Source organism: Clostridium thermobutyricum (genome assembly GCF_000371465.1).
Lineage (GTDB): Bacteria > Bacillota > Clostridia > Clostridiales > Clostridiaceae > Clostridium > Clostridium thermobutyricum.
In genome coordinates, this window is record NZ_KB850956.1 from 780,575 (window position 1) to 838,245 (window position 57,671).

Below are 57,671 nucleotides of genomic sequence, written 5' to 3' on the forward strand. Positions count from 1 at the left end.
TTATTAAAGAAAAAATTAATTCTGATGGATATAATGTTAGGATAAAAGTAGGTTATTATAGTGGCAAAACAATAATACATATTATCCTAATATATAAAAAATATAGAAAATAATAAAGGAGAATAAAGAAGAGTGAAGAATCAATTAGTTCATCATGAAGGGTAAGTGATTAATAGTGAGTGAAAAATTAAAAGAAAATACAGTAAAAACAATAATTAAAGAGAAAGAAATTGTTTTTAATGAAAATTGTATTTTAGGTGGAGATAAAGATTTCTTTATAAACAGACTTAGTGAATGTTTTTTAAAAGCAAAAAAAATAGATATAATTGTAGCATTTTTAAGAGAAACGGGAGTAAAATTACTAAAAAATGATTTAGAATTAGCAAAAAATAATGGAGTTAAAATAAGAATTCTAACTGGAAATTATTTAGGCATAACAGAACCTTCCGCTTTATATCTTATGAAGGATATTTTGAAAAGTAAATGTGATATGAGATTTTATGCAGATTCAAAAAGGTCATTTCATCCTAAAGCATATATTTTTCATTATGAAGATGGAGGTGGAGAAATATTTATAGGTTCATCTAATATTTCATTATCTGCATTAACAAAAGGTATAGAGTGGAATTATAGATTAAAAAAAGAAGATAATATAGAGGATTTTAAATATTTTTGTTATGCTTTTGAAGATTTATTTTTAAATAATTCTATAGTTTTAAATGAAAATGAATTGAAAAATTATTCAAGACAATGGAAAAAACCAAAGGTTTATAGTGTTAAAGAAATTGAAGAAGAGGTAGAAAAAGAAAAAGTAATTAATATATTTTCTCCTAGAGGAGCACAGATAGAAGCATTATCAGGCTTAAATAAGCTTAGAGATGAAGGAATGGATAAGGGAATTGTTGTTGCATCAACAGGAATAGGAAAAACATATTTAGCAGCCTTTGACTCTTTAAAATATGAAAAAGTTTTATTTGTAGCCCATAGAGAGGAAATATTAAATCAAGCAGAAATTATTTTTAAAAATGTGAGAGAAAATTTTAAAACAGGATTTTTTAGAGGAAATACAAGAGATTTAAATGTAGATGGACTTTTTGCGTCAGTACAAACTTTAGGGAAAAAAGAATATTTGAATGAAAATTATTTTAGTAGAGATTATTTTGATTATATAGTAATTGATGAATTTCATCATGCAGTAAATAAAAATTATATTAATATAATAAATTACTTTAAACCAAAATTTTTATTAGGAATAACAGCTACTCCAGAAAGAATGGATAATAAAGATGTATTTCAAATTTGTGATTATAATATAGCATATGAAATAAGGCTTACTGAAGCTATAAATAAAGGATATTTATGTCCATTTAGATATTATGGAATATATGATGACTCTGTAAATTATGATAATATAAATTTAAATAGAGGAAGATATAATGAAAAAGAATTAGAAAAATCTTTAATGATAGATAAAAGAGCTAATCTTATTTTAAAACATTATAAAAAATATAATTCAAAACAATGTATTGGATTTTGTTCATCTAAAAATCATGCAGAATATATGGCAAAATATTTTAATGAAAATGGGGTAAAAGCATGTGCTGTATATAGTGGAGTAGGGGAAAATAGTATAAATAGAAGTGAAGCTATAAAAAAATTAGTAAATGGAAATATACAAATAATCTTTTCAGTTGATATGTTCAATGAAGGAGTAGATATAAAAACTTTAGATATGGTAATGTTTTTACGTCCAACTGAATCTTCTACAATATTTTTACAGCAGTTAGGAAGAGGATTAAGATTAGATAAGAATAAAAAATATGTTAATGTGCTAGATTTTATAGGAAATTATAAAAAGGCAGATATGATACCAAGTTTGATCGGTGGGAAAAGAAAATGTAATGAAAAAGGAAACAATCCTAATGAATTTGAATATCCTGAAGACTGTATTGTAGATTTTGATTTTGAGTTAGTTGATATTTATAAAAGGTTATTATCAAAAGATATTAAGATAAAAGACTTAGTTAAAGAAGAATATTTTAGGATAAAAGAAGAGTTAGGACATAGACCAAGAAGAGTTGAATTTATAAAAGGAATAGATGGGGAAATTTACTTTTAAATTCTGATGGTTATAAATTAATAAATTATATAGAAACAACATTAATGTCAAAAACATATAAAATGCCAATATTATTAGGAATATATAATAATGGGATAATGAAAGGTGAGATTGATGAGAATGATATTTATATTTCAATGAAAGAGTTCTATTCAAAAGCTTCAAATAAGATAGATATAATAGATTCAAAAAATAATAAAGAAATTGAGTGGAATAGAGATAGATATATAAAGAAAGCTAAAGAAATGCCTATAAAATATTTGATTAAAAGTGGGGAAGAATTTTTTGAATATGAAAAAGGAGTTTTTAAAATAAAAGAACCTTATAAAAACTTAATTAAAGATAATTTATTTAAAGATAATTTTATAGATTCAATAGAAATGAGAGTTTTAGAATATTATAAAAATAGAGGACTAAAAAATATAGAATAATATATTATGGATAAAAATATATACGAGGTGAAAAATGAAAAAATATAATAAATTAGTTAGAGATTTAATACCTGAAATAATACAAGCTGATAATAAAAAATGTAAAACAAAAATAGTAGAAGGAAAAGAAAAAGAAATTTATTTAGAAAATAAATTACAAGAGGAAGTAAATGAATATTTTCAAGATAAGAATTTAGAAGAATTAGCAGATGTAATGGAAGTATTATTTGGATTAGCAGACTCCTTAGGATATACAGAAAAAGATTTAATAGAAAAAAGAAATGAAAAATTGAAATTAAGAGGAGGTTTCAAAAAAGGAATAATTTTAGAAGAAGTTAATTAGATATATTTATTAAAATATATGGAAATATATTGAATTATAGAACTGAAATTTGATATAATTATGTTATATTATGGTAAAGGATGGGATAATATGAAGTGGTTTTATGATTCAAAAGAATGTAATTTTATTAATCTTGATAAGATTTTTAAAGTTGAATTTTATTGGAGAGGCGAGGAATTAGTTGCTAGTTTAGATGATAGTGTGGTGGCTATAAAACTAGAAGAAATTTCAAATTCAGATGAGAAAAAAGAAATAGTAGATCTTATAAAAAACAAATTTGAAAATTTCTTAAATGGAGATAAAAGTGTATTTGACATTAGACATTATTTATCAAGAAAAGATATATATAATATAAAAGAATTTCTTAAACAATAGAAGTTAAATAGTTTTAATTAAAAATACCTACTTTTTAAAGTAGGTATTTTTTATAAATATAAAACTTGATGTTAATTTAGAAAATTAAAATATTATAAAAATATAGTTATATTTAATAAAAAGTAATAATTTAGTTTTTTACAGTTTTTATTAAAAAATAATGTGTTTTTATAGAATAAAATAAAGTTAATACTAAAGATGTTAAACTATTAAAAAGCTATATTAAGGGGGCAATTAATTTGATAGAGCTTATTTCAGTTAGTAAAGAGATTAATGATAAGTATTTACTTAAAGATATAAATTTAAAAATTAGAAAAGGAGATAAAATTGGAATAGTAGGAGCAATAAGTTCAGGAAAAACTACTTTACTAAGAGTTATTCTTGATATATATAATGTAACGAAAGGCAAAGTAAATATAAAAAATATAGAATCTAAAGATATTGGATTTATGCCTTCTAATAAAGGATTATATGAAGAGCTTACAGTATTAGAAAATATTGAATTATGTACTTCTTTAAATTTATTTAATACTAAAGAGCTTTTAGAGCTTTCAAAAAAAATTGAGATAATAGAATATCTCAATAAAAAAGTAAAAGATACTTCAAGAGGAATACAACAAAAAGTAGCACTTCTAATAGCATTAAGTAATAATCCTAAATTAGTTGTTTTAGATGAACCAATTTCAAATTTAGACATGAAAGATAGAATAAGTATAATTAATTTCCTAACTGAATATGTAAAAGATAGAACACTTATAATAACATCTGATAATTTAAATGATATTGAAGAGCTTTGCGATAAAGTAGTATTTATCAAAGATGGAAAGATTAACTCAGATGATTTTATTTATAATATTATAGATGAATTTTCAAATGGAGAAATAGAAATTTATTTTTTAAGACAAGTAAACGATAGTATAAAAGACATTTTAAAAAAAGAATTTATTAATATTGAAATTGGATTTAATAGCATAAAATTTAATAAAAGAGATATAGAGCTTAATTTTATACTAAAAAGAATATTAGAATTAAATCTAGATATACTTGAGATTAGAAGAGATAATATTAAAGAAAGTAAAATTAATAACTAAAGAATTAATATGTAATAATAAATTTTTATTTTATATTTTAAATAGTTAAAAAGTAAAGGTTATAAAAATACTACACATATTTTATATTGTAGTATTTTTTTATTATATAAATATTTATATAATAAAAATAATGTATAAATTGTAAATGAAAATTTACCTTTGTAAATATATATTGAAATTTACATTTATATAAAATTTTAATCTATATTTACAAATTTAATATTATTTATTAATTAATAAAATATATATTCTATTAATTAATAAAAAAATACATATAATAGAGTAAAGATTAAAGAAAACAATTTGTTAATAATAGTAAATAATATTGTTTTGCATTTACAGAATGTGAGATAATTCATATGTATTTTAATAAATTCAGTAGTTATCATATAGAAATTTTTATTTTTTAATATATAACTCCTTTAGGGATGAATTTTAATTAAATATCTTATTGCTTAAAGTGTTACTAAAAAAAATAAAATTTGGAGGTAACAAACTTGAAGTTCAATAAGGTTTTGTCGTATGTAACGCTTATATTTTTCTTTTTTACGATTTTAGGAAATGTAATTCCTGTAGAGGCATATGCAGATACATTAAATCCTTTTAATGTATCTACAACAATTAATGGTAGTTCTGTAGATAACTTAGGGACATTAAATATTGCAAATGGCAGTACATTAAGTTTAAAATTTGATATACAACCTAGCTATAATGTTCCTGTTAAAGCTGGAGATAAAATCACTATACAATTGCCAAAAGTATTTTCAAATTTAAGTCTTGATACATCAAATATAAGTAAATTCTTTGATATTGAGAGAAAAGGAAATGAATTAACACTTATAGCTAAACAAGCTGCAACTACTATGTTAAATGCTTTTTTGACTATAGGTGCACAACTAAAAAATGATAAAGAAGATACTACAATTAATGAGCCTTTAAATGTAGATGGTACAACTCATACAATTAAAATAAATGTGGAAAAACCATATATACCAACTCCACCTAAGTCTGATTCATCAGATAATAAAGGTGAAACAGGAAATGTTCCACTTCAACATATAATAAAAACTGTTGAAGGAAATAAGAGTATGATTATACCTGATTTAAATGGATCAAATAACACATTATCATATGAAGTAGAAATAAATACTACAGATATGAATGGAAATATTAATTTTACTGATAAAATGCCAGAAGGATTACAGTTAAATCCTGATAGCATTATGATATTTTCATTCGATCATGGAATGCATAATTTAACAAGTGAATTGGGAAAAACTATAAAATTTAGTGATGATAATAATAAAATAATTATGAGTGGTTTTAAACCTAATACAATTTATTATTTAGATTATTCAGCAGAAATTCCTTTACAATTTGCAAATAGTAAAGAAAATTACAAAATAAGCAATACAGCCTATTTAAATAATTATAATTCGACAGCAGATGTAACTATAAATACTTTACCACCTAAAATAACACCAGAGCAGAAAGAGAATATGATTCATAAATGGAGTAATCAAGAGACTTTTAGTAATATTGGAGATAATATCGAATATACCTTAGAGATTAATCCAAGTTATAATAGGTTACAAAATGCAAAATTAATTGATAAACTTCCAGAAGGATTAGAATTAGATCCTGATATGAATAAAGTATTTAATTATTCAGTTTCAGATGTTAATGGAGGGGCTGCATTTAAGTTAAATATATATGAAATAAATAAAGATGGAAGTGTTAAAACAATACAAAGTTTCCAAGATCCTGATGGAACTTTGTATTATAATCTAAAAACTAATACTATAGAGGCTGATTTAGGAAATACAGCATATAAGTTTATGTTTTGGTATAACACTAAAGTTACTAAGCTTCAAGCAAGTATAACTAATAATGCGACTTTTTCTTATAATAGTATGAAATCAAGTTCATCAGCTACTTCAACTTATACAAGTTCATCAGGAGCAATACAAGCTTGGAAAACAGTTAATAAGGCTACACTTATTGAAGGAGAAAATCCAGATGTTCAATATCAAATACATGTTAAAGCATATGGATTTTATCCTAAGAATTATATAACTATAAAAGATTCTTTAGCTAAAGGAATTAAGTTAGAAAGTGTAGAAGTTCCACAAGGATTTACTTATAAAGTTGAAGGAAACACAGTTATTGCAACTAATTCAGGAACATCATTTATAGCTGGTCAGTCAGCTGTTGTAAAATTGAATTGTTCTTTAGCAGATTTTAAAGGTGGAACGACTATATACAATCAAGCTCAAGTAAATGGATATAATACAAATAAGGTAAATACTAAAAAAGGATATGCATTTACAGCCGTTAAAGAAAATGCAGAAAATAATAATCAAAAATTAGAGAGTGCAGTATATGGGGTATACTCCGCGACTAATAATAAACTTCTTTATGATGTAACGTCAAATGCAAATGGGGAATTGACAGGTCAGATTAAAGAACCAGGTGATTATTATTTAAAAGAAATAAAAGCACCTAAAGGTTATGAATTAAGTAAAGATAAAATACAATTTAAAATAACAAGTGAGGATATAGGTACTACTGTTAATTTAGGAAATATTTATGATAATGAATTGACTTCTAAAATTACAGTTAAAAAGCTTTCAATAGAGACTAATAAAACTCTTAAAGGAGCAGAATTTACAATAACAAATTCTAATGGACAAGTAATAAAAACTATTACTACAGGAGAGAATGGTATTGCAACTGCAGACTTATATCCAGGAACATATACTATTAAAGAGGTAAAAGCTCCAATAGGATATGTAAATAGTAATTACACAAAAACTTTCACAGTTGCTTTTGGAGGAGAAGATAATCAAGAGTTTACTGTAAAAGATAGTGAAGTACTAGGAAAATTATTAATAACTAAAATAGGCTCTAATGGAGTAAAACTTAATGGAGCAGAATTTAAAGTTACAGGACCTAATGGATTTAGTAAAATTGTGACAACAGATACAAATGGAGTCGCAAATTTAGAAAATCTACAATGGGGAACTTATAATATACAAGAGGTAAAAGCTCCTATTGGATATAAATTAAGTAATAAAATACAATCTGTAATAATAAATTCGCAAAATTGTGAAAATACACAAAATATCATTTTTAATGATACTCAAATATTAGGGAAGTTAAATATAACTAAGACAGGGAAAGATGGAGTAAAACTTGCAGGAGCAGAGTTTACAGTAAGTGGACCAAATGGATTTAAGGAAGTTGTAACTACAGATAAAAATGGAGTTGCAAATTTAGATAATTTACAATGGGGAACTTATAAAGTCCAAGAAACAAAGGCACCAGAAGGATATAACTTAAATAATGAAGTTCAAACTGTTCAAGTAACAAGTTCAAGTGTTGGACAAGTACAAAGTTTAACATTCAATGACTCACAAGTTTTAGGAAGATTAAATATAAATAAAATTGGAGAAAATGGAATTAAGCTTGCAGGAGCAGAATTCACAGTAAGTGGACCAAATGGATTTAAAGAAGTTGTGACTACAAACAAAGATGGAGTTGCAAGTTTAGAAAATTTACAATGGGGAACTTACAAAGTACAAGAAACTAAAGCGCCAATTGGATATAAACTAAGTAATGAAGTTGAAAGTATAAAGATTAATTCAGAAGATGCTTCACAATTACAAAGTTTAGTATTTAATGATTCACAAATTTTAGGTCAGTTAAGTATATTTAAAACTGGAGTAAATGGGTCTAGATTATCTGGAGCAGAATTTAAAGTTATAGGACCAAATGGATTTAATAAAATTGTAACAACAGATAAAAATGGTGTTGCAAGTTTAGAAAATTTACAATGGGGAACTTATAAAGTACAAGAAACTAAAGCTCCAGAAGGATATAACTTAAATAATGAAGTTCAAACTGTTCAAGTAACAAATGCAAGTGTTGGTCAAGTACAAGATTTAACATTTAATGATACTCAAGTTTTAGGTAAATTAGATATAACTAAAATAGGAAAAGATGGGGTAAAACTTGAAGGAGCAGAATTTGATGTAACAGGACCAAATGGGTTTAATAAAATTGTGACAACGAACAAAGATGGAGTTGCAAGTTTAGATAACTTACAATGGGGAACTTACAAAGTTCAAGAAACTAAAGCACCACAAGGTTATAAATTAAATGAAAACACTCAATCTATAGTTATAAATTCAACTGATGTTTCAAATATTCAAAACATAACAGTTGTTGATGGACAAGAAACAGGAAGTTTAACTATTACAAAAGAAGGTCCAAATAAAGAAAAATTATCAGGAGCTGTTTTTGAAATAACAGGACCAAATGGATTTGATAGAGAAGTTACAACAGGAGACAATGGAAGTATTAGTTTAAGTGGTTTACCTTGGGGTACTTATACAATTAAAGAAGTTAAGGCACCACAAGGATATGAATTAAATAATAAGCCACAAAAAGTAGAAGTAAATGCAAGTAATGTTAAGTTAAATCAAAACTTAATATTTACAGATGCAAAATTAAATGGAAGTATAAAAGTAACTAAGCTAGGAAAAGACGGAGCGAAGCTTGCAGGAGCAGAGTTTACTATAACTGGAGAAAATAACTTTAAAAAAGTTATAACAACAGATATAAATGGAGTAGCTACTTTAAATAATCTTCCTTGGGGTACTTATACAATTAAAGAGACTAAAGCACCATTAGGATATAAATTAAGTGATAAAACACAATCTGTAACAATAAATTCAGAAGATGTTTCACAAGTGCAAAGTTTAACATTTAATGATACTCAAATCTTAGGTGAGTTAAATATAATTAAGACAGGAAAAGATGGAGTAAAACTTGAAGGAGCAGAGTTTACAGTAAGTGGACCCAATGGATTTAAAGAAGTTGTGACTACAAATAAAAATGGAGTTGCAAGTTTAGAAAATTTACAATGGGGAACTTATACAATTAAAGAAACTAAGGCTCCATTAGGATATAACTTAAATAATGAAGTTCAAACTGTTCAAGTAACAAATGCAAGTGTTGGTCAAATACAAAGTTTAACATTTAATGATACTCAAATCCTAGGTAAATTAAATATAACTAAAATAGGAAAAGATGGAGTGAAACTTAAAGGAGCTGAATTTACAGTAAGTGGACCAAATGGATTTAAGGAAGTTGTGACTACAAATAAAAATGGAGTTGCAAGTTTAGAAAATTTACAATGGGGAACTTACAAAGTTCAAGAAACCAAAGCTCCATTAGGATATAACTTAAATAATGAAATAAAAACTGTTCAAGTGACAAATGAAAGTGTTAGTCAAGTACAAGATTTAACATTTAATGATACTCAAATCTTAGGTAAGTTAAATATAACTAAGACAGGAAAAGATGGAGTGAAACTTGAAGGAGCAGAGTTTACAGTAAGTGGACCAAATGGTTTTAATAAAATTGTGACAACGAACAAAGATGGAGTTGCAAGTTTAGATAACTTACAATGGGGAATTTATACAGTAAAAGAAGTTAAAGCACCTCAAGGTTATTTACTTGATAGTTCATCAAAGGTTATACATATAAATTCAACTAATGTTGAAAAAATACAAAGCTTATCATTTGAAGATGTAAGAATGACAGGAAACTTAGAAGTAACTAAGTTAGGAAAAGATGGAGTTAAGCTTGCAGGAGCAGAATTCCAAATAACAGGAGAAAATAACTTTAATAAAGTTATAATTACAAATAAAAATGGTATAGCATCATTAAATAATCTTCCATGGGGAACTTATGAAGTAAAAGAAATAAAAGCACCATTAGGATATAAATTAAGTGATAAAACACAATCTGTAACAATAAATTCAGCAGATGTTTCACAAGTACAAAGTTTAACATTTAATGATGTTCAAATATTAGGACAATTAAATATAACTAAAATAGGAAAAGACGGAGTTAAGTTAGAAGGAGCACAATTTACTATAAGTGGACCAAATGGATTTAAAGAAGTTGTAACTACAAATAAAAATGGAGTTGCAAGTTTAAATAATTTACAATGGGGAACTTATACAATTAAAGAAACTAAGGCTCCATTAGGATATAACTTAAACCCTAATGATTATACAGTTAAAATTGATTCTAATAATGCAAATGTAAGTCAAAATATTGTTATTGCTGATGGACAAATTACTGGAAGCATAAAAATTACTAAAGAAGGAGCTAATAAAGAAAAATTAGCAGGTGCTACTTTTGATATAACAGGACCAAATGGCTTTAATAGAGCTATAACTACAGGAAAAGATGGTAATGTTAGTATAAGTGGATTAGCTTGGGGAACATATACTATAAAAGAAATTATTGCACCTCAAGGATATTTAGTAAGTAAAGAAGAACAAAAAGTAGTTATAGATTCATCTGATGTAAGCAAATTACAAGATGTAATATTTACTGATAATAAAATCTTAGGTCAAATAAATATAACTAAGACTAATATGGATGGAACTAAGAAATTAGAAGGAGCTACTTTTGATGTAACAGGACCAAATGGCTTTAACAAAGTAGTGACTACAGATAAAGAAGGTGCTGTAAGTTTAACAGGATTAGCTTGGGGAACTTATGAAGTAAAAGAAATAAAAGCACCTAAGGGATATAATTTAAATGATAAAATTCAAACTGTAACTATAAACAGTGAGAATGCTAAAATGATTAATTATTTAACTTTTAAAGATAGTTTAATTGATACTAATAAAATAGTTAATCATAATGTTACTAATAATAAATTAAATAATAAGCAAAATAATAAACAAACTAAAGAGAATGTAAAAAATAAAGAAGTTAATAAAGATATAAGTAACAATATAAATAATACTAATACTAATATAAATAATTCATCAGAAAGCCCTAAAACTGGAGATAAAAGTGAATTGCCAATAGTTTTAGTTTTACTTGGAGCCGTAATAGGATTAGTAGTTATTAATAGGAAACAAACTAAGGATAAAGCAAAATTATAGTAACATTTTAAAATATTGATATTTAAAATTAAAATTCAAAAAAGAGCTCATTTCAAAATATTAAATTTTTGATAAATGAGCTCTTTTCTTTTCAATTAATATAAAATAAATGGTTAAATAGAAAAGGAGGTTTTATATGAAGTTAATTAAGAATATATTAAATGTAATTTTAGTTTTAATTATAGTGCTTTGTTTCTACAAAATAGCAGTAAAACAAATTGATTATTATAAAGCTAATAAAGAAAATAGTAATATTCAAAAGATAATGGAAATCCAAAAGCCAAATGAAAATTTATTAAATAAAGAAAAAGAACTTTCTAGCATAAATAGTGATTATAAATTTTGGATTAAAATACCAGGAACTGAAGTAAATTATCCTGTTGTTCAAACTGATAATAATTCATATTATTTACATCACAATTTTAAAAATGAAGAAAGTATAGAAGGAAATTTATTTATATACAATAAATACAATGAAAATAGTTCTAGAAATATTTTGATATTTGGACATAATATGAGAAATGGAAGTATGTTTGGAAGTTTATGGCCATATAAAGATACGAATTTCTTTAATAACAATAAGTACATATATATAATTCAAGGAGATTATATATATAAATATGAAATATTTGGAGATGCAGTAGTTCATGCAGACAATCCATATTTAAAAGTAAACTTTAAAAATCAAGAGGAATTTATAAATTATATTAATGACATAAAATCAAAGGCATATTTTTGGAGAGATGTTCAAGTTAATGAAGATACAAAATTGCTGACTTTATCAACTTGTAGTTATGAGTTTGATAATGCAAGATTTGTTATTATATCAAAATTAATTAGTAAAAATAAAGTAGATAAAACAGAGTTAGTGAAAGTAAATTCTAACGGAAAAACATCTAAATTAATAAAATTTGAATATATGCTTAAAGAATATTATTTAATTATAATATTAGCAGTTATAATATTAATGGCACTTGGTTTTTTATATGTAAAACTAAGAAAAAGAAATAGAAACTAGACTTATTTTAAGTCTAGTTTTTTATTTTATGGTTTTAATAAATTAAGCTTTTATAAAAATATTATTTATAATTTTGTCTAATAAAATAGTTTTTAATAAATAATATAAATGATTAATTTATTTAAGGAGGAAAAGTTTTATGGAAGAAAAGTTATTTGAAGAAATTGAAAAACATCTATTAGAAGATAAAAAACCATCAGAATATATAAGAAAAATAATTCCTAAAATTAAAAGCAGTAATTTAAAAATAATAAGGGCATTGGAAAAAGTAGAACAAAGCCCAACTCATCATCCAGAAGGGAACGTTTTAATTCATACACTTTTAGTAGTTGATGGGGCAGCTTTAGTTAGAAAGTATGCAAATGATAAAAGAGCAGTAATGTGGGGATCTTTTTTTCATGATATAGGGAAGAAAAGAGCTACTAGATTAAAAAAAGGAAGAATAGTTGCATATAATCATGATATGTATGGAAGAGAAGAAGTAGAAAATATTTTAAGTAAGTATACTTTTTTAGAAGAGGATTTTAAAGAAAAAGTTATAAACTTAGTAGGATATCACATGCATAGTTTATATATATCTAAAAAACTTCCTTTTGGAAATTTAGATAAGATGATGAGAAGTGTAGATATAAGAGATATGTCTTTATTGTTTTTTGCTGATAGATTAGGAAGAGGGGATTTCTCAAAAGAATCAATAGAAAGTGTAATAGATGAAGTAACAAATATACTAAATACTATAAATGAAAAATATGATGTTAAAGATACTATAGATTTATGGGATAAAATAAGAAAAGAATTAATATAAAACATAAAAGGAGTTATTCAATATCAGGATAACTCTTTTTATGTATTTATATATTATAGATAAATTTAAGTTGTTAAAACTTATTATAGTTATGTAGTTAATGTAGGTTTACTAATTGAATTATGTTTTAATTTAGCTAAATGATTTGCCTTATTTATTCTTAATACTGTGTAAAGTAAGAATACAAATGTATATAAAGAAAATTTAGCTATATTAAATTCTTTTGCAGCTAAAAGTAATACTGCTATATGTAAATATACTAATAAGAAAAATAAGTAAGACCATCTTTGGAGATTTTTCCAAGTTATAGGGTTAATTTTTTTTCTTATAAATTTAAAAGAAGTTATAAATAAAGGAATCAATATTATAAAAGCTAATAATCCCATTATTATATAAATATAATTTAAATGGCTGATAGGCTTAGTTCCTAATAATTTCATTATAAATTTAGTTGTGTATACCACAAAATGAGGAATCATTAATATAGAACCTATTATAGCTAATTGACCTCTTATAGATAGCAATTTTTTAGTGATATTCCATTTTGTATTCATAGCTCCGCAGAACATCACTAATAAAAAACATCCAAGAGCTAGAAATCCTTTTAAAGATATTCTTTCAAGTTGATAAATTATTCCTGTAAGCTTACTTCCACCAAAAATTATTTTGTATACTTCATAAGTAGTTGAAATTGCTGCTATAAATAGAGAGACTAAATAATAATATTTTGAGTTATTTTTAATGCTCTTTGTAGCAAAAAGGCTTAATATAGTAACAAAAAATATTGGTAATATTAAATCGTAAAGTATTTTCAAAGTATAAAACCCCTTTCAAGCAAATGTTATTGAAAATTATTTTCAATTATAAAGTTATAATATTAAAATTAAAAACTTTAGTCAATAAATTTTAAGATATAATGACTAAAGTTTAATAAATGTTCATTTAATATGAAAAAATTACAAGTAACTTAAAGGAAGTTTATATTCATATATAGAATATAAATATATGAAAAGGGTTTTTTGAGAGGGGGACTTTTATGAGAAAAAATATAATATTACTTTTAATTGTGGGTATTACTTCATTTATGTTTGTTGGTTGTAATTCTAAAGATGGGTTGAATGGATCTGCTCCAAAATATTTTGAAATTAAAGCAAATAAAGATATAAATATTGATGAATATGAATCTATATCATCTAAAATTTATGACATTAATAATGATGGTATTTTAGAAGAATTAGAAATTGTTAATAAAGACAATAAATCATATATTCTTATAAAGCATGCAGAAAAAGGATATATAGAAAGTACAATTGAATTAAATAAAAATAGTTCTAAAATAGAAAAAATATCAGATGTTGATAGTGATGGAATAGAAGAAATTTTTGTTAGTAATAATGGAAAAGATGAAGAGGTTTATGTTTATAATTCTGATATTAAAGGTTTTAAATTAAAAGCATAATTAATAAAATAGTAGAAGCTAGGATATACTAATGAAAAATATCCTAGCTTTTGTATTTTGTTAATAATTAGTTAACAAGATATTGATTGACAGTGAATAGTTTTTAGTAGTATTAATAGATTAGGACTAATTTACACAAAAGAAAATATTGAAAGGATGGATTTTTTATGGAAAAAGTTAAAAAGCTTACATTATTCCAATTGATTGGGATAACTATGGCCTTTTTTGGAAGCATTAGAAGTGTTCCAACTCTTGCCATAAATGGTTGGACAGAGGTTACTTATCTAGTTCTAGCAGTAGTTATATTTGCTATTCCGATTGCACTTATAGCAGCAGAACTTGCCACAGGATGGCCAGAAGAAGGAGGCCCACAAGTATGGGTTAGGGAAGCTTTAGGAGAAAGATGGAGCTTCGTTACTTCATGGTTATTATGGATTCAAATGATTACAGGAATGACTATGGTTGGTACAACTACAGGCGTTATTTTTGGATATGTAATAAGTGATACTAGATTATCGCAAAATAATATTTTTGTATTTATATGTGTACTTATTTCTTTCTGGGGAGTTACTTTACTTAACTTTAAATTTGATATGGTTAAGATAGTTGGTAAATTTGGGGCATTGATAGGTGTATATATTCCTTTTATAATACTTGTTATATTAGGTATTGCATATGCAGCTAAGAATGGAATTACTCCACATGGATATCTTGGAACTTTCTCAGTGGGTAAACTAATACCTGATTTTAGTAAACTTGGAACATTAACATATTTCTCAGGAATAATATTCATATTTGCTGGAGTAGAAATATCATCAGTGCATGTAAATAATATTGATAATCCAAGAAAGAACTATCCTATAGCTGTAATAGTATCAGTAATTGCTTTAGTTTTAGTTAACTTACTTGCTGGATTAACTGTTTCAAATGCTATTCCAAAAGGACATATAGAATTATCTAATATATTACAGCCTTTTGCTGTTTATACTAAGTTTTTTGGACTACCATCAATATGTGATAATATAATAGCTTTAATGATTTTAATTGGAGTTTTAGGACAAATGAGTGCATGGGTATTAGGACCATCAAAGGCAATGATTAAAGTTGCTGAAGAAGGAAATTTACCTCCAATATTCCAAAAGAGAAATGCAAAAGGAATACCAGTAACATTTGTATTAATTCAAGCAGTTGTAGTATCTATATTAGCTCTTGCATATGTGGTTATACCTAATGTTAATAGTGCTTTCTTTATGATAACTATAGTGACAACTATACTTTATTGTATTGTTTATATATTAATATGTATTTCTGCTATAAGATTAAGATATACAAAACCTGATATAAAAAGACAGTTTAGATTAGGATCACATGGAAATGGTGTTATGTGGTTAGTTGCACTTCTTGCATTATTTGGAGTAATATTAACTATTGGAATTAGTCTAATACCACCATCAATACTAAAACCTAGTCAATATACTTTCTATATTTCATTCCAAATAATAGGAACAATTATAAGTGTTATAATTCCACTTATAATATTTGCATTTAAAAAAGAAAGTTGGAAAAAATAGAATATAAATAAAATAAATCATCTTATCTCTATAATTTTATAAAATTATAGAATAAGATGATTTTTTAATAAATAGGAAATAAAAACTGCCTACTATATTTATGTATTTTGAAGAAAAATAATGAACTCCAAAGAGGAGAAGAATATATAAATATCAATTAGACAGTTTTTATTATTAGGTTAAACACGTGTTAAAAATATAACAACTAAATTTATTATACCATAATTTAGAATAAATATAAATATTTTCTTTTAAGAATTTAAAAATAGAGAAACTCATGAAAGGAGGCTCCTTTTACTAAATTTCTCTATTTGATGAGATATTTTTATATAAAAACTTAAGGATTTATATAACGATATGTTAAATTTATACAATATAAGTATAGCATTTAATATGTGAATAATAAACAAATATTTTATTTTATATAAAGGATAAATGTAGTACAATGGAAAGATAAGTTTAAAAATGTAGTTTGGAGGAAAATATGGCTAAGAAAATAATTGAAAATTTAAAATACAATAATACACAAAAAACAAATAAAAATTTCATGTATAGGGATTTAAAAAGAAGTAATTGTTACAATACAAATTTTTCAGGTTCAAATTTTAGTTTTGCTAGTTTTAGAGGTGCACACTTTAAATCATGTGATTTCTTTGACTGTAAATTTGAATGGACTGAATTTATAGGAACAAATTTAAAGAAAAGTAAATTTAAAAAAAGTATTTTTAAAAATGTAGTTTTTGAAGGAGTAAATTTAGATGGAGTAGACTTTTTAGATGCTAAATTTGAAAATGTAATATTAGTAAATACTAATATTGAAAAAGCTAAAAATTTATTTCTTCCAGAAGAAACTAGAGTATTTGAAATAATGCCAGAATTAAATATAAGTGATTCATTAAAAAAAGCAATTAATTTAGCAATGGAAAACAAATATATAAAAAATTCAAGGACTTTAGACACTAAAGAAGGAGAGATAAATCCTATAAGTGTTATGTTATTATTAGAAAATTTTAACGAAAAAAGTTTGATAAAAGGGTTAAATCTAATGAATGAAAAAGTAGAAAAAGATTTTTCTACATTAAGTTATATAATAAAAACAATAAAAGACTATGCAAAATTAGGACTTTTATAAAAGAAGGTATTGTAACTTAACAAAGATAAAAAAATATAATATAATTCTATACGTATAAATATTATAGGAGGATATAATGAGCTGTATAGGAAATTTGATTTGGTTCATATTTGGAGGATTTTTTAATGCAATAGGATGGTTTTTAGCAGGACTTCTTTGGTGCATTACTATAATAGGAATTCCAGTTGGATTACAATGCTTTAAACTTGCTAGACTTCAACTTTTCCCATTTGGAAAGGAAATAGTTACAGTAAATGATAGTGGACTAAATCTTTTATTAAATATATTATGGTTGATATTTGGCGGAATAGAGTTATGTATAGTTAATTTAATGAGTGCAGTAATACTTTGTATAACTATTGTAGGAATACCTTTTGCAGGGCAATGTTTAAAGCTTGCAAAACTATCATTAATGCCATTTGGTAAAGAAATAATAGAGAGATAAATAAGAGAGTTTTAAATCTATGATTTAAAACTCTTTTTTTTATATAAATTTTTATAAACAATAAATATATAAATTAAAAGTGGAAATAATATAAAGAGATTAGCTTAAAAATTTAAGCTAATCTCTAACTTTTATTTATCAGATTCATCCTTTTTATCTTTTTTTACTCCACATGGAACCCATGGGTAATCAGGATGTGATGGATCACATGGATCTTCAGGATTAAATTTCTTTTCTTCTTCTAATATTTGATCAAAGTTTTCAATTTTGTTTTCATTTTCTTTTGACATTATAATCAACTCCATTTCCGATTGTTTTACTATGAATTAAATATAACACATATAATAATTATTATCAAGTAATAATTGAAAAAATATGAAAAAATATTATTTACAGTAAAAAATAAAATAAATTTATAAAAATTGTATCGATAAAATTGCAAAAAATAAATGTATAGAATAAAGTATGAATTATATAAAAAAAGGGGGATTTTAGGTTGAGAAAAAAAACAAACGAAACAATCTTTTTAGCTTTACTATCAGCAATAGTATTTATAGGAACATATATAAATATAAAAATTCCTATTGGTGGAGGAACATCAATGATTCACTTAGGAACTACAGCTATATTCATATCAGCAATATTAGTTGGAAAAGATGCATTTTTCCCTGCTGCAATTGGATGTGCATTATTTGATATTGTAACTTTTCCAATGTGGGCTATTCCTACATTTATTGTAAAAGGATTAACAGGATATGTAGCTGGAAAAATCGCTTTTTCTCATGGGAAGAATGGAAATAGTGTAAAATATAATATTTTAGGATTTATATTAGGAAGTATAGTTTCATTAATAGGGTATTTTTTATTTAATTGGTTATTATTTATTGGATGGGATGCAGCTATTTTATCTTTATCTACATCAATAATAACTTCTTTAATAGGAATTATAATAGCTATTCCTATTTCTATGGGAGTAAATGTATCTTTAAAAAAATATAAGAAAGCTAATTAGTTTAGAAAGAAAATTTTATGAAAATATCTATTGTAAATAGATAAAAGTATATTTTAAATATAAATAGTGTGTCAAAGTAGATTAGAGAGTGTGACTATTATTGATAAAATTTCTAATTACTGTATTTAAATAAATGAAAGCTCCTTAAAAATAGGGAGCTTTTATTTATGGCACGATATTTGCTTTATAAAATAAATGAATTATGAAGGTAATTGGAGGAATGATTTATGGAATATAGAATAGAAAATGATTCAATAGGAAGCAAAGAGGTACCTAAAGACGCTTATTACGGAGTTCAAAGTTTAAGAGGATATGAAAATTTTAGAATAAGCGGATTATCATTAGAAGAATCATTTATAAAAAGCTTAGCTTTAGTAAAGAAAGCATGTGCAATTACTAATTATGAAGTTAATGAATTAGATGAAAATTTAAAAAATGCTATTGTAAAAGCATGTGATGATATATTAGAAGGAAAATATATAGACCAATTTATATTAGATCCAATCCAAGGTGGAGCAGGAACTTCAACTAATATGAATATGAATGAGGTTTTATCAAATATAGCAAATGAATATTTAGGATATGAAAAAGGAAAACATTATCCAATTCACCCAAATGATCATGTTAATATGGGACAATCAACTAATGATGTTATACCAACAGCTGGTTTAATAAATTGTTATATGCTTTTAAAGGATTGTCTAGAAGAATTAGAAAAATTTAAAGATTCTCTTTTAAATAAAGGAATAGAATTTGAAGATGTAGTTAAAATGGGTAGAACAGAAATGCAAGATGCAGTTCCTATGAGTCTTGGTTCAGAATTTAATTCTTATGGAAAAGCAGTAAATAGAGACATAAAAAGATTAAAAGAAAGATTAGAAGAGCTTTTAGTTGTAAACTTAGGTGGAACTGCTATTGGAACAGGAATGAACGCAAATCCAGAGTATATTAAGAAGGTTTGTGATAATTTAAATAAATTAAGTGGACTTAATATAACTCAAGCAGAGGATTTAATTGATAGTACACAAAATGCAGATATAATTGCAAGTCTTTCTTCAGATTTAAAAGTATGTGCAATAAATTTAAGTAAAATAGCAGGAGATTTAATTCTTATGTCATCAGGGCCAAGAACAGGATTTGGTGAAATAATACTTCCAAGCAAACAAAATGGTTCTTCTATAATGCCAGGTAAAGTTAATCCAGTTATGCCTGAGTTATTAAAACAAATATCATTTCAAATTATAGGAAATGATACAACTGTAACACTTGCAACTCAATCAGGACAATTAGAATTAAATGCTTTTTATCCAATAATTTTATTAAATGTATTTCAATCAATTAGAATTTTAAGAAATGGAATAGAAACAGTAAGAAAAAATTGTATAGAAGGAATTGAAGCTAACAGAGAAAGATGTAAGAGCTTAGTTGAAAATAGTATAGGTATAGTTACAGCTTTTGCACCATCTTTAGGATATGAAAAATCAGCATATATAGCTAAAAAAGCACTTAAATTAAATAGAAATATAATAGAAGTAATAAAAGAAGAAGTAGATCTTAAAGAAGAAGAAATAAAAGAAACTCTTAATATAGATAAAATGATAAGAAGAATAAGCTAATAAGTTAATTGAAATTATTTAGAAGATAGTTCCCCTATAGTCTATAATTTCAACTTATAATAATAGCCCTTAGAAATGTTATGACCATAAACAATTTCTAAGGGCTTAATTTAAATATTTTATTTTGGAATGATTTTATATTTCATTTAAAATAGAATTATTTACATAAATTGAAATTAGCATTATAACAACAAATTCAGAAACTGTAATATAAAGATTTAACGTATCTTCAATTATTTCTCCATAAGTAATAGCTTTTTCATATTCAACTGGAAATATTGATTTAAATTTATTTTTTAGATTTAAATTATCAAATGAAATAAGACTCATTCTATCATAAATTAAATCTATATGAAGATTAAATAAATTTTCAAAAGAAGCTATTTTAAAGAAGTTTTCAATATTTTTATCAAAATTAACAAGCTTAGAATTTATTTCATCAAAGATTGAGTAAGCAAAATTAAATTTATAATTTTCACTACAATGACCTAAAATTTTTATATATTCACTTAAATTTTCATTTAAACTATCAATACTTGGATTTTTAGAAGTCATTATTATTTCTACTTGATTAATTAAAGATTTATAAGCAGTAAATAATTCTTGAGTCTTATGTTTAAAGTAGTAGCTTGTTATTTGACTATCCTTATTATATATAAAATATCTATTAGTAGTAGGTAAATTTTTCAAAAGAGCTCTTTCTTCTAAAAGAGGATTATTTAAATTTTTTCTCATCTCTTTAGGAAGGTCAGGACTATTTATTTTTATATGCTTTTTATTTTTTATAAAATAATCAGTATAAGCATTTGCTACGCAAAGTTTTATATCATTCTTAAGTTGTCCAACATTGAATGGACAATCATATGATAGAAAGCAAAGCATAGTATTATAAGAAACATAAATTCTTTTATTTAAAATTTTACTTTCATTTTTAATAAACGTTTCTATAAGAGTAAGTCTTTCTTCAAGATGTCTTTCACTTAAAGAAGGCATTTTTATTTTTATAGAAATTCTTCTTAAAAAAGTGCTAAGAAGAGTTTTATTTATATCTTCATTTGTAGCGCAGATTATTCTAACATCAGATTTAATTTTTTTTGAAACTTCTCCAAATCGTCTAAAGTAGCCTGTATCCATAAAAACAAATAACATTTCCTGTCCCTCACTAGGAAGGTTATGAATTTCATCTAAAAAAAGAATACCACCATCAGCTTTTTCTATAAGCCCAGGTCTATCTTCAGTAGCTCCAGTAAAAGTTCCTTTTTTAACTCCAAATAAGTGTGAACTTAAAAGTTGAACATTATTTGCATAATCAGAACAATTAAAATGGTAGAAAGGCATTTCTTTTTTAAAAAATGATACTGCATATTCATGCATAAGAGTAGCAAGCATAGATTTCCCTGAACCGGTTTCGCCTATAATTAAAGAATTCATTCCATTAGGAGGGTATAAAATAGCAGTTTTACCAAGCTTACAAGCATCTGTAAGTGATGGAAACAGATAAGATAATCTATCTAGAGATGATTTTTGATTAAAATCAATGTTATTAGGATTTTTTAAATAGTATTTTACAGGTCTAGATGAATTTTTAAATAAAAGTCCATCTTTAACAAGTTGATTTAAAGTTTTACTAATATTAGATCTTTCTATATTTAATTCGCTACAAATATTACTTGTAGTAACTCCATTTCCTATATCTAAATTTTCAACTGTTTTATAAACTAAATCTATTCTGTTCAAAAGTGTTTCACCTCAAATTTTCATTAATGTATATTAAAAAAGATATTATTTTTTAAAGAGTGTTCTACTATAAAAAATAGTGTGACTAAATAATGAAAAATGTGTCATATATGTATCATTTTAGAACACACAAAAAATAAAATCAATAAATATATATTTTTTAGAATAAAAAAGCTAGATAATTAGGCTTTTTTTTATTGAACAAAAAAGTGGCATATAAATTGCTATAAAAATAATCGAAGAAAAACTTTTATATAGAGGGAGAGGATAATTATGAAGAAAATATTTTTATTTTGTGATGCAGGGATGTCAACTAGTCTTTTAGTATCAAAAATGTTAGAGGTAGTTAATAAACACAATTTAGACATACACATTGAGGCTAATCCATGTATTAAAGCACAAGCACTTATTCAAGATCAAAAACCTGATTGTGTTCTTTTAGGTCCACAAGTAAGATTTATGTTAGGAAAAATGGAGGATATATGTAAACCTTTAAATATACCTGTTGATGCAATTGATTCAGTTGCTTATGGAGCTATGGATGGAGAAAAGGTTTTAAAATCAGCAATAAGAATGATTAAGAAATCACAAGCAAAATAAAAAATTATTTTGAAGATTTTTTAGAAAATGAGAGGAGAATAATATATGAATTCAATAATGAAAAAATTTGAAAATATATTGATGCCTATGGCTGAAGTTATAGGAAGAAATAAATATTTAATAGCTATAAGAGATGGTTTCTTAGTATCAACACCACTTTTAATAGTAGGTTCATTATTCTTACTAGTTGCAAACTTTCCAATACCAGGATGGAATGAGTGGGTAGGACAATTTTTAGGAGAAGGATGGGCATCTAAATTAACAACTCCAGTTGCAGCAACTTTTGATATTATGGCTATTTTAGCAATTGTAGGAATAGCTTATAGTTTAGCTAGACAATTAGAAGTAGATGCAATTCAAGCTTCAGCAACAGCTTTAGTAGCATTTTTTATAGTGACACCTTATAAAATAAATTTTACACCAAAAGGTGAAGAAGTTTCACATATTGTAAAAGGGATACCACTAGATTGGGTTGGTTCAAAAGGACTTTTCCTGGGAATGATAGTTGCGCTTACATCAGTAGTTATTTTTGCAAAAGTTCTTAAAAAAGGTTGGGTTATTAAACTTCCAGCAGGAGTACCACCAACAGTTGCAAAATCATTTGAAGCTTTAATTCCAGCAGGAATAGTTATAGTAGTATTTTTCCTTGTAAACTATATATTCTCATATACAGCTTACGAAACAGTTCATAATTTTGTATTTAAAATATTACAAGTTCCTTTATTAAAATTAGGTAATACATTACCAGCTATGGTTATAGCATATCTTTTCTTACATGGATTCTGGTTCTTTGGAATTAATGGATCAAGTGTAGTAGGAGCAGTATTTAACCCAGTATTAAAGGCTTTATCAGTAGAAAACTTAGAAGCTTTCCAAGCTGGACAACCAATTCCAAACATTATTACTGGACAATTCCAAGATATGTTTGCAACTTTTGGAGGAGCTGGAAGTACTTTATCATTACTTATAGCAATTATTCTTGTTTGTAAAAGTCAAAGAGTTACTAAGATGGGGAAACTTTCATTATTACCAGGTATTTTTGGTATAAATGAACCAATAATATTTGGTTTACCAATTATGCTTAATCCAATGATTTTAATACCATTTATGGTAATACCAACAGTTAATATAATTATTTCTTATTTTGCAATGGCAGGAGGATGGGTTCCACTTACAAATGGAGTTCAAATACCATGGACAACTCCACCAGTAATTTCAGGTTTCTTAGTATCAGGATGGCAAGGTTCAGTATTACAAATAATTTTAATAATCTTAGGAGTAATAATGTATATTCCATTTATTAAAGCAATTGACAATCAATATTTAAAAGAAGAAACAGAAGCTAGTAATTCACAAGAAGATGATGATGATATAGACTTTGATGATTTAGATTTATAAAAATTTAGGAGGAAATAATGATGAGCAAAGTATTACTAATATTAAATCATGTACAAGCTGGAATGGGGAGTGACGAAAATGCAGATTTACCACCAGCAGGTAAAAAATCAATAATAGGACCAGGAAAAATGATGGAGCCTTACTTTAAAAATATGGATATGAATATAATGGCAACACTATATTGTGGTGATTTATATTACAAAAAAAATGAAGAAGAGGTAAAGAAAAAGTTTTTAGCAATGGCTAAAAAGCTAAATCCAGATGTAGTAATATGTGGTCCAGCTCTTCATTATCCTAATTTTGGTGAAATGGCTGGAGGAATAGCTGAAGAATTAAATAAAAATTCTGATATTCCAGTTTTAGCTGCAATGTCTGCTGAAAATCCAGCAACAGAAAAATATAAAGATAAAGTTATTGTAGTTAAAACACCTAAAAAAGGTGGAATAGGATTAAATCAATCAATAGAAAACATTTGTACTATGGCAAAGATGCTTGCAAATGGAGAAAATACAGAAGAATTTAAAAAGAAAGTGTGTTTTTAATTTGAAAAAATTGGGGGTATAATGTATGAAATGGGCAATGATTGCAACTTGGAGAATGGCAGTTGAAGGAATAACAGAAGCAGGAAAAGATTTAAGTGAAGGCGGATTTGCAGGAGATGCAATAGAAAAAGCTATAAAAACAGTTGAAGATTTTCCTTTTTATAAATCAGTTGGATATGGTGGACTTCCAAATGAAAACTGCGAAGTAGAATTAGATGCAGCATATATGGATGGAGATACTTTATCAATAGGAGCTGTTGGAGGAATACGAGACTTTAGTAATCCTATAAGTATTGCAAGAAAATTAAGTTATGAAAGATTCAATTGCTTCTTAGTTGGTGCTGGTGCTGAAAGTTATGCTCACAAAGAAGGTTTTGAAAGAAAAAACATGCTTACAGATAGAGCTAAACTTCATTATAAAAAGAAATATAAAGAAACAGTAGAAAAAGGATTAAGTCCATATAATGGACATGATACAGTTGGAATGATAGCTGTTGATAAAAATGGTAAAATGGTAGCAGGGACTTCTACAAGTGGACTATTCATGAAGAGAAGAGGAAGAGTTGGAGATTCACCAATATCAGGATCAGGATTTTACTGTGATAGTGAAGTTGGAGGAGCATCAGCAACAGGTCTTGGTGAAGATTTAATGAAAGGTTGTATTTCTTATGAAATAGTAAGACTTATGAAAGAAGGGATGCATCCACAAGAAGCTTGTGATAAGGCAGTTCAAGAGTTAAATGATAAATTAGCTAGAAAACGTGGAAAAGCAGGAGACCTTTCTTTAGTAGCCCTTAATAATAAAGGAGAATGGGGTGTAGCTACAAATATTGAAGGATTTTCTTTCTCAGTAGTTTCTGAAACAGAAGAACCAACAGTATATGTATGTAAAAAACAAGAAAATGGTAAAACATCTTATGAAAAAGCATCTGAAGAATGGCTACAAGCTTATTTAAATAGAATACATGAACCAATAACATTTGATTAAAATAAATTTTATAGCTCTCAGAAATTTTTCTGAGAGCTTAAATTTTAAAAAAATATTTTAGGAGATGAAAATAATGGCAATTGATAATTTGAAAGAAAAATTTAAAAATAAAATTTTATCTGAAAAAGAAGAATTGTTTAAAAATATAGATAGATTAATAAGAATAAATAGTGTGGAAGGGGAAAGCTTAGAAGGAGCTCCTTTTGGAGTAGAACCAAAAAAAGCATTAGAAGAAGCACTTAAAATTTCAGAAGAGATGGGATTTAAAACAAAAAATATAGATAATGCTATAGGTTATGCAGAGTATGGAGAAGGAGAAGAATATGTCTGTGTCATTGGGCATGTAGATATAGTTCCGGTTGGTGAAGGTTGGAGTTATGATCCTCTTAAATTAACAATTACAAAAGATAAATTATATGGGAGAGGAATTTTAGATAATAAAGGTCCTATAATGAGTGCTTTATATGGATTAAAAATATTAAAGGATTTAAATATTACTCTATCTAAGAAAGTAAGAATAATTTTTGGGACTAATGAAGAAACTGGATTTAAAGACATTCCATATTATTTAAAAAATGAGAAACCTCCAGTTATGGGATTTACTCCTGATTGCAAATATCCAGCAGTTTATGGAGAAAGAGGAATTCTTGATTTAACAATATGGAGTAAAAAAATAAAAGAAAGTATATCTATTGAAGGAGAATTTAAAAATAATGTAGTGCCAAGCTATTCAAAAATAAATATAAATGGAAATTGCATAATTGAAGAGAGAGGTAAGCAAGCTCCAGGAAATGCTCCAGAAATAGGAGAAAATGCAGTTACTAAAGCTTTTAGTTCTCTTTCAGAAAAACAATTAAGTGAAGAGCTAAAAGAATTTACTGATTTTATTAAAAATAATTTTCATGAAAATCATTCTATGGAGAAATCAGGAGTTAAATGTGAAGATGAAATTTCAGGAAAGTTAGTAATAAATCCATATAAAATAGAAGAGAAAGATTCTAAGTTAGGAATTTCTGTTGTATTTAGATATCCTATTACTTATAAATATGAAGATATTCTAAAAATAATAGATAATATAAAAAATGAAGAATATGATATGTCTATAAATAGAAGAATGGATTCAGTTTGTTTTCCATTAGATAGTAAGCTTTTAAAAGAATTAAAAAAAGCTTATGAAGATATAACAGGGGAAGATGGAGCTCCAGTTACAACTACAGGTGGAACATATGCTAAGGTATTTCCGAATATAGTAGCTTTTGGGCCATCTTTTCCAGGGCAAAAGGGAATTGCACATAATAAAGATGAATATATGGATATAAATGATTTACTTAAAAATACAGAGATATTCACAAATGCTATTTATAATCTAGCTAAATAAAAAGAGGTTGCCATTTGTCAACCTTTTTATTTATTTTTTAGCGTTTCAAACTTTTTATGAATCTATGACTAAAATTAATTAATATATTGAAATAATAAAAAATAGTTTAAAAATTTAGATATTTAAAAAGAGAGTAATTAAATAAATAGTAGTAATGCTATGTTTTATTAAATATGATAATAATTTAATGTATAATTAAAATAAAAAGGAGAAATTTATGGATAAAATAAACTTTGGGATAATAGGGACAAATAATATAACTAGGTGGTTTCTTGAAGCTGGTAAAAAAGTAAAAGGATTTAATTTATCATGCGTTTATTCAAGAAGTGAGGAAAAAGCAAAAATGTTCGCAAAAGAATATGGAGCTGAATATATATTTACTAATCTAGAAGAAATGGCAAAATCAAAAAATTTAGATGCAGTTTATATAGCTTCACCAAATAGTTTACATAAAGAGCAAGCAGTATTATTTTTAAGAAATGGTAAGCATGTTTTATGCGAAAAGGCATTTGCATCAAATGGATTAGAAGTAAATGAAATGATTAAAGCAGCAAAAGAAAATAATGTTGTCTTAATGGAAGCAATGAAAACAATTCTTTTACCTAATTTTAAGGAAATATTAAATAATATATATAAGATAGGAAAAGTAAGAAGATATTTTGCATCCTATTGTCAGTATTCTTCAAGGTATGATAAATATAAAGAAGGAGAAATTCTTAATGCTTTCAGAAATGAGTTTTCTAATGGAAGTCTTATGGATATAGGAGTTTACACTATAGCTCCAATGGTAGCTTTATTTGGCAAGCCTAAAGAGATAAAAGCTAGTGGATATATGTTAGAAACTAAAGTTGATGGAGAAGGAAGTATTCTATTTAAATATGATGAAATGGAAGCTTCAGTAATGTATTCTAAAATATCTAATTCCTATATTCCATCAGAAATTCAAGGAGAGGAAGGAAGCATTATAATAAATAAAATAAATGATATGAAAGAAGTATATATCATATATAAAGATGGACGAAAAGAGATAATTTCTAAGAATCAAGATTCAGATGATATGTGCTATGAAATAGAAGAGTTTATAAATCTTATTAAAAATAATAAATTAGAATCAGATATAAATTCTTTAGATTTTTCTAAGACAGTAATTGAAATAATGGATGAGGGAAGAAGGCAAATAGGAATTTCATATCCAGCTGATAAAATTAATATTTAAAAATAAAAGAGTTATGTTTTAATAAACATAACTCTTTTTATAAGCCTATTATTATGGGAAAGAAATCTATTTTTTAATAATTATAAATTTATAGTTTCTAGTTATATTAAGGTCTTTTTTCAAATTTTTTATCTGCATAATTTTAAAATTTTTCCATTAAATTTTAAGTATAGATTCATTTAATGTGTATTAATATATTTAAGCAATAGTCAATATTATATTTTTATAACCAGTAGCTTCTTGAAGATATTTTTTTATGTTATCTTTATTTAAACTATTATTACCTTTTTCAGATATAAACACTAAAAGAGTAGAATCATTATTGTCAGTAGTTAAAGTGTGTTCACCCTTACCAATAACAACATCAGTTATTTGAGGATATAAAGCTTTTAGTTGGTTTCCTATGCTAGAAAAATTTGAGTTAGTATTACTTTGAGAAGGATTTTCATCTTTATTAGTATCTAAAGAAGATACTGGATTATTTTTATCTTGCTGAAGCTTTTCAATGTATGATACTAAATTTAAGCTTTGGTCTTGAGTAACTTTTAGTTTATAACCAGGAAATCCATAATATTGTAGTTTACTATCTAAATCTTGAATATTATCATTAGTTAACTCTGAACCAAATATAACTAAGTTTATTTCCTTGTTTGCTTTATTTATACTTTTATTTAAGACATAAGAATTTTTATTTATTTGAGTGTTTATAAAATTATTTAAATTTTGATCATTTACAGTTTGAGTAACCATTGTTGCTGCTGAAATAACACTCGGTATCATAACTAAAATAGACAATATTATAGTTAATCTTTTTATATTCTTTTCACGCTTTTTATCAATAAAAGTCTTTTTAGGAAGTTTTAAAGCTTTAACTACTAAAAAAGTTGAAACAGCAATAAAAAATGAATTTATAAAAAAAAGATATCCGGCACCTAAAAAAATTTTAATATTAAGGTGTGCAATTCCATAACCGGCGGTACAAAGTGGTGGCATAAGTGCAGTTGCAATTGCTACTCCAGGTAGGACATTGCCAGGACGTTTTCTAGAAAGTCCAATCATACCAGCAGTACCACCTACAAATGCAATTACTACATCAAAAATTGTAGGAGTAGTCCTAGAAATAATTTCAGCACTTGCTCCTTTTACTGGAGTAAGAAGGAAATATAAAGTTGCTGTAGCTAAGCTAATAGCAATTTCAAAAATCAATAAAACAAAAGATTTTTTTATGTAGTCTGTATTGTAAGTTCCGATTCCATAACCTATACCTATAATTGCACCCATAAGTGGAGAAATAAGCATAGCACCTATTATAACAGCAACAGAATTCATATTTAAACCAATACTTGCAATTAAAATAGCACAAATTAAAATAGCAAAATTGCTTATATCAAGATTTAATCCATCATTTATATTTTGAATTATTTCTTCATCAGAAGCTCTATTTTTAAATTTATAAATTTCTTTAATATCATCAACGGTATACAAAATCTGAAACCTCCTTTATAAATATGTTAAGTTTAATAAATATAGAGAAATTATATAAAAAATGAATATAAATATCAAATTTTGTAATATAGTTATTTTGAGTAAAAAATAAAGTAAATAAAAATTAAATAAAACCTACTATAGCATTTGTAGCTATAGTAGGTTTAAATATTAATTACATATTAGTAACGGATTATCTTCTTCTAATACTTCTATTATATCTTCTAATTTAAATTTCCCACTTTTTAAAGTAGATAGTGTACAACAATCTATCGGATGAAGTTGTAAGAAATCTATTTTCCCATGTATTGTATCTAAAGAAGGAAGTTCTTTATCTTTTGTAACTATAAATCCAGCTATAGAAGAATCTTCATCAATAAGTTCTCTATAATCTATAAAAATATTTTCTTCTAAATAAATACTAGATTTTTTATTATACTTATAAATATTATTTATTGCTGTAAGAATTTTTTCTATTTCATCTTCTTCAATAGAAGTAGTTCTAAAAGTTAATTCATAACCAAACTTTGATCTTTCTCTCATAAATTTATGTTCATCGCCATAAAGTTCTGAAAATCCAAAACTGATTATATGATTATGTTCTTTATGGCTTGTACTATTATAAATTGAAAATCCTTGTAAGTCAGAAATTCCTCTAAATAATGAAGTAGAAGGAGTGAATAATTTATAGCTTGTAGGCTCCATATCTGAGTATAGATTTTCTAAAGCTTCATTAATAGAATCTAAACCAGGTGCAAAGCAAGTATTTTCTTTTAAATTTCTTTTGTATTCTTCAAAATTCATTTTCATAGTTTTTAATCCCCTTTTTGTTTAAATTTACCTTATGTATATATAATAACATAAAAATACATAAAAGTGTAACATTTTATTAATAAAATTTAAATTTGATTCAAAAATATTTTAAATTTACTCTGAGTGCGTATTGGAATTTAAGAAGAATACAATGGATTATTAATAGGAAAGTAAAAGATAAATTAAAAAAATAATTGATGTAAATAATATTGATAAACAATTAATGTTTTAAACTTTTATAAGAAGTTGTGGAAAAATTATTAAACTATATCTATTCTAATTGACATTAACTATCAATAAGTGCTAGTATGGGGTCAGTGATAATAATTATCAAGATGAATTCGAAATTATATGTTTTACTAAAGAAAAGAGGAGATATTACATGACAGAACTTCATATGGAAGATCAAATGCGAAATAAAAGAAGAAGAAGAAATTTCTTTATGCTTTTAGCAGCTATGGGACCAGGAATTACAGTAATGCTTGCAGATACTGATGCTGGCTCAATAATTACAGCAGCTCAATCAGGAGCACAATGGGGATATAAATTAATATTAATAAATTTAATTCTTGTTCCTATGTTATATTTTGTTCAAGAGTTAACAACACGTCTTGGAATAACAACTGGAAAAGGACATGGAGAACTTATAAAAGAACATATGGGAAAAGTATGGGCTTGGATAGCAGTTATAGCATTATTTGTTTCAACTATTGGAGCGCTTATAACTGAATTTTCAGGAATGATGGGTGTAGGTCTTCTTTTTGGAGTATCTAAATGGATAATGGTTCCTTTGGTTGTAGCTTGCCTAATATTACTTAGTGCAACTGGTAAGTATAAAACAGTTGAAAGAGTAGCAATAGTTGTAGGACTTTTTGAACTTGTATTTATTCCAGCTATGTTTTTTGCTCATCCTAATTATGGACATGTAGTAAGTAGTATATTTGGACATCAACCACTTAATAATTCAGCATATTGGTTATTAATTTCAGCAAATGTTGGAGCAGTAATAATGCCATGGATGGTATTTTATCAACAAGGAGCAGTAGTAGATAAAAAATTAACTGAAAAAGATATGAAATTTAGTAGAATAGATACAGCTGTAGGTTCACTTGTAACTCAATTAATAGTTATAGTAATAATAATAGCTGTAGCAGCAACTATTGGTAAGCATAATCAAAATGCACCTTTAAATTCAATTCAAGAAATTAGTGATGCATTAACACCATTTTTAGGAGTGATGGGAGGAAAAATTGTATTCGCTATTGGAATTTCAGGAGCAGCTTTAATTGCAGCAATTGTAGTTTCACTTGCAGCTTCATGGGGATTTGGAGAATTATTTAATAAGCCATGTAGTTTAAATAATACTTGGAGAGAAGCACCAATTTTTTATGCTTTCTATTGTGGAGCTATGATAGTTGGAGGAATAATAGTTTTATCTGGAGTACCTCTAGTTCCATTAACATTAGGAGTCGAAGTTTTAAATACATTATTACTTCCTTTAGTATTAGGATTTTTACTAGTACTTGGTTGGAAAGCTCTTCCAAAGGCTTACGCACTTAAAGGTTGGGAAAAAGTAATATTACTTTTTATATACTTTGTAGTTTGTGGCTTAGGTGTAGTAACAGTATATATGACACCACAAATACATGAATTTTTTAGATATATTATAGGATTATTATAAATAAGATTTTATAAAAACCTCAAATACTTTTTGTATTTGAGGTTTTTTTTATTTAATTTAAATCAGCAAATATTATAAAAATATTATAAAATTATGCTTTAAATAAAATAAAACATAGAAAAAAATATATAAAATTAACATAAAAAGAATAAAAATACATTAAATTGTATTTGATTATAAATTAATGTAAAATTAAAGAATAAAATATTAATAAATTTTAAAAAAGGAGGAGTTTTTATATGAATTTTAAATTAGATATATTTCAAACAATGGCTCTTGCCACTTGTATGTTTTATTTAGGAAAATTCTTAAGAAGTAAAATTAAATTTTTAAATAAATACTGTGTTCCAGCTCCAGTAATAGGAGGATTAATTTTTTCATTAGTAATATTAATTTTAAAATTAACTAATATTGCAACAGTTGAATTAGATACAACATTACAATCAATATTTATGACAGCTTTTTTTACAACTGTAGGTTATACAGCAAGTGTGAAAATATTAAAAAAAGGTGGAATAAAAGTTGGTATATTTTTAGGACTAGCTGTTATTTTAGTAATATGCCAAGATTTTTTAGGAGTTGGACTAGCTAAGATATTTGGATTACATCCTTTATTAGGACTTTCAACAGCTTCTATTCCTATGATTGGTGGACATGGTACTGCTGGATCATTTGGACCACTATTTGAAGAAATGGGAGTTCATGGAGCAACTTCAGTTGCTTTTGCAGCTGCAACTTTTGGGCTTATAGCAGGAAGCTTCTTAGGAGGTGTAGTAGCTAAATGTTTAATTGAAAGAAAAGAATTAAAAACTCCAAAGCATAATGAGGATAAATCAATTCCTTTAAGTGATTTTCATGAAGACAATGAATCTAAACTTTGTCAAAGTAGGTTGATGAAAGCAGTATCTTGGATATTTATTGCAATGGGAATAGGTTCTTGTATATCAATTGGAATACAAAAATTAGGACTTACTTTTCCATCTTATATAGGAGCAATGATGGCAGCTGCGATTATAAGAAATATATGTGATTATAAGAATGTTTCTTTAGAAGAAAAAGAAATAGAAGTATTAGGAAACATAAGTTTATCATTTTTCTTATCAATGGCACTAATGGGACTAAGATTATGGGAATTATTTGATTTAGCATTACCAATGCTTATTATGTTAATAGCACAAACTCTTTTAATGGGGATATTTGCTTACTTCCTTACATTTAATATTATGGGAAGAGATTATGATGCAGCTGTATTCGCATCAGGAATGTGTGGATTTGGAATGGGAGCAACTCCAAATGCAGTAGCTAATATGGATGCACTAACAAATAAATATGGATTTGCTCATACTCCGTATATAGTTGTTCCAATAGTAGGTTGTCTTTTTATAGACTTTGTAAACTCAGCTATAATAACTATTTTTGTAAATATGATACATTAAAAAATACAAATAAATGTTTATAAATTAAGACCTTAGAAGAAATATATAATCAAAATATTAGAACTTCTAGGGTTTTAATTGTAATAAAATAGAAAAAAAATAAAGAAAATTATAATCATTATAAAGGGATATAAGAAAAAATATTACATTTTTAAAAATTTAAATCATTTTATTGACAAAATAATGTAATTGAAATTAAAATTAATTTAAAAAGAGGGATGTATAAAATTTAAACGTTTAAATTTTATATAATTGAAATTAGGAGGATAAAATAAATGAAAACACTTATAATAAATTGCGGAAGCTCATCATTAAAGTATAAATTAATTAATATGGTTGATGAAAAAGATATAGTAAGTGGACTTGTTGAAAGAATAGGTCTTGATGGAGCTAAGTTAGTTCAGAAAAATGAAATTGGTGAAAAACACATAATAGAAAAAGAAATAAAGAATCATAAAGATGCTGTAGAATTAGTATTAAATACTTTAACAGATATAAAAGTTGGAGTTATTAAATCAATGGATGAAATTATAGCAGTAGGACATAGAGTAGTTCATGGAGGCGAGAAATATTCTTCTTCAATAATTATAGATGAAGAGGTTATAGAATATTTAAATGAGTGTAGCAAATTGGCGCCACTTCATAATCCAGCAAATATAACTGGAATAAAAGCATGTCAAAGTCTTATGCCAAACACTAAAATGGTAGCTGTATTTGATACAGCGTTTCATGGGACATTACCAGAGAAAGCATATATATATGCTATAGATTACAATTTATATAAAAATCATAAAATTAGAAAATATGGATTCCATGGAACTTCACATAAATATGTAGCTCACAAAGTTTCAGAAGCTATGGGGAAAGATATAAAAGATTTAAAAATAATTAGTTGTCATTTAGGAAATGGAGCGAGTATATCAGCAATTAAAGGTGGAGAATGTATAGATACAACTATGGGATTCACTCCACTTGCGGGAGTTCCTATGGGAACTAGATCAGGAAATATAGATCCATCAATAATACCATTTTTAGTTGAAAATTGTGGATATAGTATAGAAGAAGTTTCTGAAGCTTTAAATAAGAAATCAGGAGTTTTAGGAATTTCAGGAGTTAGTTCAGATTTTAGAGATATAGAAAATGCTGCTTTAAAAGGAGATAAGAGAGCACAATTAGCTCTAGATATATTCCATTATAGAATAAGAGCTGAAATAGGTTCATTCATAGTTAATATGGGAGGAGTAGATGTAATATTATTTACAGCTGGTGTAGGTGAAAATTCTCCAGAAACTAGAGAAGAATGTTTAAAAGGTTTAGAATTCTTAGGATTGAAATTAGATAAAGAAAAAAATAAAGTTAGAGGTAAACTTTCTGAAATATCAAAAGAGGATTCAATAGTTAAAGCATATGTTGTTCCAACTAATGAAGAATTAATGATAGCTAAGGAAACTTTAGCTTTAGTAAAATAATAATTTTATTATATTTTTTTAAGATATCGATGTAATCGATATCTTTTTGTTTTTAATAAAATTAAATAAATTCATTAAAAATAAATGGAATTTAAAAATGTAATAATATTATTGGAAAAAATTTTAATTAATTAATTATAAAAAATTTAAAAAAGATTTATATATAAAATTATTTCAAAATGTAATCTTTTTCTATAGAGTAAACAAAATTTTTTTTAAGTAAATTATGATAATTAAAAATAAAAAAATTAAATTTTCTACAAAAGGAAAAGTTGAAATTTAAATTAAAAAGGCTTAAGAGAAAATAAAATATTACAGAAAAAAATTGAGAATTATTAGAATATGTAAAATAACATAGTTTATTAGGGAAAATCAAAAAATATAAACCAACTTTAAAAAATATACAAAAAATTGAAAAAAATGGTATAATAAAATGCATAATATAAACTTTATTTTTATATAAATTACAGTAAGGGAAAGGAGATGGCAATGTTGTTTACGGAATATGACAGCTATCTTTTTCATAAAGGTAAGCATTCAAGTTGCTATAACTTTATGGGAGCTCATATAAAAGTTGAGAACAAAAAAAGAGGAGTTAGATTTACTACTTGGGCGCCAAATGCAAAGGAAGTAAGTGTAATAGGAGATTTTTCAAATTGGAAAACAAGAGAAGAATTTTCTTTAAAGAGAGAAACTGAAAATGGAATATGGACAGGCTTTATACAAGGAATTAAAAAAAATACAAAATATAAGTTTGTTATAAAAGATAAATATGATAATTGTTTTTTAAAAGCTGATCCATATGCAAGATTTTCAGAGATTAGACCAAATACAGCATCAATAATAAGAGCAAAAAGTAATTACAAATGGACAGATATAAATTGGTGGAATAGAAAAGTTATTAATCATTATAATAAACCATTAAATATTTATGAAATGAATTTAGGTTCATGGAGAAATAAAGATAATAAATATTTAACATATAAAGATTTAGCAAAAGAATTACCAATTTATTTAAAAGAAATGGGCTATACTCATGTAGAATTTATGCCACTTACAGAGCATCCTTTAGATCAATCTTGGGGATATCAAACTACAGGATTTTATTCGCCAACTAGTAGATATGGAGATGAAGATGATTTAAGGGAATTAATAAATTCTCTTCATAAAGAAGAAATAGGAGTCATATTAGATTGGGTTCCAGGACATTTTTGTAGAGATCAACATGGATTGGCATTTTTTGATGGAACTCCTACTTATGAATATGAAGAAGAATGGAAAGCAGATAATAAAGGGTGGGGAACTTTAAACTTTGATTTGGGAAGACCAGAGGTAAAAAGCTTTTTAATATCTAATGCGATATATTGGATAAAAGAATTTCATATAGATGGACTTAGAGTAGATGCGGTTACAAATATGATTTATTTAAGTTATGGAAGAAATGAAGGGGAATGGATTAAAAATGATGAAGGAACAGATATAAATAAAGATGCGGTTAAATTTATTCAAGAATTAAATACAACTATAATAGAAAAATTTCCAAATACTATTTTATGTGCAGAAGAAGCCACAACTTTTGGAAAAGTTTCATTTCCTGTAAAAGAAGGGGGATTAGGTTTTCATTTTAAATGGAATATGGGATGGATGAATGATACATTGGAATATATAAAAATAGATCCAATTTATAGAAAATTTAATCATAATAAAATGAATTTCTCTATGCTTTATAACTATAGTGAGCATTTTATTCTTGCACTGTCTCATGATGAAGTTGTTCATGAGAAAAAAGCTATGGTAGATAAAATGTGGGGAGATTATTGGAATAAGTTTGCAGGTCTTAGAAATTATATGACATATATGATAGGACATCCAGGAAAAAAACTTATTTTTATGGGAATGGAATTTGGTCAGTTTTCTGAATGGAGAGAATGCGGTGAATTAGATTGGCATTTAATAGAAGAATTTAAGATGCATAAAGATACACATAGATTTTTTAAAGATTTAAATAAATTTTATATTGATAATCCAGCACTTTGGGAAAAAGATTATGAAGTTGATGGATTTAACTGGATTGAAGCAGACAATGGAGAACAAAGTATATATATTTTTATGAGGCAAGGAACGAAGAAAAAAGATACATTAATATTCATATGTAATTTTACACCTGTATACTATGAAAATTATAAAATAGGAGTTCCTTTTAAAGGAAGTTATAAAGAAATATTTAATTCTGATAAAAAGGAATATGGAGGCTCTGGTCAAATTATGGACAAAATTATAGTAGCTAAAAAAGAAAAGTATCATAAAAGAGATTGGAGTATAGAGATTAAGGTTCCACCAATGGGATCAATAGTTTTAAAAGTAGAATAAGGGGGAGAGAATATGAAAATATTATTTTCTGCAACAGAAGCATACCCATTTATAAGAACTGGAGGATTAGGAGATGTAATAGGAGCCTTAAGTAAAGAGCTTAGTAAGTTGGGAGAAGATGTTAGAGTAATAATTCCAAAATATAAAGGGATTAAAGAAGATTTAAAAAATAAAATAAATTATATAAAACATATATTTGTAGATGTTGGATGGAGACATCAATATTGTGGAATAGAAGAGCTTAAAGTAAATAATGTTCAGTTTTACTTTATAGACAATGAATACTACTTTAACCGTGATAATTTATATGGTTATTATGATGATGCTGAAAGATTTGCTTTTTATGATAGAGCAGTTCTAGAGATATTAAAAGCTATAAATTGGTATCCGGATATTATACATTGTAATGATTGGCAATGTGGAATGATACCTGTTTTATATAAGCTTGAATATAGAAATAAAGATGAATATCCCGATATAAAATTTATTTATTCAATTCATAATTTACTTTTCCAAGGTAATTTTGGGAAAGAAGTTTTAGGAGAGCTTTTTGGATATGATTTACAACAATTTAATAATGGATGTTTATCTTTTAATGATGGAATAAGTTATATGAAAGGTGGAATAAATTATTCAGAAAAAGTTTTAACAGTTAGTTATACTTATGCAGAAGAAATAAAAACACCGGAATATGGTGAATGTATGGATGAGTTATTAAGAAATAAAGGGGGAGATTTAAAAGGAATTTTAAATGGAATTGATTATGAAGAATATAATCCTTTAACTGATGAATTAATAGAAAAAAGATATGATATAAATTCTATTGAAAGCAAAATGGAAAATAAATTAGCTTTACAAAGAGAATTAGGGTTAGAGGAAAATAAAAATATACCTATTATATCAATAGTATCAAGATTAACATCACAAAAAGGAATTGATTTAATTAAAGAAATTATAGATTGTGTATTAACTAAGGAAGTTCAATTTATTGTACTTGGAACTGGAGAATGGGATTATGAAGAGTTCTTTAAAGGATTAGAAAAAAGATATCCTAATAAAGTAGCTACTAGAATTATCTTTGATAATAAGCTTTCACATAAAATATATGCTGGTTCAGATATGTTTTTAATGCCATCAAAGTTTGAGCCTTGTGGATTAGGTCAATTAATAGCTTTAAGATATGGAAACGTTCCAATAGTAAGAGAAACTGGAGGATTAAAAGATACAATTGAAGCTTATAACAAATTTGAATTTACTGGAAATGGATTTAGTTTTTATAATTATTCTTCAATTGAGCTTAAAAACTGTATTTTTGAAGCTTTAGAAATATATAAAAGAAAAGATGAGTGGAATAACTTGGTTAAAACAGCTATGAGTTGTGATAATAGTTGGAAAAAATCAGCTTTAGAATATAAAAGGATTTATGAATCATTTTTTTAGAATAAATTTTTATTATATAAAAAAAGAAATATAGTATTAGTTAAGTTTATGTATAGAAAAAATTAGAATTTAGAGAATTAAGAGAGAAGAAAAAGGATATAAAAGGGTGGATTTATGAATAATAATCGTGAAATTGTTGGAATGATATTAGCTGGAGGACAAGGAACAAGATTAGGAGTGTTAACAGAAAGATTAGCAAAACCGGCTGTTCCTTATGGAGGAAGATATAGATTAATAGATTTTCCTTTAAGTAATTGTGTAAATTCAGGAATAGATACAGTAGGAGTCGTAACACAATATAAACCAAAAGCTATATATAAGCATATAGGAAATGGAGAAGCGTGGGATTTAAAAAAAGTTGATGAAACTGGGATAAGCTTTTTACCACCATATACTGATGAAGATAAGGATAATTGCTATACTGGTACAGCTAATGCTATTTATCAAAATATAGAATATATAGATAAATATAATCCAAAATATGTTTTAATTCTTTCAGGAGATCACATTTATAAAATGGATTACACAGAAATGTTAGATCATCATAAAAAAATGAATGCTGATGCTACAATAGCAGTATTAGAAGTTCCAATGGAAGAAGCAAGTCGTTTTGGAATAATGAACACAAATGAAGATAGTACAATTTACTCATTTGAAGAAAAACCAAAAGAGCCAAAAAGTAATAAAGCTTCTATGGGAATTTATATTTTTTCATGGGATATATTAAAAGAATATTTAATTAAAGATGAAAGATTAAATAGTTCAAGTCATGATTTTGGAAAAGATGTAATTCCAGCAATGCTTAAAGATGATAGAAAAATGATTTCATTTTCATTTAAAGGATATTGGAGAGATGTTGGAACAGTAGAAAGTCTTTGGCAAGCAAATATGGATTTGCTTAATAATGAATGTGAGTTAAGTATAAATGATAAATGGAAAATTTCTTCTGCTAATGTACCTGATTATGATAAATGCCAAATAAGTAGAACAGCAATTATTAAAAATTGTATTTTAGGAGACAATTGCGAAATAGAAGGTTGCATTGATACAAGTGTTCTTTCTAAAGGAGTAAAAGTTGGTGAAGGATCTGTAATAGAGAATTCAGTTATACTTGAAAATACAATAATAGAGCCTCATGTTATAATAAGCAATGCTATTATAGGTGGAGACTCTATAATAAAAGAAGGTTCTGTAATAGTTGAAAGAGAAAGTATTACAGTAGTTGGTCCTAAAAGAATGGTAAGTCAGAATACTGAGCTTGAAAAAATAGAAATAGAAAAGATAAAGGATATAAAAAATAAAGAAATAGAAAATAAAATTTTAGTTTAATTAAGGAGATTAAATTAAAATTTAACCTATTTAAATATTAGAAATTTTTTATTATATTATAAATAATATAAATATAGGTATATTATAATTATATTTGAATTATTATCGATTAACATTTATAATTAAGTTAAAAATGAATAGATAAAAGGTTCTTAAATTTATTTAAGATTAAAAGGGAAAATGGTTAAACTCCATTACAGCCCCCGCTACTGTAATTGCAGACGAAACTCTAAATACCACTGAGAAATTTTCTTGGGAAGGTAGAGGATTAGGATGAAGCATAAGTCAGGAGACCTGCCTTTTATAAAACCATGCTTCGGAGGGAAGATTAGGAGAAACGGGATTTATTAAAATTAGATTTTAATAGAGTTTTCTTTTAGCACCCTTTTATAGGGTGCTTTTTTATTTTGAAATTTATAATAAAATTCTTAAAGAAATAATGGTTATACATAAATTTGTTTGAAATCTAAACATTAATAAACTAAGGAGATTAAGAATGAAAAAAGCTATTATTGTTGTAAGTTTTGGAACAAGCTATCAAGGTGCATTAAAAGATTCAATAGAAAAAATTGAAAATAGAATAGAAGAGGAATTTAAAGATTACGATTGTTTTAGAGCTTTTACATCTCATATGATTATAAGAAAGATGGATAAAGTTTATGGGATAAAAGTAATGACTCCAGAGGAAAGATTAGAAGAGCTTTACAATTTAGGATATGAAGAAGTTATAATGCAACCTCTTCACATAATTCCTGGAGAAGAATTTGATTATGTAAAAAATGTTGCTGAAAGCTATAAAAATAAATTTAAAAAAATAAAAGTTGGAAGACCAATATTTTATTATCAAGGAATTGAAGGTGTAGCTTTTGATTATACTCTTTTTATTCATTCAATAAAAGATATACTAGATAAAAATGAAAATATAGTAATGTTTGGACATGGAACTTCTCATCCAGCAAGTGCTACTTATAGTTGTCTTCAAGTTGTATTACAAGAAGAAGGATATGAGAATGTTTTTGTTGGAACTGTTGAAGGTCATCCAACTTTTGAAAGTGTAATAAAGAGATTAAAAAATAAAAATATAAAAGAAGTGCTTTTAGTTCCACTTATGGTTGTTTGTGGAGATCATGTTTTAAATGATATGGCTTCTGATGAAGAGGATTCATGGAAAAGCATATTAGAAAGTGAAGGAATAAAAGCAAATGTATTCTTAAAGGGCCTTGGAGAAATTGAAGCTTTTAGACAACTTTATGTAAATAGAATTTACGATATCATAAATGATACATATTTAGGAGTTGGTGAAACAAAGAAAGGATTAAAAAATGAAAACCTTAGTAGTGTCATCTAATTGTAGTGGAGGAGGAAAGACTACAGTAACTCTTGGATTAATGAAAGCTTTAAAAAATAGAGGGTATAAAGTACAAGGGTTTAAATCAGGACCAGATTATATAGATCCTGCATTTCACAGTAGAATAACAGGTGTAAAATCTAGAAATTTAGATCTTTTTCTTATGGGAGAAGAGGGGGTAAAAGAAGCTTTTAATAGAGGTGAAGGAGATTTTGCAATTGTAGAAGGAGTTATGGGTTTATATGATGGAAAAGGAATAAGTAGTGATTATTCAACATACAGTACATCAAAAACTTTAGATAATGCTCCAATTGTACTTGTTATTTCTCCTAAAGCTCAAAGTTTAACTCTTTGTGCTGAATTAAAAGGAATATTAGAGTTTAGAGATGCAAATATAAAAGGTGTAATTTTAAATAATATAAGTAAAAGTTATTATATCCTTTTGAAAAAAATAATAGAGGAAAATCTAAATATAAAAGTATTTGGATTTATAGAAAAGAAAGAAGAATTAAGTATTAAAAGTAGGCACTTAGGATTGATTCAAAGCTCTGAAATAGAAGATTTAGAAAAGAAAATAGAAATTTGTGCAAATTTAATAGAAGAAACTGTTGATTTAGATTTATTAATAGATAATTTTAAAGAAGTTAATTTAGAAAAAAATGAAAACTTTTTTAAAATAAGTGGAAAAAAGAGAATTGGAGTTGCTTTTGATAAAGCTTTTAGCTTTTATTATAGAGAAAATTTAGAGATTTTAGAATCATTAGGTGAGGTTATATATTTTAGTCCTATTAATGATAAGGAGATTCCTAAAGATTTAGATTTTCTTTATATAGGTGGTGGATATCCAGAAGTATTTAAAGAAGATCTTAGTAAAAATAAAACAATGTTAAGAAGTATAAAAGAAGCTTTAGAAGAGGGACTTCCTTGTTATGCAGAATGTGGTGGACTTATGTATCTTACTAGAGAAATTGAAGGTTTTGAAATGGTAGGATTTTTTGAAGGTAAGAGTTTTATGACTAATAGATTAAATAATTTTGGATATGCAGAAGTAGACTTTAATGGAATAAAAATAAATTGTCATGAATTTCATAAATCTAAAACAGAGTCAAAAGAAAAAAAGATTTATAATGTAAGTAAAATAGATTATAAAGGTGATTTAAAAACATGGGAATGTGGATATGAAAAGAAAAATACTTTAGCTGGATATCCACATATACATTTCTTTGGAAACAAAGAATTTTTAAAATATATACTAAGAGATAAAGAGGAATAAATATGAGTTATATAAAAAATCCAATGGAAATAGAAAATAGAAGTTTTGAAATAATTGGAGAAGAAATGGGAAGCCATAACTTTTCAGAAGAAGAACTTAAAATAATAAAGAGAGTTATACATACAACAGCAGATTTTGAATATAAAAATTTAATAGATATAAGCAAGACAGCAATAGAAAGTGCGAAAGAAGCTTTAAAAAATAACCCAACAATATATACAGATACAAATATGGCTCTTTCAGGAATAAATAAAAGAGCACTAGAAAAATTGAATGGAAAAGCAATTTGTTATGTAAATTTACCAGAAGTTCATGTTGAAGCAAAAGAAAAAGGAATAACACGTTCAATGGCAGCTGTCCATAAAGCTTGTGCTGATAATGTTGATATTTTTGTTTTTGGAAATGCTCCAACAGCTCTTTTTAAATTAAAAGAACTTATAGCTGAAGGAAAAGTAAATCCAAAGCTTATAGTAGCTGTTCCAGTAGGATTTGTAGGAGCAGCAGAAAGCAAGGAAGATTTAGATCAATTAAATATTCCATATATAAGAGTTAAAGGAAGAAAAGGTGGAAGCACAGTAGCTGCTGCTATAATAAATGCTTTAATGTATATGTGCGTAGAGAGATAAAATTATGCTTGATTTATATGTTCAAAGTGGTGGTAAAAAATTAAGATGTGGATTTACAACAGGTTCTTGTGCAGCAGCAGCTTCAAAGGCTGCAACTTATATGCTTTTTAATGATGAAGATTTAGAATATGTAGAAATTGATACTCCAAAAGGAATTAGATTAAATATAAAAATTAATTCTATTTATAGAGGAGAAGATTTTGTTCGTGTTTCTGTTATAAAAGATGGTGGAGATGACATTGATGTAACAGATGGAATAGAAATATTTTCTACAGTAAAAAAAATAGAAGATGGTTTCTTTTTAACTGGAGGAGAGGGAGTTGGATTTGTTACTCGTGATGGACTTTCAGTAAAAAAAGGAGAATATGCTATAAATCCTGTTCCAAGAAAAATGATAGAGAAGGAAGTTTTAGAGGTAATTGATAAAGATTATGGTGTTCATGTAACTATAAGTGTTCCAGAAGGAAAAGAAGTAGCTAATAAAACTTTTAATCCAAGACTTGGAATAGAAGGTGGAATTTCTATTTTAGGAACTACAGGAATAGTTGTTCCTATGTCAGAAGATGCAATAAAAGAATCTATTTTAATTGAAATAAAGCAAAAATCAAAAGTTGGAGAAAGAATAGTTTTAACTTTTGGAAACATAGGGGAAAGATGTGCAAAGGATTTAGGCTTTACAGAGGATGAAATAGTTATTATTTCTAATTACGTGGGATTTGCGCTTGAAAGTGCAGTTTCTCAAAAAGTATCAGAAATAATTTTAGTTGGGCATATAGGAAAGCTAAGTAAAGTAGCATATGGTTGTTTTAATACTCATAGTAGAGTTTCAGATGTAAGACTTGAAGTTATAGGTTTAGAGCTTTTTCTTTTAGGATATGATAAAGATTTTATAGAAAAAGTTATGAAAGAAAAAACAAGTGAAGGTGCAGTAAAACTTTTAGGGGAAGGTTACGAGCATTTATATAAGACTATTGGAGAGAAAATAGTAAATAGAATGAATATATATACTTACAATGAAGTGAAATGTAATGCTGTAATGTATAGTGGATATTCAGATTACAATATACTATATAACTCTTTAGAGGAGGAAAAAATATGATTTATATAGTTGGAATAGGTCCTGGACATAAAGATTATATGTTAAATAAAGCTATAAATATTTTAGAAAACTCTGATATAATAATAGGTTTTTCTAGAGCCATAGATTCAATTAATTTTATAGATGTAAAAAAAGAAAAAATAGATTCTTTAAAAGGAATATTAGAAAAATTAAAAAATTCTAATGAAAATATTTCTCTTGTGGCTTCAGGAGATCCAAATTTTTTTGGAATAGCAGAATATATAAAAAAGAATTTAGATAAAGAAATTTCTGTAATACCTGGTATAAGTTCTTTTCAGTATTTAACAAGTAAATTAAATAAATCTTGGAGCAATGCATATACAGGAAGTATGCATGCGAGAGAAGGATTTTTTTTAGAAAAAATAAAAGAAAATAATTTAAGTATATGGCTTTGTGATAAAAAAAATACTCCTGTAGAGTTATGTAGAATTTTAAATGAAGAAAATATAGAGTGTAAAGTTTTTATTGGAGAAAAACTTTCTTATGAAGATGAAAGAATAGTTTTCGGAAATCCAAAGGAATTTTTAAATGAAAGCTTTGGAGATTTGAGTATTCTAATAGTAGAAAGAGTTTAGGAGAAAAAGATGATTTTAATAAAAGATAGTGAATTTGTAAGAGGAGACTGTCCTATGACTAAAGAGGACATAAGAGCTCTTTCAATATGGAAAATGGATTTAAATGAAGATTCTAAAGTTTTAGATGTTGGAGCAGGAACAGGAAGTATAACAGTTCAAGCATCTAAAATAGCACATAAAGGAAAAGTATATTCAATAGAAAGAGATATTCCTGCAATAGAAACAACAAAAAAAAATCTAGAAAAGTTTAATTGTAAAAATGTTATTTTAGATGAAGGTAGCGCAGTTGAAATTTTAGATAAATATATAGAAGAAGGATTAATATTAGATTCTATATTTATTGGAGGTTCAGAAGGTGACCTTGAAAAGATAATAGAAAAGTCTGATAAACTTTTAAAAAATAATGGAGTAATAGTAATGAACTTCATAACTTTAAATAACTCATATATTGGAATAGAAAAAGTTAAGCAAATGGGTTATAAGTTTGATGTTTCATTAGTTAACATAAGCAAAAATAGAGGGCAAAGCTATATGATGATTTCTAATAATCCAATTTATATAGTTAAGTGCATAAAAGGAGAAAAATAATATGGCTAAATTATATGGAATAGGTGTAGGGCCTGGAGATACAGAACTTATTACAGTTAAAGGTGTGCGTGCAATTGAAGATAGTGATGTTATAGTAGCACCAACTGGAACAGAAGGTGGAGAAAGTATAGCATTAAATACTGTTAAGGAATATATAAAACCTGGAACAGAAGTAGTTATAAAGCATTTCCCAATGGGCGGAAAAGGAAAAGAAATAAAAGTAAAAGAAGCATATGATTTTATAGAAGAGAGATTAAGAGAAGGAAAAAATGTAAGTTTTTTAACAATTGGAGATCCATTTGTTTATAGTACATATATTCATCTTTTAAAAAATATGGAAGAAAAGAATTTTAAAGTTGAAACAGTACCAGGAATTACTTCTTTTTGTTCAGCAGCAAGTATAGTTGGACAAACAATAGTAGTTGGAGATAATAGATTAACAGTTATGCCAGCAACAAAGGTTCATGAAATAACGGATGAAAAATATGTAGTAATAATGAAAGTATATAAACGTGAAGAAGAAGTTTTAAATGCGTTAGAAGAAAAAGGATTTAAATATGTTTATGTAAGTAGAGCAGGTAGAGAAGGACAATTAATTTTAGAAGACAAAGAGGAAATATTAAAAGTTAGAGATTACATGTCATTAATATTAGCAAATAGAGAGTAGGTGGATTTTATGGTTTATTTTATAGGAGCAGGACCTGGAGATGTAGATTTAATTACAGTTAAAGGAAGAGAAATATTAAAAAGAGCAGATATAGTTATATATGCAGGTTCTCTTGTAGCAAAAGAACATATGAGTTTTTGCAAAGAAGATGTAGAAATATATAATTCAGCAAGTATGACTTTAGATGAAGTCATAGAAGTAATAGAAAAAAATAAAGATAAAGAAATAGTTAGACTTCACACAGGTGATCCATCTATATATGGTGCTATTAAAGAGCAAATGGATGAATTAGATAAAATAGGAGTTTCTTATGAAGTTGTGCCAGGAGTAAGCTCTTTTGTTGCAGCAGCAGGAGCTATAAAAAAAGAATTTACATTACCTTCAGTAACTCAAACTGTTATTTTAACAAGAGTTGAAGGAAGAACTCCAGTACCAGAAACAGAAGATTTAGAAAAATTAGCATCTATAGGAGCTTCAATGGCTATATTTTTATCTATTAGTATGATTGATAAAGTGGTAGAAAAACTTAAAAAAGGTTATGGAAGAAATGTTCCTATAGCAGTAGTTGAAAGAGCTACATGGGAAGATCAAAGAATTCTAATAGGAACTCTTGATGATATAAGTGAAAAAGTAAAAGAGTGTGGAATAAAAAAATGTGCTCAAATTCTTGTTGGTGATTTTATAAATTGTGAATATGAAAAAAGTCTTCTTTATGATAAAAGCTTTTCTCATATGTTTAGAAAAGGACAAGAGTAATGCTTTGTGTAATTAGTGTAACTAAAAAAGGAGATTCTATAGCTAGAAAAATAGGAAAAGAGTTTAATGGAACTCTTTTTCTTAAATCAGAAATGGAAAACTTCAAATTAAAAGAAGTTACAGAAAAAGCATTTAATAATTTTTATACAATAGTTTTTGTATCTTCAATAGGAATAGCAGTTAGAGCTATAAATGGATTTATAAAAAAGAAAGATGTAGATCCTGCTGTTATAGTTGTAGATGTATGTAGTAAATTTACAATTAGCCTTCTTTCAGGACATCTTGGTGGTGGAAATTATATTACAAATAAAATTGCAAAAAAATTAGGAAATACACCAGTTATAACTACAGCAACAGATAATATGGATAAAGATGCACCAGATGTTTTAGCAATGGAAAATAATTTAAAAATTGAATCTTTAAAAAAAGCAAAAGAGATTGCAAGTCTTCTTGTAAATGATGGTGAAGTTTTCTTTAAAGATGATAAAAAAGAAATAAAACTTCCAAAAGGATATAAAGAAACAGAAGAGTTAAAACCATGGACTCTTTGGATAACAAATAAATCTAGAGAAGAGGATTATGTTTTAAAGTTAATAAGAAAAGATATAATTCTTGGAATTGGTTGTAGAAGGAATACAGAAAAAGAAAAGTTAAAAGAATTTGTATTTAATACTTTAGAAAAATTAGGGTTAAGTATAGATAGTGTAAAAGTTATTGGTTCTATAGATTTAAAAAAAGATGAAGAAGCAATTTTAAATTTAGGAAAAATATTAAATGCAGAACTTAAATTTTTTACGAAAGATGAAATAGCAAAAGTTCATCATAAATATGAAGGTAGTGATTTTGTAGAAAAAACTACTGGAGTTAGATGTGTTAGTGAACCAGTTGTTGAGCTTTTAGGTGGAAAAATAATTAGAGAAAAAGAAAAGCTTAATGGAATGACGCTAACAGTTGGAATTTTAAATTAAGGAGAAAAGAAAATGGGAAAATTATATGTAATAGGAATTGGTCCAGGTGGACTTGAGCATATGACAATAAAAGCACAAGAAGCTATAAATGAAAGTGAAATAATAGTAGGATATACAAAGTACATAGATATGATAAAACCTCTTACAGAAGGAAAAGAAATTTTTATGACTGGAATGAGAGGCGAAGAAGAAAGATGTAAGGAAGCATTAAAACTTTCAAAAGATAAAATTGTAGCTTTAGTAAGTACAGGTGATTCAGGAATTTATGGAATGGCAGGACTTATTTTAGAATTAAGAAAAGATGAAGATGTAGAAATAATTCCAGGGCTTACAGCTTCAAGTGCAGCAGGAGCAGTACTAGGAGCACCACTTATGCATGATAATTGTAATATAAGCTTAAGTGATTTAATGACACCTTATGAAAAAATAAAGAAGAGAGTAAGAAATGCAGCTGATGGAGATTTTATAATTTCTCTTTATAATCCAAGAAGTAAAGGTAGACCACATTATTTAAGAGAATGTATTGAAATTATAAGAGAATTTAGAGATGATAATACTCCAGTTGCAGTAGTTAGACATGCGCTTAGAGATGGACAAGAAACTACAATATTTAATTTAGGAAATTTTAATGAAGAAATAGTTGATATGTTTTCAATAGTTATAGTAGGAAATTCTCAAAGTTATGTAAAAGATGGAAAATTTATAACACCAAGAGGATATAAATTATGCTAGGATTTGTTTTGGGAACTGGCGAGGGAAGAGAAATTTTAAGAGAAATGAATAAGTTTACTGAAGATATAGTTGTGTCTACAGCTACAGCTTATGGAGGAGAGCTTTTAAAAGAATATAAAGTAAAGCATATGAATACAAAGCCATTAGATTTAGAAGGATTTAAAAACTTAATAAGAGAATGGAATATAAAAGTATTTGTAGATGTATCTCATCCTTATGCAAGTGAGGCTTCTAAAACAGTTATTAAAGCTTGTAAAGAAGAAAATATAAAGTATATAAGATACGAAAGAGAAAGTTATTTTGATAAGGTAGATTATAAGCAAATTATAAGATTAGATTCTTATGAAGAATTAAAGAAAGCTTTAAAAGATATAAAAGGGAATATTTTAAATACAACAGGAAGTAATAATGCTTTATTAATAAATAGTTTAGGTTTAGAAAATAGAGTTATACATAGAGTACTTCCAAGTTATACAGTAATAAAAAAATTAACTGAAGGTGGAATTACTTTAGATAATATAATTGCCATTAAAGGGCCTTTTGGAAAAGCTATAAATGATGGAATTATAAAAGAATATAATATAAAAGCAATAATAACAAAAGATAGCGGAAAAGAAGGTGGAGTAGAAGAAAAAGTAAATTCTGCTATAGAAAATAATGCGAAGATTATTCTCATAAATAAGCCTAAAGTAGATTATGGAACTGTATTTAATGATTTAAAAGATTTAATTTTATATTTAAAAGAAGTTTAATATTTATAATTTGGAATTAATAGTAGATAAAAAGTCTACTATTAATTCTTTAATTTTAAAGGGGAGAAAAGATGTTAGAAAAAATTGTACAAGGTATAGAGCCTTTAGATGATTATTCTATGAAAAAAGCTAAAGAATATATAGATTCTCTTGCAAAGCCACTTGGAAGTTTAGGAACTTTAGAAACTTTAGGAATACAACTTTCAGGTATAACAAAAAAAATAAAAAATTCTTTTAAAAAAAGATGTGTAATAATTATGTGCTCTGATAATGGAGTAGTTGAAGAAGGGATAGCTTCAGCACCACAATATGTAACATTAGCACAAACAAAACATTTTATAAAAGGTGGAACAGGAGTTGCTGCTTTAGCAAAAGAAAATAATACAGAGCTTATAGTAGTTGATATAGGGATTAATAGTGATGAAAAAATAGAAGGTGTAATAGATAAAAAAATAAGAAAAGGAACAAATAATCTTTATAAAGAGGATTCTATGACTTATGAAGAAGCTATTAAATCTATAGAAATTGGAATAGAAATGGCTAAAAAAGTAAAAGAAGATGGATTTGAAATAGTTGGAGTAGGAGAAATGGGAATAGGAAATACTACTACTTCATCAGCAGTTTTATCTCTTTTAATAGATAAAGACATAGATTTGTTAGTAGGAAAAGGGTCTGGACTTACTGATAAAGCTTTTATAAAGAAAAAACAAGTAATAAAAAAAGCTGTAGAAAGAGTTAATTCAAATAATCCAATAGAAATATTAAAATCAGTTGGAGGTTTTGATATAGGAGGAATGGTAGGAGTTTTCTTAGGATGTGCATATTATAAAATTCCAGTTGTTGTAGATGGATTTATATCAGCAGTAAGTGCATTATTAGCTTGTAAAATTAATCCTCTTGTTAAAGAGTATCTTATTCCATCTCATAAATCCTATGAAATTGGATATAAGTTGGCTATGGAAAGTTTAGGATTAGAACCTATATTAAATTTAAATATGAGGCTTGGAGAAGGAAGTGGATGTCCTATTGCATTTTCAATAATAGATTTTTCAATGGCAATTATTAATAATATGGGAACTTTTGAGGATGCAGAAATAGATAATAGTTATTTAGAAGAAATAAGATTAGAAAAAAATTATAAGGTAGAAGTATAAATGATTATTTTTATATGTGGTGGTTCCAAAAGTGGAAAATCTGCTTTAGGAGAAAGTTTTAGTAAAAATCTTCATAAAGAAGGAGAATTAATTTATCTAGCAACAATGAAACCTACAGGAGAAGAAGATTTAAAAAGAATAGAAAATCATAAAAAAGATAGAGAAGGAACAAACTTTTTAGTATTTGAAGTTTTAGAAGATATAGAAAAAGCAGAAGAATTTATAAAAGAAACAGATACGGTGTTATTAGATTCTATAACATCTCTTCTTGCAAATGAAATGTTTAAAGAAAAAATTATTTTTAATAGTGAAGAAAAAATTATTAAAGGTGTTAAAGAACTAAGTAAAAAAGCTAAAAATTTAGTAATTGTTTCAGATTATATTTTTAATGATTCTATAGTATATGACAGTATAACAGAGAGTTATAGAAAAAGCTTAGGAATTATAAATTGTAATATAGCTAAATTATCAGATGTGGCAATAGAAGCTTCTTATAGCTTAATGTCTATATATAAAGGGGAGGAGATATTAAAAAATGAAGGGCTTATTTAATGGATTTAATATGGGAATAAGTATGTTTACAGTGATACCTCCATTTAAAAAAGTTTGGGATGAGGATTCAGGAAAATTTATGATGCCAGTTTTTCCTTTTATAGGACTTTTAATAGGAGTTTTATGGTATGCTATTACGATTTTACTTATAAGATTTCATTTTAAGGGATTATTATTAACTGGTATAGTACTTGCAATTCCATTTTTATTAACAGGATTTCTGCATTTAGATGGATTTATGGATGTATGTGATGCTCTTTTATCAAGAAGAGAAAGAGAAGAAAAGCTTAGAATACTTAAAGATTCTACAATTGGAGCATTTTCTGTAATATCATTAGTATTATTATTGATAATTCAATTAGGAGCTATAAATGAAAGCTTAGATAGTAGCAAAAAAATTCTGTTTTTTATATTAGTTCCAATTATATCAAGAGCTTTAGTAGGATATTTTCTTCTTTCAGAGGAGCCAATAAAAGAGAGTTATTTTGCAAGGCTTTATAAAAAAGGAGCTTCTAAAGGTTTTGAATATTTCTTAATTTTTATTTTTTTAGATTTAATTATTATAAGTTTTTTTATAAATATAAAATTTGTTTTTGTTCCTTTAATTATGGGATTATGTGCAAAATATCTTCTTTATAAATCTAAAAAAGAACTTGGGGGAATAAATGGAGATGTAGCTGGATATATCATAGTTTTATCCGAATTTATAGGACTTGTAGTTTTAGCAATTGCATAAAAGAAAGGGTGATTCTTTGATACTTTACTTTGGTGGAGCTTATAATGGTAAGCTTGAATATGTAAAAGAAAAATATAACTTAACAGATAAAGATATATTTTATTGCAACAAAGATAATATAGATTTTAATAAAAAAGTTATAAGCGGATTAGATAAATTTATTTTGTTTAATGCTTTAAATGGTAATGAATCTTTAGAATATATAAAAAATAATATAGAAAATTTAAGAGATAAAATAATAATCTGTGATGAAATATCAAATGGAATAGTTCCTATAAAAAAAGAAGAGAGATTTTGGAGAGAGGAAGTTGGAAAAGTATTAAGATATTTAGTTTCAAACAGTGACGAAGTTTATAAAATATTTTTTGGAATTCCAAAAAGGTTAAAACATGAATAGAGCAATTTTATATTTTATAAGACATGGGAAAACAGAGTTTAATGAAAAAAGACTTTACTGTGGAAGCAGTGATATTAGTTTAAGTTCTTTAGGAATAGAAGAGCTAAAAGAAAAAATAAAAAACACAAGATATAAAAAAGCAAAATTAAATTTTACTTCAGGAATGAAAAGAGCTAATGAGACATTTGAGCTTATTTATGGAAAAGATAAATTTTCTATTTTAGAAGGATTTAAAGAATTTGATTTTGGAGATTTTGAAGGTAAAAGCTATTATGATTTAAAAGAGAACAAAGATTATATAGCTTGGATTGAAGATAAAACTGGGAAAATAAAATGTCCTAATGGAGAAAGTAAAGAAATTTTTTATAAGAGAATAGAAAAGCAGTTAAATGATTTAATTATTGAGATAAATAAAAAAGAAGAAAAAGAGGGAGTTATAGTATGTCATGGAGGAACAATAGGAACTCTTTTAGAACTTTTTTCAGATACAGAAGATTATTTTTATAACCTTCAACCAGAATGTGGTGGAGGCTATAAAGTAGAAGTAGTAATAGATAAAAAAATATATATAGAAATATTAGAGGAGTTTTAAAGAATGATTTCAATAGTCATTGGATTTATTTTAGATTGGATAATTGGAGATCCGCAAAATCCTTATCATCCAGTTAGATTTATAGGGAATCTTGGACAAGGATGCGAAAAGATTTTTAGAAAGATATTTAAAAATAGTTTAAGGTTAGCAGGATTATTAACTTGGATTTGTGTAGTTTTGATAAGTTTTTTTGTTCCATTTATATTAATTTATTTTTTAAATAAGCTTAATCCTATTATTGGGATAATAGTTAGTGGAATTATAATTTATTTTTGTATAGCATCAAAAGGTTTAAAAACAGAAGGATTAAAAGTAATAAAAGTCTTAAAAAGTGGAGATATAATAGAAGCTAGAAAGAGACTTTCATATATAGTTGGAAGAGATACAGAAAATTTAGATGAAGAAGCTATAGTTAGAGCAGTTATAGAAACTGTAGCTGAGAATATGTCAGATGGAATAATAGCGCCTTTATTTTTTATAGGAATTGGAGGAGCACCTTTTGGAATGCTTTACAAAGCAGTTAATACTTGTGATTCTATGTTTGGGTATAAAAATGAAAAATATAAAGATTTTGGTTTCTTTTCTGCTAAGTTAGATGATATATTTAATTATATACCAGCAAGACTTACAGGATATTTTATAATTATAAGTTCATTTATTTTAAGATTAGATTTTAAAAATTCTTTTAAAATCTATAAAAGAGATAAATATAATCATACAAGCCCTAATAGTGCTCATCCTGAAGCAGCTGTAGCTGGTGCATTAAATATAAGACTTGGAGGTGAAAATTATTATTTTGGAAAAATAGTTAAAAAACCAACAATAGGGGACAAGAAAAAAACAATAGAAATAAGTGATTTACACAAGACAAATAATATTTTGCTATTAGTTAGTATTTTAGGGTTAATACTTTCAGTAGCTATAAGAGGAGTGATAATATGAGCTTAGGACATGGGGGAAACGTTGAAGAGATAAAAAGAAAGTTTGGAATTAATGAAAAAATATATGATTTTTCAGCTAATATAAATCCTTTAGGGATAAATAAAAAAGTTAAAAATGAAATGATAAAGGCTTTGGATAAAATAGAAAGCTATCCTGATATTACTTATCACAATTTAAAAGAAGGAATAAAGAAATTTGAAGAAGTTGACTATGAAAATATAATTTTAGGTAATGGAGCAGCTGAAGTTATCTTTAATATAAGTAGAGGGCTTAAACCTAAAAAAGCTATCTTAATGGCACCTACTTTTAGTGAATATGAGGATAGCTTAAGATCTATTGATTGTAAAATTGAATACTATAAAATGGATAAAGACTTTTTAATTAAAGAAGATTTTTTAGAAAAGTTAACTGAAGATATAGATATAACATTTATATGTAATCCAAATAATCCAACTGGAAAATTAACTAGCAAAAGATTATTGTTAGATATATTAGAAAGAGGAGTTAAAAATAATGTAACTATAGTTGTTGATGAATCATTTTTAGATTTTTTAGAAAATAAAAATGAATATTCCCTAGTTAAAGATATAGAGAAATATAATAATTTAATTGTGGTTAAATCTTTAACTAAATTTTTTGCTTTTCCAGGAATAAGATTAGGTTATGGATTAACTAAAAATAAAGATTATATAGAAAAAATAAATAAAATATCTATAGCTTGGAATGTAAATACAATTGCTCTTTATGGTGGAGTACAAGCATTGAAAGAAGAAGCCTATATGAGAGCAAGTAGAGAATATTTAAAAGAAGAAAAAAAATTTTTACTAAAATCTTTAGAAGAATTTGAAGAATTAGAGATTTATAGTGGAAGCGTAAACTACATATTTTTTAAAGTGAAAAATGATATAGATTTAAAGACTGCTTTATTAAATAAAAATATCTTAATAAGAAGTTGCGAAAATTATATTAATCTTGAAAAAGGATATTATAGAATAGCAGTTAGGAGAAGAGAAGAAAATAAAATTTTAATTCAGGCTTTAGAACAAATTTTCGGTAAAAGGAGAGATAAATGAAAAAGAGAATAATGATTCTAGGAACATCTTCATCAGTAGGTAAGAGTACTATTGCTACTGCCTTTTGTAAATATTTTAAAGATAAAGGATTAGATGTAAGTCCATATAAAGCTTTAAATATTTCTCTTAATTCTTATATAACTGAAGATGGAGATGAAATTGGAAGGTCTCAGGCTGTACAAGCAGAAGCTTGTAATATAGAACCTAAAGAATATATGAATCCAATTCTTATGAAGCCTGGAGGAGGAAAAACTCAAGTTATAGCTAGAGGAAAAGTTCTTTGTACAATGAATGCTTATAAATATAAAGAATTAAATTCTATTTTAAAAGAAAAAGCTTATGAAGCATTTTTATTAGCAGAAAAAGAACATGAAATGTTAGTTCTTGAAGGTTCAGGTGGCTGTGCAGAATTAAATTTAAGAAAAACAGATATAGCAAATATGAATACTGCACTTAAAACAAATACTCCAGTTATTCTTGTGGCTGATATAGAAAAAGGTGGAGTTTTTGCATCTGTAGTTGGAACACTTTCAATTTTACCTAAAGAAGAAAAAAGGCTTATAAAAGGAATAATAATAAATAAATTTAGAGGTAATCCTGAATTCTTTAAAGAAGGTGTAGAAATTATAGAGAATCTTACAGGAGTTAAAGTTTTAGGAGTAATGCCTTATAAAAAGTTAAATATTGAAGAAGAAGACCGACAAACAGATATTTTTAAAAATAAAGCTAAAAGAAAAATAAATATAGGAGTAATAAAGTTTCCTCATATGTCCAATTTCACAGATTTAAATTATATAAGTACCTTTGATGAAATTGGGGTAAAATATATAGAAAATAAAGAAGAATTACAGTCTATAGATATAATAGTTATACCAGGAAGTAAAAATACTATTGAAGATTTACGTTATATAAAAGCTAACGGTTTTTCTAAAGAAATATATAAAGCGCAAAATGAAGGAAAATTAATTTTGGGAATTTGTGGTGGATTTCAAATGCTTGGGAAACTTTTAGAAGATCATTATGAAATTGAAGGAAATATAAAAGAAGAAGAAGGATTAAATTTACTTCCTATAAAAACAGTATTTGAAAAAGAAAAAATAACTAAGAGAACTAAAGTTAAAGATAATTTAGGAATGGAAATAGAAGGGTATGAAATTCATAATGGTAGAAGTTTTTCTTTAGATGAAGATAAAATGTGGCTAAAAGATGGAGAAAGAATTGTAGGCATGAAGTGTGGTAATGTTTATGGAACTTATCTTCATGGAATTTTAGATAATGAAGAGTTTATAAAACATTTTATAAAAGATATAGAAATAAAAGAAAGTTATAAATCTTTAAAGGAAAAAGAATATAAAAAATTAAAAGAAACTTTAGAAGAAAATATAGATATGAAATATGTAGAAAAAATTATAGAAGAATGGGAATATTAGTATAAATAAATTATGAGAATTTTAGATTCTATTAGATAAGGAATGAGGGGAAAAGTAATAAGTAAGTTAAAATTAGTTTTTCCAAGTGAAGAATATAAAAATCAAATTATAAGTTATAAAGAAGAGTTTATTTTAAATAATGATAGTATGGATGGAACTTCTAACTTAATAAGCTATGAAAATATAGATGAATGGTTAGAAAAATTAAAACGTAATTTAAAAGAAGAAACAGTAGATAAAGGATTAGTTCCAGCTACAACTTATTTAGTAATTAGAGAAGATGATAAAAGATTAGTTGGAATGATAGATATACGTCATAAATTAAATGATTATCTTTTAAATTTTGGTGGGCACATTGGATACAGCGTAAGAAAAACTGAAAGAAGAAAAGGTTATGCAACTGAAATGTTAAAATTGTCTTTAGAAAAATGTAAAGAATTAAACATAGAGAAAGTTTTATTAACTTGCAATAAAGAAAAGATTCCTTCAGCAAAAATTATATTGTATAATAATGGAATTTTAGAAAATGAAATTAAAAATGGAGATAAAATTACTCAGAGGTATTGGATAAATTTAAAATTTTAATATGTTTATTAAAGAGACTTAGAATTTCTAAGTCTCTTTAATTATGATTAGAAATAAAGTTATTCTATAAAAGTGTTTAGGTTTATTTTCTAGTAATATTAAAAAAAACGAGAAAATATGGTAAAATAAGACTAGAAATATTAATAAAAGATGAAAAAAATGTATTTAATATGAATGTTGCCACATTATATGAAATAAATTGGTATAGTTCATTTTTATGAAATCGAATACAATTAAATCATAAGGTAGCAAGGAGGAATTAACTTGATTACACTTAGCAAAAGACAAAGTGATATTTTAAAATTTTTAGGCAGTAAAGATGAATATATAACAATAAATAAAATTTCAGAGCAATTCAAATGTAGTCCTAGAACTATTAGAAATGATTTAGATAGTTTAGAGAAATTTTTAAGAAATTCAAATGGAAATCTTGAAAAGAAACCTAGATTAGGAATAAAGCTAATTTTAAAGAAAGGATTATTTTTAGAAGAGTTAATTAAAAAAAGTGAAGTTGATATTTATTCCTACAATA

52 protein-coding genes and 1 riboswitch (1 of these 53 cut by a window edge) are annotated in these 57,671 nt (G+C 26.0%); of the genes, 47 read left to right on the top strand and 5 right to left on the bottom strand.

What is annotated here, in order from left to right; translation table 11 throughout:
* Nucleotides 1–175: 175 nt before the first annotated feature.
* The 8 genes from HMPREF1092_RS03485 (at nt 176) to HMPREF1092_RS03515 (ending at nt 13,156) form a co-directional block, all read left to right on the top strand.
* Entirely contained in the window at nt 176–2,119 is a 1,944-nt protein-coding gene (locus HMPREF1092_RS03485) for a DEAD/DEAH box helicase family protein (RefSeq protein WP_002597221.1), read from the top strand.
* A gap of 44 nt (nt 2,120–2,163) precedes the next feature.
* Nucleotides 2,164–2,550, top strand: a complete 387-nt coding sequence (locus HMPREF1092_RS17740; RefSeq protein WP_002597222.1) for a hypothetical protein — start codon at nt 2,164–2,166, stop codon at nt 2,548–2,550.
* A gap of 34 nt (nt 2,551–2,584) precedes the next feature.
* Nucleotides 2,585–2,893 carry a nucleoside triphosphate pyrophosphohydrolase gene (locus HMPREF1092_RS03490; RefSeq protein WP_002597223.1) on the top strand — a complete coding sequence of 103 codons (309 nt, stop codon included), beginning with the start codon at nt 2,585–2,587 and terminating at the stop codon, nt 2,891–2,893.
* Nucleotides 2,894–2,983: 90 nt separating this feature from the next.
* Nucleotides 2,984–3,268, top strand: coding sequence for a hypothetical protein (locus tag HMPREF1092_RS03495; protein WP_002597224.1), 285 nt, complete (start codon nt 2,984–2,986; stop codon nt 3,266–3,268).
* Nucleotides 3,269–3,507: 239 nt separating this feature from the next.
* Nucleotides 3,508–4,359 (top strand): ATP-binding cassette domain-containing protein, encoded by an 852-nt coding sequence (locus HMPREF1092_RS03500; protein ID WP_002597225.1) that lies wholly within the window; start codon nt 3,508–3,510, stop codon nt 4,357–4,359.
* Nucleotides 4,360–4,856: 497 nt separating this feature from the next.
* Nucleotides 4,857–11,333 carry a SpaA isopeptide-forming pilin-related protein gene (locus HMPREF1092_RS03505; protein WP_002597226.1) on the top strand — a complete coding sequence of 2,159 codons (6,477 nt, stop codon included), beginning with the start codon at nt 4,857–4,859 and terminating at the stop codon, nt 11,331–11,333.
* A 136-nt stretch (nt 11,334–11,469) separates the two neighbouring features.
* Entirely contained in the window at nt 11,470–12,351 is an 882-nt protein-coding gene (srtB, locus tag HMPREF1092_RS03510) for a class B sortase (protein ID WP_002597227.1), read from the top strand.
* A gap of 139 nt (nt 12,352–12,490) precedes the next feature.
* Entirely contained in the window at nt 12,491–13,156 is a 666-nt protein-coding gene (locus HMPREF1092_RS03515; RefSeq protein WP_002597228.1) for an HD domain-containing protein, read from the top strand.
* A gap of 89 nt (nt 13,157–13,245) precedes the next feature.
* On the opposite strand, the gene HMPREF1092_RS03520 is transcribed toward HMPREF1092_RS03515, so the two are convergent.
* On the bottom strand, nt 13,246–13,971 hold the full coding sequence (locus tag HMPREF1092_RS03520; protein WP_002597229.1) for a ferric reductase-like transmembrane domain-containing protein: 726 nt from the start codon (nt 13,969–13,971) through the stop codon (nt 13,246–13,248).
* A 221-nt stretch (nt 13,972–14,192) separates the two neighbouring features.
* Between HMPREF1092_RS03520 and HMPREF1092_RS03525 the strand changes: the two genes are divergently transcribed.
* From HMPREF1092_RS03525 to HMPREF1092_RS03540, 4 genes are all read left to right on the top strand, one after another.
* The gene (locus HMPREF1092_RS03525) at nt 14,193–14,615 is read left to right on the top strand and encodes a hypothetical protein (RefSeq protein WP_002597230.1); all 423 of its coding nucleotides are present in this window, start codon (nt 14,193–14,195) and stop codon (nt 14,613–14,615) included.
* Nucleotides 14,616–14,782: 167 nt separating this feature from the next.
* Nucleotides 14,783–16,186 carry a tyrosine-tyramine antiporter gene (gene tyrP, locus HMPREF1092_RS03530; protein ID WP_002597231.1) on the top strand — a complete coding sequence of 468 codons (1,404 nt, stop codon included), beginning with the start codon at nt 14,783–14,785 and terminating at the stop codon, nt 16,184–16,186.
* A 484-nt stretch (nt 16,187–16,670) separates the two neighbouring features.
* A complete protein-coding gene (locus HMPREF1092_RS03535; protein ID WP_002597232.1) occupies nt 16,671–17,318 on the top strand; it encodes a pentapeptide repeat-containing protein in 648 nt (215 codons plus the stop codon).
* A gap of 76 nt (nt 17,319–17,394) precedes the next feature.
* On the top strand, nt 17,395–17,763 hold the full coding sequence (locus HMPREF1092_RS03540) for a YccF domain-containing protein (protein WP_002597233.1): 369 nt from the start codon (nt 17,395–17,397) through the stop codon (nt 17,761–17,763).
* Nucleotides 17,764–17,894: 131 nt separating this feature from the next.
* On the opposite strand, the gene HMPREF1092_RS17090 is transcribed toward HMPREF1092_RS03540, so the two are convergent.
* Nucleotides 17,895–18,053 carry a hypothetical protein gene (locus HMPREF1092_RS17090; RefSeq protein ID WP_002597234.1) on the bottom strand — a complete coding sequence of 53 codons (159 nt, stop codon included), beginning with the start codon at nt 18,051–18,053 and terminating at the stop codon, nt 17,895–17,897.
* 206 nt (nt 18,054–18,259) lie between these two features.
* Between HMPREF1092_RS17090 and HMPREF1092_RS03545 the strand changes: the two genes are divergently transcribed.
* Nucleotides 18,260–18,775, top strand: coding sequence for an ECF transporter S component (locus HMPREF1092_RS03545; protein WP_002597235.1), 516 nt, complete (start codon nt 18,260–18,262; stop codon nt 18,773–18,775).
* 227 nt (nt 18,776–19,002) lie between these two features.
* Nucleotides 19,003–20,391: an aspartate ammonia-lyase gene (locus HMPREF1092_RS03550; protein WP_002597236.1), complete on the top strand. Its 1,389-nt coding sequence runs from the start codon at nt 19,003–19,005 to the stop codon at nt 20,389–20,391.
* Nucleotides 20,392–20,526: 135 nt separating this feature from the next.
* Here HMPREF1092_RS03550 and HMPREF1092_RS03555 read toward each other — a convergent pair whose 3' ends face one another.
* Nucleotides 20,527–22,128: a sigma 54-interacting transcriptional regulator gene (locus tag HMPREF1092_RS03555; protein ID WP_002597237.1), complete on the bottom strand. Its 1,602-nt coding sequence runs from the start codon at nt 22,126–22,128 to the stop codon at nt 20,527–20,529.
* Between the two features lie 273 nt (nt 22,129–22,401).
* Between HMPREF1092_RS03555 and HMPREF1092_RS03560 the strand changes: the two genes are divergently transcribed.
* The 6 genes from HMPREF1092_RS03560 to HMPREF1092_RS03585 all read left to right on the top strand — a co-directional run bounded on the left by HMPREF1092_RS03560 (nt 22,402) and on the right by HMPREF1092_RS03585 (nt 28,250).
* Nucleotides 22,402–22,728: a PTS sugar transporter subunit IIB gene (locus HMPREF1092_RS03560; protein ID WP_002597238.1), complete on the top strand. Its 327-nt coding sequence runs from the start codon at nt 22,402–22,404 to the stop codon at nt 22,726–22,728.
* Nucleotides 22,729–22,773: 45 nt separating this feature from the next.
* Nucleotides 22,774–24,126, top strand: coding sequence for a PTS cellobiose transporter subunit IIC (gene celB / locus HMPREF1092_RS03565; protein WP_002597239.1), 1,353 nt, complete (start codon nt 22,774–22,776; stop codon nt 24,124–24,126).
* Between the two features lie 20 nt (nt 24,127–24,146).
* Nucleotides 24,147–24,668: a GrdB-related putative oxidoreductase gene (locus HMPREF1092_RS03570; RefSeq protein WP_040413608.1), complete on the top strand. Its 522-nt coding sequence runs from the start codon at nt 24,147–24,149 to the stop codon at nt 24,666–24,668.
* A gap of 25 nt (nt 24,669–24,693) precedes the next feature.
* Nucleotides 24,694–25,656, top strand: a complete 963-nt coding sequence (locus tag HMPREF1092_RS03575; protein WP_002597241.1) for a glycosylasparaginase — start codon at nt 24,694–24,696, stop codon at nt 25,654–25,656.
* 73 nt (nt 25,657–25,729) lie between these two features.
* Nucleotides 25,730–27,034: a Sapep family Mn(2+)-dependent dipeptidase gene (locus HMPREF1092_RS03580; RefSeq protein WP_002597242.1), complete on the top strand. Its 1,305-nt coding sequence runs from the start codon at nt 25,730–25,732 to the stop codon at nt 27,032–27,034.
* Nucleotides 27,035–27,251: 217 nt separating this feature from the next.
* Complete coding sequence (locus tag HMPREF1092_RS03585) at nt 27,252–28,250, top strand: Gfo/Idh/MocA family protein (protein WP_002597243.1); 999 nt, start codon at nt 27,252–27,254, stop codon at nt 28,248–28,250.
* Between the two features lie 198 nt (nt 28,251–28,448).
* Here HMPREF1092_RS03585 and HMPREF1092_RS03590 read toward each other — a convergent pair whose 3' ends face one another.
* Nucleotides 28,449–29,735 carry a DUF389 domain-containing protein gene (locus HMPREF1092_RS03590; RefSeq protein WP_002597244.1) on the bottom strand — a complete coding sequence of 429 codons (1,287 nt, stop codon included), beginning with the start codon at nt 29,733–29,735 and terminating at the stop codon, nt 28,449–28,451.
* 171 nt (nt 29,736–29,906) lie between these two features.
* Nucleotides 29,907–30,545, bottom strand: coding sequence for a suppressor of fused domain protein (locus HMPREF1092_RS03595; RefSeq protein WP_002597245.1), 639 nt, complete (start codon nt 30,543–30,545; stop codon nt 29,907–29,909).
* Between the two features lie 385 nt (nt 30,546–30,930).
* Between HMPREF1092_RS03595 and HMPREF1092_RS03600 the strand changes: the two genes are divergently transcribed.
* From HMPREF1092_RS03600 to HMPREF1092_RS03730, 27 genes are all read left to right on the top strand, one after another.
* Complete coding sequence (locus tag HMPREF1092_RS03600) at nt 30,931–32,229, top strand: NRAMP family divalent metal transporter (protein WP_002597246.1); 1,299 nt, start codon at nt 30,931–30,933, stop codon at nt 32,227–32,229.
* 239 nt (nt 32,230–32,468) lie between these two features.
* Nucleotides 32,469–33,665 (top strand): sodium/glutamate symporter, encoded by a 1,197-nt coding sequence (gene gltS / locus HMPREF1092_RS03605; protein ID WP_002597247.1) that lies wholly within the window; start codon nt 32,469–32,471, stop codon nt 33,663–33,665.
* Between the two features lie 275 nt (nt 33,666–33,940).
* On the top strand, nt 33,941–35,134 hold the full coding sequence (locus HMPREF1092_RS03610; protein WP_002597248.1) for an acetate kinase: 1,194 nt from the start codon (nt 33,941–33,943) through the stop codon (nt 35,132–35,134).
* Nucleotides 35,135–35,623: 489 nt separating this feature from the next.
* Nucleotides 35,624–37,504, top strand: coding sequence for a 1,4-alpha-glucan branching protein GlgB (gene glgB / locus HMPREF1092_RS03615; RefSeq protein ID WP_002597249.1), 1,881 nt, complete (start codon nt 35,624–35,626; stop codon nt 37,502–37,504).
* 12 nt (nt 37,505–37,516) lie between these two features.
* Complete coding sequence (gene glgA / locus HMPREF1092_RS03620) at nt 37,517–38,944, top strand: glycogen synthase GlgA (protein WP_002597250.1); 1,428 nt, start codon at nt 37,517–37,519, stop codon at nt 38,942–38,944.
* Between the two features lie 114 nt (nt 38,945–39,058).
* Nucleotides 39,059–40,273 carry a glucose-1-phosphate adenylyltransferase gene (locus tag HMPREF1092_RS03625; protein ID WP_002597251.1) on the top strand — a complete coding sequence of 405 codons (1,215 nt, stop codon included), beginning with the start codon at nt 39,059–39,061 and terminating at the stop codon, nt 40,271–40,273.
* Between the two features lie 129 nt (nt 40,274–40,402).
* Nucleotides 40,403–40,589, top strand: a riboswitch (cobalamin riboswitch).
* 180 nt (nt 40,590–40,769) lie between these two features.
* On the top strand, nt 40,770–41,621 hold the full coding sequence (locus HMPREF1092_RS03630; protein ID WP_002597252.1) for a sirohydrochlorin cobaltochelatase: 852 nt from the start codon (nt 40,770–40,772) through the stop codon (nt 41,619–41,621).
* Entirely contained in the window at nt 41,596–42,894 is a 1,299-nt protein-coding gene (locus HMPREF1092_RS03635) for a cobyrinic acid a,c-diamide synthase CobB (protein ID WP_002597253.1), read from the top strand. The genes HMPREF1092_RS03630 and HMPREF1092_RS03635 overlap by 26 nt, the downstream gene beginning before the upstream one ends.
* A 2-nt stretch (nt 42,895–42,896) precedes the next feature.
* On the top strand, nt 42,897–43,520 hold the full coding sequence (locus HMPREF1092_RS03640) for a precorrin-8X methylmutase (protein ID WP_002597254.1): 624 nt from the start codon (nt 42,897–42,899) through the stop codon (nt 43,518–43,520).
* A 4-nt stretch (nt 43,521–43,524) separates the two neighbouring features.
* The gene (gene cbiD / locus HMPREF1092_RS03645) at nt 43,525–44,619 is read left to right on the top strand and encodes a cobalt-precorrin-5B (C(1))-methyltransferase CbiD (protein ID WP_002597255.1); all 1,095 of its coding nucleotides are present in this window, start codon (nt 43,525–43,527) and stop codon (nt 44,617–44,619) included.
* Nucleotides 44,616–45,215 (top strand): precorrin-6y C5,15-methyltransferase (decarboxylating) subunit CbiE, encoded by a 600-nt coding sequence (gene cbiE / locus HMPREF1092_RS03650; RefSeq protein ID WP_002597256.1) that lies wholly within the window; start codon nt 44,616–44,618, stop codon nt 45,213–45,215. The genes cbiD and cbiE overlap by 4 nt, the downstream gene beginning before the upstream one ends.
* 9 nt (nt 45,216–45,224) lie before the next feature.
* Nucleotides 45,225–45,803 carry a precorrin-6Y C5,15-methyltransferase (decarboxylating) subunit CbiT gene (cbiT, locus tag HMPREF1092_RS03655; protein WP_002597257.1) on the top strand — a complete coding sequence of 193 codons (579 nt, stop codon included), beginning with the start codon at nt 45,225–45,227 and terminating at the stop codon, nt 45,801–45,803.
* 1 nt (nt 45,804) lies between these two features.
* Complete coding sequence (locus HMPREF1092_RS03660; protein WP_002597258.1) at nt 45,805–46,470, top strand: cobalt-factor II C(20)-methyltransferase; 666 nt, start codon at nt 45,805–45,807, stop codon at nt 46,468–46,470.
* 9 nt (nt 46,471–46,479) lie between these two features.
* A complete protein-coding gene (gene cobM / locus HMPREF1092_RS03665) occupies nt 46,480–47,226 on the top strand; it encodes a precorrin-4 C(11)-methyltransferase (protein ID WP_002597259.1) in 747 nt (248 codons plus the stop codon).
* Complete coding sequence (gene cbiG, locus HMPREF1092_RS03670; RefSeq protein WP_002597260.1) at nt 47,226–48,194, top strand: cobalt-precorrin 5A hydrolase; 969 nt, start codon at nt 47,226–47,228, stop codon at nt 48,192–48,194. The genes cobM and cbiG overlap by 1 nt, the downstream gene beginning before the upstream one ends.
* A gap of 12 nt (nt 48,195–48,206) precedes the next feature.
* On the top strand, nt 48,207–48,926 hold the full coding sequence (gene cobJ / locus HMPREF1092_RS03675; RefSeq protein WP_002597261.1) for a precorrin-3B C(17)-methyltransferase: 720 nt from the start codon (nt 48,207–48,209) through the stop codon (nt 48,924–48,926).
* Nucleotides 48,920–49,678 carry a cobalt-precorrin-6A reductase gene (locus HMPREF1092_RS03680; RefSeq protein WP_002597262.1) on the top strand — a complete coding sequence of 253 codons (759 nt, stop codon included), beginning with the start codon at nt 48,920–48,922 and terminating at the stop codon, nt 49,676–49,678. Before cobJ ends, HMPREF1092_RS03680 begins: the two co-directional genes overlap by 7 nt.
* A gap of 71 nt (nt 49,679–49,749) precedes the next feature.
* The gene (cobT, locus tag HMPREF1092_RS03685) at nt 49,750–50,832 is read left to right on the top strand and encodes a nicotinate-nucleotide--dimethylbenzimidazole phosphoribosyltransferase (protein WP_002597263.1); all 1,083 of its coding nucleotides are present in this window, start codon (nt 49,750–49,752) and stop codon (nt 50,830–50,832) included.
* A complete protein-coding gene (locus HMPREF1092_RS03690) occupies nt 50,833–51,384 on the top strand; it encodes a bifunctional adenosylcobinamide kinase/adenosylcobinamide-phosphate guanylyltransferase (protein ID WP_002597264.1) in 552 nt (183 codons plus the stop codon).
* Nucleotides 51,368–52,120, top strand: a complete 753-nt coding sequence (locus tag HMPREF1092_RS03695; protein WP_002597265.1) for an adenosylcobinamide-GDP ribazoletransferase — start codon at nt 51,368–51,370, stop codon at nt 52,118–52,120. The genes HMPREF1092_RS03690 and HMPREF1092_RS03695 overlap by 17 nt, the downstream gene beginning before the upstream one ends.
* 16 nt (nt 52,121–52,136) lie before the next feature.
* Nucleotides 52,137–52,517 carry a bifunctional adenosylcobinamide kinase/adenosylcobinamide-phosphate guanylyltransferase gene (locus HMPREF1092_RS03700; RefSeq protein ID WP_002597266.1) on the top strand — a complete coding sequence of 127 codons (381 nt, stop codon included), beginning with the start codon at nt 52,137–52,139 and terminating at the stop codon, nt 52,515–52,517.
* Nucleotides 52,510–53,109 (top strand): histidine phosphatase family protein, encoded by a 600-nt coding sequence (locus HMPREF1092_RS03705; protein WP_002597267.1) that lies wholly within the window; start codon nt 52,510–52,512, stop codon nt 53,107–53,109. Before HMPREF1092_RS03700 ends, HMPREF1092_RS03705 begins: the two co-directional genes overlap by 8 nt.
* Nucleotides 53,110–53,112: 3 nt before the next feature.
* A complete protein-coding gene (locus tag HMPREF1092_RS03710; protein WP_002597268.1) occupies nt 53,113–54,051 on the top strand; it encodes a cobalamin biosynthesis protein in 939 nt (312 codons plus the stop codon).
* A complete protein-coding gene (gene cobD, locus HMPREF1092_RS03715) occupies nt 54,048–55,124 on the top strand; it encodes a threonine-phosphate decarboxylase CobD (protein ID WP_002597269.1) in 1,077 nt (358 codons plus the stop codon). The genes HMPREF1092_RS03710 and cobD overlap by 4 nt, the downstream gene beginning before the upstream one ends.
* Entirely contained in the window at nt 55,121–56,554 is a 1,434-nt protein-coding gene (locus tag HMPREF1092_RS03720) for a cobyric acid synthase (RefSeq protein WP_002597270.1), read from the top strand. Before cobD ends, HMPREF1092_RS03720 begins: the two co-directional genes overlap by 4 nt.
* 42 nt (nt 56,555–56,596) lie before the next feature.
* Nucleotides 56,597–57,139, top strand: a complete 543-nt coding sequence (locus tag HMPREF1092_RS03725) for a GNAT family N-acetyltransferase (RefSeq protein ID WP_002597271.1) — start codon at nt 56,597–56,599, stop codon at nt 57,137–57,139.
* 264 nt (nt 57,140–57,403) lie between these two features.
* On the top strand, nt 57,404–57,671 hold the beginning of the coding sequence (locus HMPREF1092_RS03730; protein ID WP_002597272.1) for a BglG family transcription antiterminator. The gene runs 1,604 nt beyond the window's last position; 268 of the gene's 1,872 nt are visible here — the first part of the coding sequence; it begins with the start codon at nt 57,404–57,406; its stop codon lies beyond the right edge, outside the window.

Coding starts and splice junctions, on each gene's coding strand:
- HMPREF1092_RS03610 (WP_002597248.1), top strand. CDS start 33,941: ATGAAAACACTTATAATAAATTGCGGAAGCTCATCATTAAAGTATAAA.
- HMPREF1092_RS03710 (WP_002597268.1), top strand. CDS start 53,113: ATGATTTCAATAGTCATTGGATTTATTTTAGATTGGATAATTGGAGAT.
- gltS (WP_002597247.1), top strand. CDS start 32,469: ATGAATTTTAAATTAGATATATTTCAAACAATGGCTCTTGCCACTTGT.
- HMPREF1092_RS03595 (WP_002597245.1), bottom strand. CDS start 30,545: ATGAAAATGAATTTTGAAGAATACAAAAGAAATTTAAAAGAAAATACT.
- HMPREF1092_RS03535 (WP_002597232.1), top strand. CDS start 16,671: ATGGCTAAGAAAATAATTGAAAATTTAAAATACAATAATACACAAAAA.
- cbiG (WP_002597260.1), top strand. CDS start 47,226: ATGCTTTGTGTAATTAGTGTAACTAAAAAAGGAGATTCTATAGCTAGA.
- cobD (WP_002597269.1), top strand. CDS start 54,048: ATGAGCTTAGGACATGGGGGAAACGTTGAAGAGATAAAAAGAAAGTTT.
- HMPREF1092_RS03680 (WP_002597262.1), top strand. CDS start 48,920: ATGCTAGGATTTGTTTTGGGAACTGGCGAGGGAAGAGAAATTTTAAGA.
- cbiD (WP_002597255.1), top strand. CDS start 43,525: ATGCTTGATTTATATGTTCAAAGTGGTGGTAAAAAATTAAGATGTGGA.
- HMPREF1092_RS03550 (WP_002597236.1), top strand. CDS start 19,003: ATGGAATATAGAATAGAAAATGATTCAATAGGAAGCAAAGAGGTACCT.
- HMPREF1092_RS03625 (WP_002597251.1), top strand. CDS start 39,059: ATGAATAATAATCGTGAAATTGTTGGAATGATATTAGCTGGAGGACAA.
- cbiT (WP_002597257.1), top strand. CDS start 45,225: ATGATTTTAATAAAAGATAGTGAATTTGTAAGAGGAGACTGTCCTATG.
- HMPREF1092_RS03720 (WP_002597270.1), top strand. CDS start 55,121: ATGAAAAAGAGAATAATGATTCTAGGAACATCTTCATCAGTAGGTAAG.
- HMPREF1092_RS03575 (WP_002597241.1), top strand. CDS start 24,694: ATGAAATGGGCAATGATTGCAACTTGGAGAATGGCAGTTGAAGGAATA.
- HMPREF1092_RS03515 (WP_002597228.1), top strand. CDS start 12,491: ATGGAAGAAAAGTTATTTGAAGAAATTGAAAAACATCTATTAGAAGAT.
- cobT (WP_002597263.1), top strand. CDS start 49,750: ATGTTAGAAAAAATTGTACAAGGTATAGAGCCTTTAGATGATTATTCT.
- celB (WP_002597239.1), top strand. CDS start 22,774: ATGAATTCAATAATGAAAAAATTTGAAAATATATTGATGCCTATGGCT.
- tyrP (WP_002597231.1), top strand. CDS start 14,783: ATGGAAAAAGTTAAAAAGCTTACATTATTCCAATTGATTGGGATAACT.
- HMPREF1092_RS03560 (WP_002597238.1), top strand. CDS start 22,402: ATGAAGAAAATATTTTTATTTTGTGATGCAGGGATGTCAACTAGTCTT.
- glgA (WP_002597250.1), top strand. CDS start 37,517: ATGAAAATATTATTTTCTGCAACAGAAGCATACCCATTTATAAGAACT.
- HMPREF1092_RS03490 (WP_002597223.1), top strand. CDS start 2,585: ATGAAAAAATATAATAAATTAGTTAGAGATTTAATACCTGAAATAATA.
- glgB (WP_002597249.1), top strand. CDS start 35,624: ATGTTGTTTACGGAATATGACAGCTATCTTTTTCATAAAGGTAAGCAT.
- HMPREF1092_RS03635 (WP_002597253.1), top strand. CDS start 41,596: ATGAAAACCTTAGTAGTGTCATCTAATTGTAGTGGAGGAGGAAAGACT.
- HMPREF1092_RS17740 (WP_002597222.1), top strand. CDS start 2,164: ATGTCAAAAACATATAAAATGCCAATATTATTAGGAATATATAATAAT.
- HMPREF1092_RS03525 (WP_002597230.1), top strand. CDS start 14,193: ATGAGAAAAAATATAATATTACTTTTAATTGTGGGTATTACTTCATTT.
- HMPREF1092_RS03725 (WP_002597271.1), top strand. CDS start 56,597: ATGAGGGGAAAAGTAATAAGTAAGTTAAAATTAGTTTTTCCAAGTGAA.
- HMPREF1092_RS03640 (WP_002597254.1), top strand. CDS start 42,897: ATGAGTTATATAAAAAATCCAATGGAAATAGAAAATAGAAGTTTTGAA.
- cbiE (WP_002597256.1), top strand. CDS start 44,616: ATGATTTATATAGTTGGAATAGGTCCTGGACATAAAGATTATATGTTA.
- HMPREF1092_RS03585 (WP_002597243.1), top strand. CDS start 27,252: ATGGATAAAATAAACTTTGGGATAATAGGGACAAATAATATAACTAGG.
- cobM (WP_002597259.1), top strand. CDS start 46,480: ATGGTTTATTTTATAGGAGCAGGACCTGGAGATGTAGATTTAATTACA.
- HMPREF1092_RS03580 (WP_002597242.1), top strand. CDS start 25,730: ATGGCAATTGATAATTTGAAAGAAAAATTTAAAAATAAAATTTTATCT.
- srtB (WP_002597227.1), top strand. CDS start 11,470: ATGAAGTTAATTAAGAATATATTAAATGTAATTTTAGTTTTAATTATA.
- HMPREF1092_RS17090 (WP_002597234.1), bottom strand. CDS start 18,053: ATGTCAAAAGAAAATGAAAACAAAATTGAAAACTTTGATCAAATATTA.
- HMPREF1092_RS03705 (WP_002597267.1), top strand. CDS start 52,510: ATGAATAGAGCAATTTTATATTTTATAAGACATGGGAAAACAGAGTTT.
- HMPREF1092_RS03495 (WP_002597224.1), top strand. CDS start 2,984: ATGAAGTGGTTTTATGATTCAAAAGAATGTAATTTTATTAATCTTGAT.
- HMPREF1092_RS03695 (WP_002597265.1), top strand. CDS start 51,368: ATGAAGGGCTTATTTAATGGATTTAATATGGGAATAAGTATGTTTACA.
- HMPREF1092_RS03570 (WP_040413608.1), top strand. CDS start 24,147: ATGAGCAAAGTATTACTAATATTAAATCATGTACAAGCTGGAATGGGG.
- HMPREF1092_RS03600 (WP_002597246.1), top strand. CDS start 30,931: ATGACAGAACTTCATATGGAAGATCAAATGCGAAATAAAAGAAGAAGA.
- cobJ (WP_002597261.1), top strand. CDS start 48,207: ATGGGAAAATTATATGTAATAGGAATTGGTCCAGGTGGACTTGAGCAT.
- HMPREF1092_RS03660 (WP_002597258.1), top strand. CDS start 45,805: ATGGCTAAATTATATGGAATAGGTGTAGGGCCTGGAGATACAGAACTT.
- HMPREF1092_RS03690 (WP_002597264.1), top strand. CDS start 50,833: ATGATTATTTTTATATGTGGTGGTTCCAAAAGTGGAAAATCTGCTTTA.
- HMPREF1092_RS03630 (WP_002597252.1), top strand. CDS start 40,770: ATGAAAAAAGCTATTATTGTTGTAAGTTTTGGAACAAGCTATCAAGGT.
- HMPREF1092_RS03540 (WP_002597233.1), top strand. CDS start 17,395: ATGAGCTGTATAGGAAATTTGATTTGGTTCATATTTGGAGGATTTTTT.